General features: G+C 62.0%; 55 protein-coding genes (2 of these 55 running past the window's edge). 26 read left to right on the forward strand and 29 right to left on the reverse strand.

Annotation, left to right across the window (positions count from 1 at the left end; all coding sequences use genetic code 11):
* The 3 genes from QQ992_RS27560 to QQ992_RS27570 all read left to right on the forward strand — a co-directional run.
* Positions 1-18: the 3' end of a hydrogen peroxide-inducible genes activator gene (locus QQ992_RS27560; RefSeq protein WP_286111794.1), read on the forward strand. The gene continues 909 nt to the left of window position 1, outside the view; only the last 18 of its 927 coding nucleotides appear in the window; its start codon lies beyond the left edge, outside the window; its stop codon occupies positions 16-18.
* A 3-nt stretch (positions 19-21) separates the two neighbouring features.
* Entirely contained in the window at positions 22-2,100 is a 2,079-nt protein-coding gene (recG, locus tag QQ992_RS27565; protein WP_027609975.1) for an ATP-dependent DNA helicase RecG, read from the forward strand.
* 78 nt (positions 2,101-2,178) lie between these two features.
* Entirely contained in the window at positions 2,179-3,582 is a 1,404-nt protein-coding gene (locus tag QQ992_RS27570) for an aminoacyl-tRNA deacylase and HDOD domain-containing protein (RefSeq protein WP_286111795.1), read from the forward strand.
* Positions 3,583-3,615: 33 nt separating this feature from the next.
* On the opposite strand, the gene QQ992_RS27575 is transcribed toward QQ992_RS27570, so the two are convergent.
* From QQ992_RS27575 to QQ992_RS27590, 4 genes are all read right to left on the reverse strand, one after another.
* Positions 3,616-3,990, reverse strand: a complete 375-nt coding sequence (locus tag QQ992_RS27575) for a helicase (protein ID WP_286111796.1) — start codon at positions 3,988-3,990, stop codon at positions 3,616-3,618.
* 148 nt (positions 3,991-4,138) lie between these two features.
* Entirely contained in the window at positions 4,139-4,438 is a 300-nt protein-coding gene (locus QQ992_RS27580) for an HU family DNA-binding protein (RefSeq protein ID WP_016712717.1), read from the reverse strand.
* 187 nt (positions 4,439-4,625) lie between these two features.
* Positions 4,626-5,774 carry an NAD(P)/FAD-dependent oxidoreductase gene (locus tag QQ992_RS27585; RefSeq protein WP_286111797.1) on the reverse strand — a complete coding sequence of 383 codons (1,149 nt, stop codon included), beginning with the start codon at positions 5,772-5,774 and terminating at the stop codon, positions 4,626-4,628.
* 16 nt (positions 5,775-5,790) lie between these two features.
* Positions 5,791-5,958, reverse strand: a complete 168-nt coding sequence (locus QQ992_RS27590) for a rubredoxin (protein WP_003253349.1) — start codon at positions 5,956-5,958, stop codon at positions 5,791-5,793.
* A gap of 129 nt (positions 5,959-6,087) precedes the next feature.
* On the opposite strand from QQ992_RS27590, the gene QQ992_RS27595 reads away from it, so the two are divergent.
* Both QQ992_RS27595 and ubiA read left to right on the forward strand, forming a co-directional pair.
* On the forward strand, positions 6,088-6,645 hold the full coding sequence (locus tag QQ992_RS27595) for a chorismate--pyruvate lyase family protein (protein ID WP_105947149.1): 558 nt from the start codon (positions 6,088-6,090) through the stop codon (positions 6,643-6,645).
* Entirely contained in the window at positions 6,645-7,535 is an 891-nt protein-coding gene (gene ubiA / locus QQ992_RS27600) for a 4-hydroxybenzoate octaprenyltransferase (RefSeq protein WP_286111798.1), read from the forward strand. Before QQ992_RS27595 ends, ubiA begins: the two co-directional genes overlap by 1 nt.
* Positions 7,536-7,653: 118 nt before the next feature.
* On the opposite strand, the gene QQ992_RS27605 is transcribed toward ubiA, so the two are convergent.
* Positions 7,654-8,022 carry a COG4315 family predicted lipoprotein gene (locus QQ992_RS27605; protein ID WP_060493970.1) on the reverse strand — a complete coding sequence of 123 codons (369 nt, stop codon included), beginning with the start codon at positions 8,020-8,022 and terminating at the stop codon, positions 7,654-7,656.
* 173 nt (positions 8,023-8,195) lie between these two features.
* Here QQ992_RS27605 and phoB point away from each other — a divergent pair, with 173 nt between their 5' ends.
* From phoB to QQ992_RS27620, 3 genes are all read left to right on the forward strand, one after another.
* The gene (phoB, locus tag QQ992_RS27610; protein WP_003253341.1) at positions 8,196-8,885 is read left to right on the forward strand and encodes a phosphate regulon transcriptional regulator PhoB; all 690 of its coding nucleotides are present in this window, start codon (positions 8,196-8,198) and stop codon (positions 8,883-8,885) included.
* Positions 8,886-8,933: 48 nt separating this feature from the next.
* The gene (phoR, locus tag QQ992_RS27615; RefSeq protein ID WP_105947147.1) at positions 8,934-10,241 is read left to right on the forward strand and encodes a phosphate regulon sensor histidine kinase PhoR; all 1,308 of its coding nucleotides are present in this window, start codon (positions 8,934-8,936) and stop codon (positions 10,239-10,241) included.
* 173 nt (positions 10,242-10,414) lie between these two features.
* Positions 10,415-11,755 (forward strand): hemolysin family protein, encoded by a 1,341-nt coding sequence (locus tag QQ992_RS27620; protein ID WP_104833735.1) that lies wholly within the window; start codon positions 10,415-10,417, stop codon positions 11,753-11,755.
* A 12-nt stretch (positions 11,756-11,767) separates the two neighbouring features.
* Here the strand turns inward: QQ992_RS27620 and QQ992_RS27625 are convergent, their stop codons facing one another.
* The 8 genes from QQ992_RS27625 to QQ992_RS27660 form a co-directional block, all read right to left on the reverse strand.
* Positions 11,768-12,664 carry a peptidoglycan DD-metalloendopeptidase family protein gene (locus QQ992_RS27625; RefSeq protein ID WP_286111800.1) on the reverse strand — a complete coding sequence of 299 codons (897 nt, stop codon included), beginning with the start codon at positions 12,662-12,664 and terminating at the stop codon, positions 11,768-11,770.
* A gap of 114 nt (positions 12,665-12,778) precedes the next feature.
* Complete coding sequence (locus QQ992_RS27630; RefSeq protein ID WP_286111801.1) at positions 12,779-13,675, reverse strand: response regulator; 897 nt, start codon at positions 13,673-13,675, stop codon at positions 12,779-12,781.
* A gap of 163 nt (positions 13,676-13,838) precedes the next feature.
* Positions 13,839-14,609, reverse strand: a complete 771-nt coding sequence (gene phoU / locus QQ992_RS27635) for a phosphate signaling complex protein PhoU (RefSeq protein ID WP_016712726.1) — start codon at positions 14,607-14,609, stop codon at positions 13,839-13,841.
* Between the two features lie 130 nt (positions 14,610-14,739).
* A complete protein-coding gene (gene pstB / locus QQ992_RS27640; protein WP_012274853.1) occupies positions 14,740-15,573 on the reverse strand; it encodes a phosphate ABC transporter ATP-binding protein PstB in 834 nt (277 codons plus the stop codon).
* 72 nt (positions 15,574-15,645) lie between these two features.
* Positions 15,646-17,262 (reverse strand): phosphate ABC transporter permease PstA, encoded by a 1,617-nt coding sequence (gene pstA / locus QQ992_RS27645; protein WP_156866896.1) that lies wholly within the window; start codon positions 17,260-17,262, stop codon positions 15,646-15,648.
* 71 nt (positions 17,263-17,333) lie between these two features.
* Positions 17,334-19,622 (reverse strand): ABC transporter permease subunit, encoded by a 2,289-nt coding sequence (locus tag QQ992_RS27650; protein ID WP_286111804.1) that lies wholly within the window; start codon positions 19,620-19,622, stop codon positions 17,334-17,336.
* 139 nt (positions 19,623-19,761) lie between these two features.
* Positions 19,762-20,760 carry a phosphate ABC transporter substrate-binding protein PstS gene (locus QQ992_RS27655; RefSeq protein ID WP_060499691.1) on the reverse strand — a complete coding sequence of 333 codons (999 nt, stop codon included), beginning with the start codon at positions 20,758-20,760 and terminating at the stop codon, positions 19,762-19,764.
* Positions 20,761-20,996: 236 nt separating this feature from the next.
* On the reverse strand, positions 20,997-22,286 hold the full coding sequence (locus QQ992_RS27660; RefSeq protein ID WP_286111807.1) for an MFS transporter: 1,290 nt from the start codon (positions 22,284-22,286) through the stop codon (positions 20,997-20,999).
* A gap of 362 nt (positions 22,287-22,648) precedes the next feature.
* Here QQ992_RS27660 and QQ992_RS27665 point away from each other — a divergent pair, with 362 nt between their 5' ends.
* Both QQ992_RS27665 and QQ992_RS27670 read left to right on the forward strand, forming a co-directional pair.
* Positions 22,649-23,047: an acyl-CoA thioesterase gene (locus QQ992_RS27665; RefSeq protein WP_003253317.1), complete on the forward strand. Its 399-nt coding sequence runs from the start codon at positions 22,649-22,651 to the stop codon at positions 23,045-23,047.
* A 71-nt stretch (positions 23,048-23,118) separates the two neighbouring features.
* Positions 23,119-24,015 (forward strand): D-hexose-6-phosphate mutarotase, encoded by an 897-nt coding sequence (locus QQ992_RS27670; RefSeq protein WP_286111808.1) that lies wholly within the window; start codon positions 23,119-23,121, stop codon positions 24,013-24,015.
* A gap of 62 nt (positions 24,016-24,077) precedes the next feature.
* Here QQ992_RS27670 and QQ992_RS27675 read toward each other — a convergent pair whose 3' ends face one another.
* The 5 genes from QQ992_RS27675 to QQ992_RS27695 all read right to left on the reverse strand — a co-directional run bounded on the left by QQ992_RS27675 (position 24,078) and on the right by QQ992_RS27695 (position 27,693).
* Positions 24,078-24,611, reverse strand: coding sequence for a DUF3299 domain-containing protein (locus QQ992_RS27675; protein WP_161751323.1), 534 nt, complete (start codon positions 24,609-24,611; stop codon positions 24,078-24,080).
* Between the two features lie 48 nt (positions 24,612-24,659).
* A complete protein-coding gene (locus QQ992_RS27680; protein ID WP_010955824.1) occupies positions 24,660-24,905 on the reverse strand; it encodes a GlsB/YeaQ/YmgE family stress response membrane protein in 246 nt (81 codons plus the stop codon).
* Between the two features lie 99 nt (positions 24,906-25,004).
* On the reverse strand, positions 25,005-26,087 hold the full coding sequence (locus QQ992_RS27685; protein WP_016502259.1) for a 5-(carboxyamino)imidazole ribonucleotide synthase: 1,083 nt from the start codon (positions 26,085-26,087) through the stop codon (positions 25,005-25,007).
* A 10-nt stretch (positions 26,088-26,097) separates the two neighbouring features.
* Positions 26,098-26,589 carry a 5-(carboxyamino)imidazole ribonucleotide mutase gene (gene purE / locus QQ992_RS27690; RefSeq protein WP_009684500.1) on the reverse strand — a complete coding sequence of 164 codons (492 nt, stop codon included), beginning with the start codon at positions 26,587-26,589 and terminating at the stop codon, positions 26,098-26,100.
* Between the two features lie 171 nt (positions 26,590-26,760).
* Entirely contained in the window at positions 26,761-27,693 is a 933-nt protein-coding gene (locus QQ992_RS27695; protein WP_286111813.1) for a LysR substrate-binding domain-containing protein, read from the reverse strand.
* 182 nt (positions 27,694-27,875) lie between these two features.
* Here QQ992_RS27695 and aspA point away from each other — a divergent pair, with 182 nt between their 5' ends.
* The 4 genes from aspA to QQ992_RS27715 all read left to right on the forward strand — a co-directional run bounded on the left by aspA (position 27,876) and on the right by QQ992_RS27715 (position 32,734).
* Positions 27,876-29,300, forward strand: coding sequence for an aspartate ammonia-lyase (gene aspA, locus QQ992_RS27700; protein WP_025754235.1), 1,425 nt, complete (start codon positions 27,876-27,878; stop codon positions 29,298-29,300).
* A gap of 178 nt (positions 29,301-29,478) precedes the next feature.
* On the forward strand, positions 29,479-30,471 hold the full coding sequence (locus QQ992_RS27705) for an AraC family transcriptional regulator (RefSeq protein ID WP_286111815.1): 993 nt from the start codon (positions 29,479-29,481) through the stop codon (positions 30,469-30,471).
* 116 nt (positions 30,472-30,587) lie between these two features.
* Positions 30,588-31,631: a histone deacetylase family protein gene (locus QQ992_RS27710; protein WP_286111818.1), complete on the forward strand. Its 1,044-nt coding sequence runs from the start codon at positions 30,588-30,590 to the stop codon at positions 31,629-31,631.
* Positions 31,631-32,734: a polyamine ABC transporter substrate-binding protein gene (locus tag QQ992_RS27715; protein ID WP_119371883.1), complete on the forward strand. Its 1,104-nt coding sequence runs from the start codon at positions 31,631-31,633 to the stop codon at positions 32,732-32,734. Before QQ992_RS27710 ends, QQ992_RS27715 begins: the two co-directional genes overlap by 1 nt.
* A 31-nt stretch (positions 32,735-32,765) precedes the next feature.
* Here QQ992_RS27715 and pdxR read toward each other — a convergent pair whose 3' ends face one another.
* The gene (pdxR, locus tag QQ992_RS27720; RefSeq protein WP_286111819.1) at positions 32,766-34,295 is read right to left on the reverse strand and encodes a MocR-like pyridoxine biosynthesis transcription factor PdxR; all 1,530 of its coding nucleotides are present in this window, start codon (positions 34,293-34,295) and stop codon (positions 32,766-32,768) included.
* A gap of 91 nt (positions 34,296-34,386) precedes the next feature.
* Between pdxR and QQ992_RS27725 the strand changes: the two genes are divergently transcribed.
* From QQ992_RS27725 to QQ992_RS27735, 3 genes are read left to right on the forward strand one after another with little or no spacing between them, the layout of a single operon-like run.
* Positions 34,387-35,016 carry an FMN-binding negative transcriptional regulator gene (locus QQ992_RS27725; protein WP_286111820.1) on the forward strand — a complete coding sequence of 210 codons (630 nt, stop codon included), beginning with the start codon at positions 34,387-34,389 and terminating at the stop codon, positions 35,014-35,016.
* A 12-nt stretch (positions 35,017-35,028) separates the two neighbouring features.
* Positions 35,029-35,475, forward strand: a complete 447-nt coding sequence (locus tag QQ992_RS27730) for a GNAT family N-acetyltransferase (protein ID WP_286111821.1) — start codon at positions 35,029-35,031, stop codon at positions 35,473-35,475.
* A gap of 7 nt (positions 35,476-35,482) precedes the next feature.
* A complete protein-coding gene (locus tag QQ992_RS27735) occupies positions 35,483-36,154 on the forward strand; it encodes a GNAT family N-acetyltransferase (RefSeq protein WP_286111822.1) in 672 nt (223 codons plus the stop codon).
* A 122-nt stretch (positions 36,155-36,276) separates the two neighbouring features.
* Here the strand turns inward: QQ992_RS27735 and oadA are convergent, their stop codons facing one another.
* Together oadA and QQ992_RS27745 are read right to left on the reverse strand one after the other, a co-directional pair.
* The gene (oadA, locus tag QQ992_RS27740; RefSeq protein WP_286111823.1) at positions 36,277-38,085 is read right to left on the reverse strand and encodes a sodium-extruding oxaloacetate decarboxylase subunit alpha; all 1,809 of its coding nucleotides are present in this window, start codon (positions 38,083-38,085) and stop codon (positions 36,277-36,279) included.
* A gap of 11 nt (positions 38,086-38,096) precedes the next feature.
* On the reverse strand, positions 38,097-39,512 hold the full coding sequence (locus QQ992_RS27745; RefSeq protein ID WP_016712746.1) for an acetyl-CoA carboxylase biotin carboxylase subunit: 1,416 nt from the start codon (positions 39,510-39,512) through the stop codon (positions 38,097-38,099).
* A gap of 189 nt (positions 39,513-39,701) precedes the next feature.
* Here QQ992_RS27745 and QQ992_RS27750 point away from each other — a divergent pair, with 189 nt between their 5' ends.
* Complete coding sequence (locus tag QQ992_RS27750) at positions 39,702-40,664, forward strand: LysR family transcriptional regulator (protein WP_286111824.1); 963 nt, start codon at positions 39,702-39,704, stop codon at positions 40,662-40,664.
* Here QQ992_RS27750 and QQ992_RS27755 read toward each other — a convergent pair.
* Together QQ992_RS27755 and hexR are read right to left on the reverse strand one after the other, a co-directional pair.
* Positions 40,606-40,824: a PA3496 family putative envelope integrity protein gene (locus QQ992_RS27755; protein WP_119371890.1), complete on the reverse strand. Its 219-nt coding sequence runs from the start codon at positions 40,822-40,824 to the stop codon at positions 40,606-40,608. The genes QQ992_RS27750 and QQ992_RS27755 overlap by 59 nt on opposite strands.
* Positions 40,825-40,973: 149 nt before the next feature.
* A complete protein-coding gene (gene hexR, locus QQ992_RS27760; RefSeq protein WP_003253273.1) occupies positions 40,974-41,840 on the reverse strand; it encodes a transcriptional regulator HexR in 867 nt (288 codons plus the stop codon).
* A gap of 103 nt (positions 41,841-41,943) precedes the next feature.
* Between hexR and zwf the strand changes: the two genes are divergently transcribed.
* The 4 genes from zwf (at position 41,944) to QQ992_RS27780 (ending at position 47,160) form a co-directional block, all read left to right on the forward strand.
* Complete coding sequence (gene zwf / locus QQ992_RS27765) at positions 41,944-43,386, forward strand: glucose-6-phosphate dehydrogenase (protein WP_286111825.1); 1,443 nt, start codon at positions 41,944-41,946, stop codon at positions 43,384-43,386.
* 96 nt (positions 43,387-43,482) lie between these two features.
* On the forward strand, positions 43,483-45,669 hold the full coding sequence (gene uvrD, locus QQ992_RS27770; protein WP_110742042.1) for a DNA helicase II: 2,187 nt from the start codon (positions 43,483-43,485) through the stop codon (positions 45,667-45,669).
* A gap of 110 nt (positions 45,670-45,779) precedes the next feature.
* Positions 45,780-46,637, forward strand: a complete 858-nt coding sequence (locus QQ992_RS27775; RefSeq protein ID WP_105947131.1) for a Tim44 domain-containing protein — start codon at positions 45,780-45,782, stop codon at positions 46,635-46,637.
* Positions 46,638-46,752: 115 nt separating this feature from the next.
* Positions 46,753-47,160, forward strand: a complete 408-nt coding sequence (locus QQ992_RS27780; protein WP_019099164.1) for an SMI1/KNR4 family protein — start codon at positions 46,753-46,755, stop codon at positions 47,158-47,160.
* A gap of 156 nt (positions 47,161-47,316) precedes the next feature.
* Here the strand turns inward: QQ992_RS27780 and QQ992_RS27785 are convergent, their stop codons facing one another.
* Complete coding sequence (locus tag QQ992_RS27785; RefSeq protein WP_016712752.1) at positions 47,317-49,077, reverse strand: cation:proton antiporter; 1,761 nt, start codon at positions 49,075-49,077, stop codon at positions 47,317-47,319.
* 342 nt (positions 49,078-49,419) lie between these two features.
* Here QQ992_RS27785 and QQ992_RS27790 point away from each other — a divergent pair, with 342 nt between their 5' ends.
* Positions 49,420-49,905, forward strand: a complete 486-nt coding sequence (locus QQ992_RS27790) for an acyl-CoA thioesterase (protein ID WP_016712753.1) — start codon at positions 49,420-49,422, stop codon at positions 49,903-49,905.
* Here QQ992_RS27790 and pdxY read toward each other — a convergent pair.
* Positions 49,902-50,774 carry a pyridoxal kinase PdxY gene (pdxY, locus tag QQ992_RS27795; protein ID WP_016712754.1) on the reverse strand — a complete coding sequence of 291 codons (873 nt, stop codon included), beginning with the start codon at positions 50,772-50,774 and terminating at the stop codon, positions 49,902-49,904. The two genes, QQ992_RS27790 and pdxY, sit on opposite strands and share 4 nt — an antisense overlap.
* A gap of 120 nt (positions 50,775-50,894) precedes the next feature.
* On the opposite strand from pdxY, the gene QQ992_RS27800 reads away from it, so the two are divergent.
* Positions 50,895-51,287, forward strand: a complete 393-nt coding sequence (locus QQ992_RS27800; RefSeq protein WP_016712755.1) for a DUF3301 domain-containing protein — start codon at positions 50,895-50,897, stop codon at positions 51,285-51,287.
* Here the strand turns inward: QQ992_RS27800 and QQ992_RS27805 are convergent, their stop codons facing one another.
* Genes QQ992_RS27805 through zigA form a run of 3 tightly spaced genes read right to left on the reverse strand, consistent with a single transcriptional unit; the run spans position 51,288 to position 54,131 of the window.
* Positions 51,288-52,259, reverse strand: coding sequence for a CobW family GTP-binding protein (locus QQ992_RS27805; protein WP_286111828.1), 972 nt, complete (start codon positions 52,257-52,259; stop codon positions 51,288-51,290).
* 40 nt (positions 52,260-52,299) lie between these two features.
* A complete protein-coding gene (locus QQ992_RS27810; protein WP_286111830.1) occupies positions 52,300-52,926 on the reverse strand; it encodes a DUF1826 domain-containing protein in 627 nt (208 codons plus the stop codon).
* A complete protein-coding gene (gene zigA, locus QQ992_RS27815; protein ID WP_286111832.1) occupies positions 52,923-54,131 on the reverse strand; it encodes a zinc metallochaperone GTPase ZigA in 1,209 nt (402 codons plus the stop codon). The genes QQ992_RS27810 and zigA overlap by 4 nt, the downstream gene beginning before the upstream one ends.
* 114 nt (positions 54,132-54,245) lie before the next feature.
* Here zigA and QQ992_RS27820 point away from each other — a divergent pair, with 114 nt between their 5' ends.
* Both QQ992_RS27820 and folE2 read left to right on the forward strand, forming a co-directional pair.
* The gene (locus QQ992_RS27820; RefSeq protein ID WP_286111833.1) at positions 54,246-54,626 is read left to right on the forward strand and encodes a glutamine synthetase; all 381 of its coding nucleotides are present in this window, start codon (positions 54,246-54,248) and stop codon (positions 54,624-54,626) included.
* Between the two features lie 25 nt (positions 54,627-54,651).
* Positions 54,652-55,557, forward strand: a complete 906-nt coding sequence (folE2, locus tag QQ992_RS27825) for a GTP cyclohydrolase FolE2 (RefSeq protein ID WP_286111834.1) — start codon at positions 54,652-54,654, stop codon at positions 55,555-55,557.
* Here folE2 and QQ992_RS27830 read toward each other — a convergent pair.
* On the reverse strand, positions 55,541-55,848 hold the 3' portion of the coding sequence (locus QQ992_RS27830) for a DUF3617 domain-containing protein (protein ID WP_016712761.1). It continues 220 nt past the right edge of the window; only the last 308 of its 528 coding nucleotides appear in the window; the start codon falls outside the window, past its right edge; it ends in the stop codon at positions 55,541-55,543. The two genes, folE2 and QQ992_RS27830, sit on opposite strands and share 17 nt — an antisense overlap.

Here is a 55,848-nt window from a genome sequence, read left to right on the forward strand (position 1 = left end):
GCGGAACAACCGGCCTGAGTCATGAGTGAGCTGTCGAAGGTCCCGGTCACGGTACTCAAGGGCGTTGGCGAGGCCATGGCGGAAAAACTCGCCAAGGTCGGCCTGGAGAACCTGCAGGATGTGTTGTTCCACCTGCCCCTGCGCTACCAGGACCGCACCCGCGTGGTGCCGATTGGCCAATTGCGCCCCGGCCAGGATGCCGTGATCGAGGGCGTTGTCAGCGGCGCCGACGTGACCATGGGCAAGCGACGTAGCCTGGTGGTGCGACTGGGAGATGGCAGTGGCGTGCTGAGCCTGCGCTTCTACCACTTCAGCAACGCGCAGAAAGAAGGCCTGAAACGCGGCACCCACTTGCGCTGCTACGGCGAAGCCCGCCCCGGCGCTTCGGGCCTGGAAATCTACCACCCGGAGTACCGCGCACTGAATGGCGACGAACCACCGCCCCCGGTCGAGCAGACGCTGACACCGATCTACCCGTCCACCGAAGGCCTCACCCAGCAACGCCTGCGCCTGTTGTGCCAGCAGAGCCTGGGCCTGCTTGGTCCGCGCAGCCTGCCTGACTGGCTGCCTGACGAGCTGGCCCGGGACTACCAACTGGCGCCGCTGGACGATGCCATCCGCTACCTGCACAACCCGCCGGCCGACGCCGACCTCGACGAGCTCGCCGAAGGCCAGCACTGGGCCCAGCACCGCCTGGCCTTCGAAGAACTGCTGACCCATCAGCTGTCGCAGCAACGCCTGCGCGAAAGCCTGCGTAGCCTGCGCGCACCGGTACTGCCCAAGGCCAAGCGTCTGCAAGCGCAGTACCTGGCCAACCTGGGCTTCCAGCCGACCGGCGCGCAGCAGCGGGTGGCCAACGAAATTGCCTATGACCTCAGCCAGCACGAGCCGATGATGCGCCTGGTGCAGGGCGATGTGGGTGCCGGCAAGACCGTGGTTGCCGCCCTGGCCGCGTTGCAGGCCTTGGAAGCTGGCTATCAGGTAGCGCTGATGGCACCCACCGAGATCCTCGCCGAGCAGCACTACATCACCTTCAAGCGCTGGCTTGAACCGCTGGGCATCGAAGTGGCCTGGCTTGCCGGCAAGCTCAAGGGCAAGGCACGGGCCGCTTCCCTGGAGCAGATCGCCAACGGCGCACCGATGGTGGTCGGCACCCACGCGCTGTTCCAGGAAGAGGTGAAGTTCAAGCACCTGGCGCTGGCGATCATCGACGAACAGCACCGATTTGGCGTGCAGCAACGCCTGGCCCTGCGCAAGAAGGGCGTGGCCGGCGAGCTGTGCCCGCACCAGTTGATCATGACCGCCACGCCTATTCCGCGCACCTTGGCGATGAGCGCCTACGCCGACCTGGACACCTCGGTGCTCGACGAGCTGCCGCCTGGGCGCACCCCGGTGAACACCGTGCTGGTAGCCGATAGCCGCCGCTTCGAAGTGGTCGAACGGGTACGCGCCGCCTGCGCCGAGGGGCGTCAGGCTTACTGGGTTTGCACCCTCATCGAAGAGTCTGAAGAGCTGACCTGCCAGGCGGCCGAAAGCACCTATGAAGAACTTGGCAGCGCCTTGGGCGAACTGCGTGTGGGCCTGATCCACGGTCGCATGAAGCCTGCGGAGAAAGCCGAGATCATGGCGCAGTTCAAGGCCGGTGAATTGCAGTTGCTGGTTGCGACCACGGTCATCGAGGTAGGCGTGGACGTGCCCAACGCCAGCCTGATGATCATCGAGAACCCCGAGCGCCTTGGCCTGGCCCAGTTGCACCAGCTGCGCGGCCGGGTTGGCCGGGGCAGTGCCGTGAGCCATTGCGTGCTGCTGTACCACCCGCCACTGTCGCAGATCGGCCGCGAGCGCTTGGGGATCATGCGCGAGACCAACGACGGCTTCATCATCGCCGAAAAGGACCTGGAGTTGCGCGGCCCGGGCGAGATGCTGGGGACCCGCCAGACCGGCCTGCTACAGTTCAAGGTCGCCGACCTGATGCGTGACGCCGACCTGTTGCCAGCGGTGCGCGACGCCGCCCAGGCCCTGATCGCGCGTTGGCCGGAACACGTCAGCCCGTTGCTCGACCGCTGGCTGCGTCATGGCCAGCAATATGGCCAAGTGTGACGCCAGTCCCAGAATGGATCCAGATTTGCTCGCAGGCTGGTTATACTTCGCGTTTAAAAGAATCAGTGGATACGGACCATGACTGAAGTTGCCCTGGACACCGCAACCCCACACGCACCCTCTGTCATCAGGCTGCTGCTCGACAAGGTCGGCGTCGCCTACCGCGAGGTGGTCGAGCACCCGCACCTTCCTGCGGCTTCGCGGGTGCAGGCAGTGCTTCTCGACGACGAGGTCGGCGCCCTCATGGTGCTGTTCCCGCAGAGCCAACTGCTGGACCTCAACCGCCTGGCCGAACTGACCGGGCGTAAGCTCACCGCCGTGTCGGTGCCGCGCTTGAAGCAGATGCTCGACAAACACCAGCTCAAGGCCCTGCCAGGCATTCCGGCGCTGACCAGCTCACCGTGCCAGTACGAGAAGAGCCTGCTCGACGTTGAAACCGTCTATATCCAATCGGGCGAAAGTGGTTTGTTGCTGGCAATCGAACGCGCGCACTTCAAGCGCATGCTGGTCAAAGCCAGCGCCAGCAGCTTCGGTCAGGAAATCGAGGCCATCAGCCCCAACCTCGACCGCCCCGATGACGACACCCGGGAAATCACCAATGCCGTGCAGGCCTTCACGGCCCGGCGCATCCAGAAGCGCCTGGAAGAAACCATCGAGATCCCACCGCTGGCCGATACCGCGCAGAAGATCATCAAGCTGCGGGTAGACCCCAACGCCAGCATCGATGACATCACCGGCGTGGTCGAAACCGACCCGGCGCTGGCGGCCCAGGTGGTGAGCTGGGCGGCATCGCCGTACTACGCCTCACCCGGCAAGATCCGCTCGGTGGAAGATGCCATCGTGCGCGTGCTGGGCTTCGACCTGGTGATCAACCTGGCCCTGGGCCTGGCGCTGGGCAAAACCTTGAGCCTGCCTAAAGACCACCCGCAGCAGGCCACACCGTACTGGCAGCAGTCGATCTACACCGCCGCAATCATCGAAGGCCTGACCCGTGCCATGCCGAGGGCAGAACGCCCCGAGGCCGGGCTTACCTACCTGGCCGGGCTGCTGCACAACTTCGGCTACCTGCTGCTGGCGCACGTGTTCCCACCGCACTTCTCGCTGATTTGCCGCCATCTGGAGGTGAACCCGCACCTGAACCACACCTACGTGGAACAGCACCTGCTGGGCATCAGCCGCGAGCAGATCGGCGCCTGGCTGATGAAGCTGTGGGACATGCCGGAAGAGCTGTCGACCGCGCTGCGCTTCCAGCACGACCCGGCCTACGACGGCGAGTATGCAGCCTTCCCCAACCTGGTGTGCCTGGCCACCCGCCTGCTGCGCTCGCGAGGCATTGGTTCGGGGCCGATGGAGGAGATCCCGGACGCGTTGCTGGAGCGCCTGGGGATTACCCGGGACAAGGCGGAAGATGTGGTGAACAAGGTGCTCGAGGCCGAGAACCTGTTGCGCGAACTGGCTTCGCAGTTCCACGCACCGCATTGATTCTTCTGGGGCTGCTTTGCAGCCCCGGCATTTTCAGCCCTTCTTCTTGGGTTTCAGGTACTTCATCAACCCCTGGAACCACATCACCAGCGCCGGATTGCCCTTGATCTGGATGTGCTTGTCCTGAATCCCCTGCATGAACGCCAATTGCTTGTTACCCGCCTGCATCGTGGAGAAGCCATAGGCCGCGTCCTTGAAGGCAATGGCGAAGGCCGGCTGCGGGTGTGCGCCGCCCTTGCTGCTGATGCGTTCGTTATTGACGATGAAGTGCCGGGCGACCTTGCCGTCCAGGGTCTGCATCTGGAACACCAGGTCCTTGCCCTTGAGCTGCTGCTGGAACGCCGGGTTGTTACGGCTGGCCCTGGCCATCAACAGCCCCATGGCCCAGAGAAGAAAGCGGAACTTCATCAACGCGCCTCGAATGAAAAGTGACTAAGGCGCGCAGTTTATCCCTTTCCTGAACTATTTATGCAAGTTCGAAACATTTTGCCTGCAGAAAGCACAACGGGCGCCCTGGGGCGCCCGCTTGGCTGACACGGGGGTTGTCAGGGAGCGATCACTTGCCTTTCTTGGCTGGCTTGACGGGGGCGTTGACGCTGTCGCGCAGGTTCTTGCCAGGCTTGAAGGCCACGGTGTTGCTGGCTTTGATCTTGACCGGCTCGCCGGTTTGCGGGTTCTTGCCGGTACGCGCGCCGCGATGACGTTTTTCGAAGGTGCCGAAACCGACCAGGGTCACGGTGTCCTTGTCCAGGGCGCCGGTGATGCTGTCGAGAATCGCGTTCAAAACCTGATTGGCCTTTTCCTTGGTCAGATCGGCCTTATCGGCGATGACGGCGGCGAGTTCTGGTTTGCGCATAGTGAAGCCTCTTTGACGGAATTCTTGTTGTTATGCCGTGCTGCCTTTGGGAGCAGCGCTCAAGGCACCGCAGGCTCTAATCTGCGGCAGACGGAAGTGAGAATGGCACGAGCTCCGGGGCCGCGCCAGTATCTGGGCGGCCATTGTGTGGGCAACAACAGGATAAATCCGACAGAACACCCTCTATTTACGCCATTACGGCTGGCAACTGACGATTCAGCGCCAGCTTCTCCATCACGGCTTTCCCGGTCAGGGCGTAGCCCAGCAAGTTGCCGTCTGCGCCGTGGCAGAGCACCTTGAGGTCACTGCCCTGCCCCTCCACCTGCCAAGTGCCTTCGTGGCCCATGGGCGGCGGTGAAACCACCAGCGGACAGGCCGGGGTTTTCACGGTGATCGGCATCGGCCCATAGGCGACCGCCGTCGGCTTGCCGGCCAGGGTTTGTGCAAGCGCCCGGGCACAGCTCATCAGTGGCATCACGTAGAGCAGGTTGATGCCATCGACCTCGGCACAGTCGCCGAGGGCGAAGATGTTGGTGTGGGATGTACGTAACTCGCGGTCTACGCTGACGCCACGGTTGGTCTGCAAGCCGGCTGCGGCAGCCAGGTCGGTGCGCGGGCGAAGGCCGATGGCCGAAACCACCAGGTCGCAGGCGATCACGCTGCCATCCGACAGGTGCGCCTCCAGGCCTTGGGGCACCTGCTGCAAGCGGGTCAGCACCGGGCCCAGGTGGAAGCGCACGCCCAAGCCTTCCAGCCCGGCTTGCACAGCCGCCGCAGCGGCCGGGTGCAGCAGGGTTGGCATCACTTGCTCACATGGCGCCACTACCTCCACCTGGAAGCCACCCAGGCTCATGTCGTTGGCGAACTCGCAGCCGATCAGGCCGGCACCGAGAATCAGCACACGCTGCTTGCCGACAGCGGCAGCACGGAAGCGCGCGTAGTCTTCGAGGTCATTGATCGGGAACACCAGATGGCTGCCGTCGCCTTCGATCGGCACCTGCACGGTCTGCGCCCCCCAGGCCAGCACCAGGTCGCGGTACTCCACGGCCTCTTCGCCGATCCACAGGCGCTTGTGGCCTGGGTCGATGCCGCTGATACGGGTATGGGTGCGGATCTCGGCATTCAGCTGTTCGGCCATTGCGCCTGGCTCGGCCATGACCAGGCCGTCGGCGTCTTTCTGCTTGGCAAAGCCCATGGAGAGCATGGGCTTGGAGTAGGAACGACCATCGTCGGCGGTGATCAGCAGCAACGGCGTCTGCGTATCGAGCTTGCGAAATTCACGCGCCAGGTTGTAACCCGCAAGGCCGGTACCGATGATTACCACAGGGGACGTCATGTCGTGCTTTCCTCGATTAGCCGATGGAGATCATTTCAAAGTCGCTTTTGCCAACCCCGCAGTCAGGGCACAGCCAGTCTTCAGGCACATCTTCCCAACGGGTGCCGGGGGCGATGCCGTCGTCGGGCCAGCCTTCGGCTTCGTCGTAGATCAGGCCGCAGACAATACATTGCCACTTTTTCATCAGGTCTTTTTCCTTGGTGGAACTCAGGCTTTATCAGGCCGGTCTCTGGCCCTGTTTCATGCATTATGCAAGCAGTCAGGGCAATCATGCTAAGCTCGCCGCCTCTCTGGTTGTAACAAGCAGACCGACGTGTCGTACGAATCCCCGCAAGCAGCCGCTGTCGCGTGGCTGCCGTATTCACAGCTGGCGACCGGCATCGACCAGCCCACCCTTGACTGGCTGTTCGACGAGGGCTCGCTGACCCGCCGCCTGACCCGCCTCTCCAACGATCACTTCTCCGTCACCCCGCTGTTCGAGGGCTGGCAGCCACTGCGCGATGACGAATGCCAGGCGCTAGGCATTGCCGCTGGCGCCGAAGGCTGGGTGCGCGAGGTGTACCTGCGTGGCCATGGCCAACCTTGGGTGTTCGCCCGCAGCGTCGCCAGCCGCAGCGCCCTGGAGCGCGGCGGGCTGGACCTGGAAACCCTGGGCAGCCGCTCGCTGGGCGAATTGCTGTTCTGCGACCAGGCGTTCATCCGCCACCCGATTGAAGTGTGCAGTTATCCACAGGCCTGGCTGCCGACCGAAGCCACCCGCGCAGCACTGTGGGGCCGCCGCTCGCGCTTCGAACGGGGCGGCCTGGACCTGCTGGTGGCAGAAGTGTTCCTGCCAGCCTTGTGGCAAGCGGCCAAGGAGGAAAACCGCTGATGTACCTGCAACTGCTCAAGTCGCTGAACCGCCTGCACCCGCGAGCCTGGGACTTCGTCCAGCTCAGCCGCATGGACCGGCCGATTGGTATCTACCTGCTGCTGTGGCCGACCCTGTCGGCGGTATGGATTGCCGCCAACGGTTCACCTACCGTGGCCAATGTACTGATCTTCGGCCTCGGCGTGGTGCTGATGCGCGCTGCGGGCTGCTGCATCAACGATTTCGCCGACCGTAAGGTGGATGGCCACGTCAAGCGCACTGCCGACCGGCCTCTGGCCAGTGGCCGAGTAAGGCCACGCGAAGCGCTGGCGCTGTTCGCCATCCTGGTCGGGGTGAGCTTCCTGCTGGTGCTGTGCACCAACAGCCGCACGGTATGGCTGTCGTTCGGCGCGGTGGCGCTGGCGTTCTGTTACCCGTTCATGAAGCGCTACACCTATTACCCGCAGGTGGTGCTGGGGGCGGCGTACTCCTGGGGCATCCCCATGGCGTTCACGGCAGCGGGTGGCGAGCTGCCGGCCAGCGCGTGGCTGCTGTACATCGCCAACCTGCTGTGGACGGTGGGTTATGACACCTACTACGCCATGGTCGACCGCGATGACGACCTGAAGATTGGTGTGAAGTCGACCGCGATCCTGTTTGGCGACGCCGACCGCACCATCATCCTGACCTTGCAGCTGCTGTCGCTGGGTTGCCTGTTGCTGGCAGGCAGCCGCTTCGACCTGGGGGGCTGGTTCCACCTGGGGCTGCTGGGTGCGGCAGCGTGCTTTGCGTGGGAGTACTGGTTGACGCGCAAGCTGGACCGGGAGTCGTGCTTCAAGGCGTTTCTGCACAACCACTGGGCGGGGCTGTTGGTGTTTATCGGGGTGGTGCTGGACTACGCGTTCGGCTGACTATTCTGGGGCTGCTTTGCAGCCCTTTCGCGACACAAGGCCGCTCCTACAAGGGATCGCGTACCCCTGTAGGAGCGGCCTTGTGTCGCGAAAGGGCCGCGAAGCGGCCCCGGCAATCTCAAGGCTTGGCAACGTGCCAGACGTCCTTCACGCCATCACCGGTCATGTCACCAGCCTTCTTGTCCTTGACGAAGGTGTACAGCGGCTTGCCGTCGTAGGCCCACTGCATCGAACCGTCGTCACGCTTGATCTGCGTCCACTTGCCCTCGGCCTTTTCGCCATCCATCACCTTCAACGGCGGCCAGTTGGTGGCGCAATCGCCATTGCACATCGACTTGCCTCCCGCATCCTTGTCAAAGGTGTACAGGGTCATGCCGGCATGATCGACCCACATGCCGTCCTTCTCCATGGCATGGTGGGCCGACGCCACCCCCGGGAGCGCCAGCGCAGCGAAAAGGGCCATCCAGCTCAGCGTTTGTCGTGTCATTGGATTCACCATAAATTCGGGGTGGGTTGCATTCTGTAGGCCGCCGCAGCGGCCCCTTGAAGCCTAGTTCAGTCACGGAATGTCGCCAGAACGGCCAACACCCTGTCACACAGCTGCAATAATTCCGTTATCTAATGCGGGCCAAGACACCGTATCCAGGAGAGGTTTTGAGCATGGTTGGCAGGAACATTCTGATCGTCGACGACGAAGCACCCATTCGCGAGATGATCGCCGTTGCCCTGGAAATGGCCGGCTATGACTGCCTGGAAGCGGAAAACTCTCAACAGGCCCATGCGATCATCGTCGACCGCAAACCGGACCTGATCCTGCTCGACTGGATGCTGCCGGGCACCTCCGGCATCGAGCTGGCCCGCCGCCTCAAGCGCGACGAGCTGACCGGCGACATCCCGATCATCATGCTCACCGCCAAGGGTGAAGAGGACAACAAGATCCAGGGCCTGGAAGTGGGTGCCGACGATTACATCACCAAGCCGTTCTCGCCGCGTGAGCTGGTAGCACGCCTGAAAGCCGTGTTGCGCCGAACCGGCCCGAGCGACAGCGAGGCGCCGATCGAAGTTGGCGGCCTGCTGCTTGACCCGATCAGCCACCGCGTCACCATCGACGGCAAGCCGGCCGAGATGGGCCCGACCGAATACCGCCTGCTGCAGTTCTTCATGACCCACCAGGAGCGTGCCTACACCCGTGGCCAGCTGCTGGACCAGGTATGGGGCGGCAACGTCTATGTCGAGGAACGCACGGTCGACGTGCACATCCGTCGCCTGCGCAAGGCGCTGGGTGAAGCCTATGAAAATCTGGTACAAACCGTCCGGGGCACTGGCTACCGCTTCTCGACCAAGAGCTGATCGAGTTCAAAAGCGCCACGCTGCACGTTGTTGTACAAGGACCGTCAATTGAACCAGAACTGGCACGCGACCCTGATTCGCCATCTGCTGTTGCTGATTACCGTCTGCCTGATCGGCGGGCTGGTCAGCGGCTACTATGGCTGGAGCCTGGCCATTGGCCTGGCCCTCTACCTGGGCTGGACCCTCAAGCAACTGCTGCGCCTGCACGACTGGCTGCGCAACCACCAACCCGATGAGGCACCGCCCGATGGCTACGGCCTTTGGGGCGAGGTGTTCGACAGCATCTACCACCTGCAACGCCGCGACCAGCGCGTGCGGGGCCGCCTGCAGGCCGTGATCGACCGGGTGCAGGAGTCCACCGCCGCGCTACGTGACGCCGTGATCATGCTCGACAGCGACGGCAACCTGGAGTGGTGGAACCGCGCCGCCGAGACCCTGCTGGGCTTCAAAACTCCACAGGACGGCGGCCAGCAGGTCACCAACCTGGTGCGTCACCCGCGCTTCAAGGAATACTTCGAAGCGGAGAATTACCTCGAACCGCTGGAAATCCCCTCGCCCATCAACGACCGCATGCGCGTGCAACTGCACATCACCCGCTACGGCAACAACGAACACCTGATGCTGGTGCGCGATGTCACCCGCATTCACCAGCTGGAACAGATGCGCAAGGACTTCGTCGCCAACGTGTCGCACGAGCTGCGCACGCCGCTGACGGTCATCACCGGCTACCTGGAAACCTTGCTGGACAACGTCGAGGACGTGAACCCGCGCTGGAGCCGCGCCCTTCAGCAGATGAGCCAGCAAGGCTCACGCATGCAAACGCTGCTCAACGACCTGCTGCTGCTGGCCAAGCTGGAAGCCACCGATTACCCGTCGGACAACCAGCCGGTGGCCGTCGATGCCCTGCTCGCCGCCATCAAGAATGACGCCCAGGCCCTGTCCGGGCCACGCAACCAGCGCATCAGCCTGGAAGCTGCGCCCGGCGTGAAACTGAAGGGCAGCGAGTCGGAGCTGCGCAGCGCCTTTTCCAACCTGGTATTCAACGCCGTCAAGTACACCCAAGACGAAGGCAACATCCGCATCCGCTGGTGGGTCGATGCCCAAGGTGCGCATTTGTCGGTGCAAGACTCGGGGGTGGGTATTGACGCGAAGCACTTGCCCCGCCTGACCGAACGCTTCTATCGGGTGGACTCCAGCCGCGCGTCGAATACCGGTGGCACCGGGCTGGGGCTGGCGATTGTGAAGCATGTGCTGATGCGCCATCGCGGCAAGCTGGAAATCAGCAGTGTGCCGGGGCATGGCAGCACCTTTACCTGTCACTTTGCGCCGGCACAATTGGCCAACGGCAAGGTTTGAGATTAGGGCTGCAGTGCAGCCCTTCACGGGCGCGCCCGCTCCCACAGCGACCGCAATACATCCGCCACCCTTTGCTTTTACGGCTCCAGCCGCTACATTGGATCCCCTGTGCCAGCAAAAGCTGGCACTTTTTTTCTCTCTATCTCTAAGACGGACCCCGTAAAAACTCCATCATGGACCCTTCCCCTGGTATCAGCCTCACCTCGTTATTCGCCGATTTCGGCATGATCATCTTTGCCTTCCTGCTGGTGCTGCTCAACGGCTTCTTCGTTGCCGCCGAGTTCGCCATGGTCAAGCTGCGCGCCACCCGCGTCGAGGCCATCGCCGAGCAGCACGGCTGGCGCGGCAGTATCCTGCGCAAGGTTCACAATCAGCTCGACGCCTACCTGTCGGCCTGCCAGCTGGGCATTACCCTCGCCTCGCTGGGCCTGGGCTGGGTCGGTGAACCGGCGTTCGCCCACCTGCTCGAGCCGCTGCTGGCGTACTTCGGGGTCGACTCGCCCGAGCTGATCAAAGGCGTCTCGTTCTTCGTCGCCTTCTTCGTCATCTCGTACCTGCACATCGTGGTCGGCGAGCTGGCGCCCAAGTCGTGGGCCATCCGCAAACCAGAGCTGCTGTCGCTGTGGACCGCCGTGCCGCTGTACCTGTTCTACTGGGCGATGTACCCGGCCATCTACCTGCTCAATGCCAGCGCCAACACCATTTTGCGTATTGCCGGCCAAGGCGAGCCTGGCCCGCACCACGAGCACCACTACAGCCGTGAAGAGCTGAAGCTGATTTTGCACTCCAGCCGTGGTCAGGACCCAAGCGACCAGGGTATGCGCGTACTGGCATCGGCCGTGGAAATGGGCGAGCTGGAGGTGGTCGACTGGGCCAACTCGCGTGAGGACATGGTCAGCATCGACGCCCATGCGCCGTTGAAGCAGATCCTGGCCCTGGTGCGCCGCCACAAGTTCAGCCGCTATCCGGTGTACGACGCCGAGCGCGAGGAGTTCACCGGCCTGCTGCACATCAAGGACCTGCTGCTGGAGCTGGCCGAGCTGGAGCACTTGCCCGAAACCATCGACCTGGAAGACCTTGCCCGCCCCCTGGAGCGCGTATCGCGGCACATGCCGCTGGCCCAGTTGCTGGAGCAGTTCCGCAAGGGCGGCGCGCACTTCGTGCTGGTGGAGGAAGCCGACGGCAAGGTTATCGGCTACCTGACCATGGAAGACGTGCTGGAAGTGCTGGTAGGCGATATCCAGGACGAACACCGCAAGACCGAGCGCGGCATCCTCGCTTACCAGCCAGGCAAACTGCTGGTGCGCGGCGACACACCGCTGTTCAAGGTCGAGCGCCTGTTGGGGGTCGACCTCGACCACATCGAGGCAGAGACCCTGGCCGGGCTGGTCTACGAAACGCTCAAGCGCGTGCCTGAAGAAGAGGAAGTGCTGGAAGTCGAAGGCCTGCGCATCATCATCAAGAAGATGAAAGGGCCGAAGATCGTGCTGGCCAAGGTGCTGAAGCTGGACTGATGGCTGTATCGGTCAGGGGTTGCCGGCAGTAAAGTCAGGTAACCCGCTGATCGGCCTGTCGAACCGGTAAGGTATCGACTCCAGCGCCAACCCCACATTGCGCTGCACCACGAAATGCAGGTGCGGCCCGGTACTGTTGCCCGTATTGCCCGACTTGGCCAGCACCTGCCCCTGGCGCACCCGTTGCCCTTCCGCCACCACCACCGAACCGCGCATCAGGTGCAGGTACACGCCCATGGTGCCGTCCGGGTGCAGGATCCTGACAAAGTTGCCCGAAGGGTTGGGCGCCCGCCCGCTCTGGGTGTTTTCCGTCTTCACCACCACGCCTTCGCGCGCCGCAATGATGGTGGTGCCTTCAGGCATGGCGATGTCCATGGCATAGCGCCCCTTTGGCCCAAAGTGGCTGACACGCCCGTTAGGGCCCTGAGTGACGCGGAACGGCCCGCCGATCCAGGGGAATGCGTAACGGAAGCCCTGTGGCCGCATGCCCGGGTCACCCATGGCCTGTAGCAGGGTCGAGCGGTAGTTCAGCAGCAGCCCGGGGCGCCCCCGGAGCACACTGAGCATTTGCGTGGTACGCGGCGGCAGCAAGCGGCGTACGATGCGCGGAGCATCGCCGCCTTGCGCGTTCACCAGATTGTCCAGTCGCAACTCGACCTCTACGGGTACATGCAACTCGTTGCGCGCCGAAAAGCTCACGCCACCGTCGAAGGTCCTGGCGTTCAACAGCACCTGGCCCTCCAGCGTCTCGACCATGGGCTCGCGCAGCACCAAGGGCTTGGCGCCCGGGCCTGGCCGGTCGGAATAGGAGACCACACCGGAATCGTCAGTGATCTTGTAGAGGGTCACACCCAGGCTCGACGCCGAGACCATGAGCAATGCACAGAACAGCAGCAGGCGCGTGGGCATGATAGTGGCTTTTTGACAGTTTTGATGTCTCGAAGCCTAGCAGTGGGTTTTGCGGCGGGTATTGCAGTTGGTCGGATGGCGCAGGAGCAGCACTGTGCTGCCCCTGCTTTGGCGTCAAGCGCCGGGGGTGAAATGCTTCTGTGCAGTGCCACGGGCAATCAAGCGCGACAGGTAATCGAGCTTCTGGGCGTCCTGATCGACGAACTTGAAGGTCAACTGCAGCCAGTCGCTGTCGGGCTTGGGCTCCAATGCCGCGACAGCATGCAGGTAGCCGTTCAAACGCGCGACTTCGGCGCTCTCACCCTGCTCCAGGTCCAGCACCGCACCTTCCAGCACCTGCGGCAGCGCTTCGCTGCGGCGAACCACCAGCAAGGCCTCCTTCAAGCTCAGTGCCTTGATCACACAGGGCTGCATGCCGCTGGCCAGCCGCAACTGGCCCTGGCCACGCCCGGTCGGTGCAGGGGCGGGTGGCGTGGGGGCTGCGGCCAATGGCTTGGTGGCAGCCGGGGCCGGTGCGGGGGCCGCCACCTTGGCCGCTTCTGGTTTGCCCCCTGTCAGGGCACTCAGCGAATCATTGGCAAACGCCGAATTCACCCGCGCCGGGCCACTGGCCATCAGGCTGTCGAGCTTGCCGATCTTGGTCAGGGCCTTTTTTACCTTGGTCAGCAGTTGTTCGTTGGTGAACGGCTTGCCGACAAAATCGGAAACGCCCGCCTGGATCGCCTGAATGACGTTTTCCTTGTCGCCACGGCTGGTCACCATGATGAACTGCAGGTTTTTCAGCGTAGGCTGCTGGCGGCACCAGGTGAGCAGTTCCAGGCCCGACATTTCCGGCATTTCCCAGTCGCACAGGACCAGGTCGAACGCTTCCTTGTCCAGCATGGCCATGGCCTTGCGGCCGTTGACCGCGTCGTCGATGGCCATGCCCGGGAAGGCACTGCGCAGGCATTTGCGGACCAGGTCACGGATAAACGGCGCGTCATCCACGACCAGCACATTCACTTTACTCATCGATACTCCTTCTGAACCCCGACTAGCCTACTGCCAAATAATGGCCATTTGCTACAACCTGGTCACGCCGGGACTTCTTCACATCGTTCGCGGGTGCCTGCAGGCGCTCGACCGCAAACGAAAACGCCCGGCCAAGGCCGGGCGTCGATGCTCGGGAGCAACCTTACTTATCGTCAGATTCGCCCGAAACATTAGCCTTTTCGCCATCAGCGACAGCGGTGCCCTGCACTTCTGCTGTCATGCGCTTGAGGCCCATGTGACGTACGTCGGTGCCGCGCACCAGGTAGATCACCAGCTCGGAGATGTTGCGCGCATGGTCGCCAATCCGCTCCAGCGAGCGCAGGACCCAGATCACGCTCAGCACCCGCGAAATAGAGCGCGGGTCTTCCATCATGTAGGTCACCAGCTCGCGCAGCGCGGTCTTGTATTCACGGTCGATGGTTTTGTCGTACTGGGCCACCGACAACGCCAGGTCGGCGTCGAAGCGGGCAAAGGCGTCCAGTGCATCACGGACCATGTTGCGCACTTGGTCACCGATGTGACGAACCTCGACGTAGCCACGCGGCGATTCACCTTCTTCGCACAGCTGGATGGCGCGACGGGCGATCTTGGTCGACTCGTCACCAATGCGTTCCAGGTCGATCACCGACTTGGAGATGCTGATGATCAGGCGCAGGTCGGAGGCGGCCGGCTGGCGGCGGGCGAGGATACGCAGGCACTCCTCGTCGATGTTGCGTTCCATCTGGTTGATCTGCTCGTCAACCTCGCGCACTTGCTGGGCCAGGCCCGAATCGGCTTCGATCAGCGCGGTGACCGCGTCGTTGACCTGCTTTTCCACCAGCCCGCCCATGGCCAGCAGGTGGCTGCGCACCTCTTCGAGCTCGGCGTTGAACTGCTGGGAAATGTGGTGCGTAAGGCTTTCTTTGTTGATCATGCTGTCGCTCCGCGAAGTTGCTAGCTTCAAGCTGCAAGCTTCAAGTAGTTCGTGTCGTTCCCTGGCTCCGCGCTAACCGCTTTATCTTGCAGCTTGCAGCTCAAAGCTTGCAGCTGCGCCAAAGGCGCTCTTAGCCGTAGCGACCGGTGATGTAGTCTTCGGTCTGCTTCTTCGCCGGGTTGGTGAACAGGGTGTCGGTATCCCCGAATTCGACCAGTTTGCCCATGTACATGAACGCGGTGTAGTCCGAAACACGAGCCGCCTGCTGCATGTTGTGGGTCACGATGACGATGGTGTACTTGGATTTCAATTCGTAGATCAGCTCTTCGACCTTCAGGGTCGAAATCGGGTCCAGCGCCGAGCACGGTTCGTCGAGCAGCAGCACTTCCGGCTCCACGGCGATGGTGCGGGCGATGACCAGACGCTGTTGCTGGCCACCGGACAGGCCCAGCGCCGACTCATGCAGGCGGTCCTTGACCTCGTCCCACAGGGCTGCGCCCTTCAGCGCCCACTCGACGGCTTCGTCGAGCACGCGCTTCTTGTTGATGCCCTGGATACGCAGGCCGTAGACCACGTTCTCGTAGATGGTCTTGGGGAACGGGTTGGGCTTCTGGAACACCATGCCCACACGGCGGCGCAGCTCGGCCACGTCTTCGCCCTTGCGGTAGATGTTGTTGCCGTACAGGTTGATGGCGCCTTCCACGCGGCAACCGTCAACCAGGTCGTTCATGCGGTTGAAGGTGCGCAGCAGGGTCGACTTGCCGCAGCCGGACGGGCCGATGAAGGCGGTCACGCGTTGCTTGGGGATGTTCATGCTGACGTCGAACAACGCCTGCTTGTCGCCGTAGAACAGGCTCAGGCCCGGTACTTCGATGGCCACGGTTTCTTCGGCCAGGCGCAGGCTCTGCTTGTTGCGGCCCAGGGCAGACATGTCGATGCCGTGGGTATGGGAATCTTGCTGCATGGTCTACTCCATACGCTATCAATTCGTTTCAAAGGGCCGCCCGGCTGGTGGGCGGCACGCTTGCAATCAGGGTCAGCTGTCGAGGGCCTTGTACTTCTCGCGCAGGTGGTTACGGATCCACACAGCCGAGAGGTTGAGGGTCGCGATCACCAGCACCAGCAACAGCGCAGTGGCATACACCAGCGGCCGCGCGGCCTCGACGTTCGGGCTCTGGAAGCCGACGTCATAGATGTGGAAGCCCAGGTGCATGATCTTCTGGTCCAGGTGCAGGTACGGGTAATTACCGTCCACCGGCAGCGACGGCGCCAGCTTCACCACACCCACCAGCATCAGCGGCGCGACTTCACCCGCGGCGCGGGCCACTGCGAGGATCATGCCGGTCATCATGGCCGGGCTGGCCATGGGCAGAACGATCTTCCACAGCGTTTCGGCCTTGGTCGCGCCCAAGGCCAGCGAGCCTTCGCGCACGGTACGCGGAATACGCGCCAGGCCTTCTTCGGTGGCCACGATCACCACCGGCACGGCCAGCAGTGCCAGGGTCAGCGAAGCCCACAGCAGGCCCGGGGTACCCAGGGTCGGTGCCGGCAGCGCTTCAGGGAAGAACAGGCGGTCGATCGAGCCACCCAGCACGTAGACGAAGAAGCCCAGGCCAAACACGCCGTAGACGATCGCCGGCACGCCGGCCAGGTTGTTCACGGCAATGCGGATCAGGCGTGTCACCGGCCCCTGCCTGGCGTATTCACGCAGGTAGACAGCAGCCAGCACGCCGAACGGGGTGACGATCACGGCCATGATCAGGGTCATCATCACGGTGCCGAAAATGGCCGGGAAGATACCGCCTTCGGTGTTGGCTTCACGCGGGTCGTCGCTGAGGAACTCCCAGACCTTGGCGAAGTAGGTACCCAGCTTGGTGAAGCCGGACATGCCGTTCGGCTGGATGGCATGCACCACCTTGCTCAGGTTGATTTCCACTTCACGGCCGTTGCCATCGCGGGCCACCAGGCTGTCACGGGCGAAGGCCTGGTGCAGGCCGGTCAGGCGGTCTTCGATGGCCTTGTAGCGGCTGTTCAGCTCGGCGCGGTCGGCATCCATGTCGGCCTGGGCAGCGGCGTCCAGCTTGCCGTCCAGCTCCAGCTTGCGGGCCTGCAGGCGCAGGCGCTCGAGGCCGTGGTTGATGGCGCCGATGTCTTTCTTCTCCAGCTGCTGCAACTCGCCGTTGAGCTGGTTGGCGCGCTTGAGGCGGGCCTGCAGTTCGTGCCAGGCGGCAGGGCCTTCGGCCACCACGCGGCCTTCTTCCTTGACGCTGACCAGGTAGCCGTAGAAGTTGCCCCACTCGCGGCGTTCCAGGGCGATCAGGTCGGCCGGGCGTTTTTCGTCAACCAGCCAGTCGCCGACCACCCAGGTAAAGTCGCTGCCGTTGAGGTCGCGGTTACCAATCTTGATCAGTTCACGGGTCATGAACTCCGGGCCCTGGTCCGGTACCGGCAGGCCGGCACCCTTCAGGCGGGCGCGTGGCACTTCTTCCTTTTGCACCACTTCGCCGATGACGACGTGGTCAGCCTGGCCCGGCACCTTGTAGGTGGCCTGGACAAGATCGGCCGGCCAGAAGTGGCCCAGGCCGCGCACGGCAATCACCGCCAGCAGGCCGACGGTCATGATCACCGCCATGGCCACCGCGCCGCCGCTCATCCAGACGCCGGGGGCGCCGCTCTTGAACCAGCCTTTGAGGGAATCCTTTTTCACGGATCGCTACCTTTCTATCAAAGCGACGAGTATTTCTTGCGCAGACGCTGGCGAATCAGCTCGGCCAAGGTGTTCATGATGAAGGTGAACATCAGCAGCACCAGGGCGGCCAGGAACAGCACACGATAGTGGCTGCCGCCGACTTCCGATTCCGGCATTTCCACGGCCACGTTGGCGGCCAGGGTGCGCATGCCCTCGAACAGGTTCATCTCCATCACCGGGGTGTTGCCGGTGGCCATCAGCACGATCATGGTCTCGCCCACCGCACGGCCCATGCCGATCATCAGCGCCGAGAAGATGCCCGGGCTGGCGGTGAGGATGACCACGCGGGTCAGGGTCTGCCAGGGTGTCGCGCCCAGGGCCAGCGAGCCCAGGGTCAGGCTGCGCGGCACGCTGAACACGGCGTCTTCGGCGATGGAATAGATGTTCGGGATGACAGCGAAGCCCATGGCGATACCCACGACCAGGGCGTTGCGCTGGTCATAGGTGATGCCCAGATCGTTGGTGATCCACAGGCGCATGTCGCCGCCGAAGAACCAGCTTTCCAGGTGCGGGCTCATGGTCAGGGCAAACCAGCCGGTGAACAGGATGACCGGGATCAGGATCGCCGCTTCCCAGCCATCCGGCACACGCAGGCGGATCGACTCTGGCAGGCGGGTCCAGGCAAAGCCGGCCAGCAGGATGCCAAACGGCATCAGCAGGAACAGGCTGAACACGCCCGGCAGGTGGCCTTCCAGGTACGGGGCCAGGAACAGGCCGGCGAAGAAGCCGAGGATCACCGTCGGCATCGCTTCCATCAGTTCGATCACCGGTTTGACCTTGCGGCGCATGCCCGGGGCCATGAAGTAGGCGGTGTAGATGGCGGCGGCAATGGCCAGCGGGGCGGCCAGGATCATCGCGTAGAACGCGGCCTTCAAGGTGCCGAAGGTGAGCGGCGACAGGCTCAGCTTGGGCTCGAAGTCAGTGTTCGAGGCGGTCGACTGCCAGACGTATTTCGGCTCGTCGTAGTTCTCGTACCACACCTTGCCCCACAGCGCGCTGAAGGAAATTTCCGGGTGCGGGTTGCGCAGGCTCAAGGGCAGCAGTTTGCCGCCTTCTTCGATGATGATGCGGTTGGCGCGTGGCGACAGGGCCAGGATACCCGGGCCTTCGGCAGCCGGCTCTACCAGCAGGGTGCGGTGCGCGGTGCTGTGGAACACGCCCAGCTTGCCGTCTGCGTCCAGCGCGATAAAGCCTTTGCGGCGCTCTTCGGCGTCGATCTGCACGATAGGCGCCTTGCCCATCTGGAAGGTACGGATCTGCTTGAAGCGCGACTCGCCGTCCGGGTCGCGGGCCATGAACCACTGGGCCAGGCCGCCTTTGGAGTCACCGATGATCAGCGAGATGCCGCCAACCAGCTGGGCCGTGGCGGTGATTTCGGTATCGCCGCTTTCAGACAGCTTGTAACGGCCGTTGAGGCTCTTGTCGCGCAGGCTGAACACGTCGGCGGTGGCGCGGCCGTTGATCACGTACAACCACTGCTGGCGCGGGTCGATGAAGATGTTCTTCACCGCTTCGGTCATTTGCGGCAGTTCGATGCGGTTCTGCTCGGTGGTGACCTCTTCGGTCATCATGTTTTCCGTGCGGGTCAGCTCCAGCACCTGCAGATGCGCGCCGGTGGAACCGGCCAGCAGCAAGGTGTCGCCATTGACGTTGACGCTGACGTGCTCCAGCGCACGGCCCTGCTCATCGAGCACGAACGGCTGCTCGGCGTACGGGTAGTCGATACCGGGGGTGATGGTTTTCTTGTTGTCCGGGTAGGTGATCTTGTAGGTGTGGTGGAACACCAACGCCTGGCCATTGGACAAGCCCAGCACCACCAGCGGGCTACCCGGCTGGTCGGCACTGATCGAAGTAACCTGGGTGCCTGCCGGCACAGGCAGGTCGACACGTTTGAGCTCGTTACCGGTCTTGGTATCGAAGAACAATGCCTGGCCCTTGTCCGAAACACGCATCCCCACCAGGTTCTGCTCTTCTAGCGCGATCATCAGCGGCTTGCCGGCATCCTGCTGCAGCCAGGTTGGCGCGAGGGCTTTCTTGCTGGTCAGCTCGGCGCCCTGGAACAGTGGCAGCACCACATAGGCCAGGTAGAAGAAGATCAAGGTGATGGCCGCCAGAACGGCAAGCCCGCCCACCAGCACATACCAGCGGGTCAGGCGGTCCTTGAGCGCACGCATGCGGCGCTTGCGTTGCAACTCGGGCGTATTGAAATCAATGCGCACGGGCTGGGAGTTTTGGGTCATGTTGGAATTGGCCAGATCATTCATGCGCACACCCTAGCGGTCCCGTGTGACAAAAACATTACAAAGTGGTGACGCGCGAAAGCCCGCCGCACAGGAAACCTGGCTTCGGACTGGAGTTTCGTGGAAGAGGCCGGGCATCGGCACCGGCCTCTTCTTCATTTAGTTACTTCTTTGCAACGTTACCGGCGTGCGACAGGCCCAGGTCAGCCAGGGTCTTGTCGACGACTTTGGCCGGCAGCGGGATGTAGCCATCCTTCACCACGACCTGCTGGCCAGCTTGCGACAGCACCAGCTTGACGAACTCGGCTTCCAGCGGGGCCAGAGGCTTGTTCGGGGCCTTGTTGACGTACACGTACAGGAAGCGCGACAGCGGGTAGGTGCCGTTCAGGGCGTTGGTTTCGTTGTCTTCAACGAACTCGCCGCCTTCTTTCTTGGCCAGGGCTACGGTTTTGACGCTGGCAGTCTTGTAACCGATACCCGAGTAGCCGATGCCGTTCAGCGAAGAGCTGATCGACTGCACCACCGAAGCCGAGCCAGGCTGTTCGTTGACATTAGGCTTGAAGTCGCCTTTGCACAGGGCTTCTTCCTTGAAGTAGCCGTAGGTGCCCGATACCGAGTTGCGGCCGAACAGCTGGATTGGCTTGTTGGCCAGGTCGCCGGTCACACCCACGTCGCCCCAGGTCTTGATCTCGGCTTTGCCACCGCACAGGCGAGTGGAAGAGAAGATGGCGTCGACCTGGGCCATGGTCAGGCCTTTGATCGGGTTGTCCTTGTGCACGAACACGGCCAAGGCGTCGACGGCAACCGGGATGGCGGTCGGCTTGTAGCCGTACTTCTGCTCGAAGGCCTGCAGCTCGACGTCCTTCATCTTGCGGCTCATCGGGCCGAGGTTGGCGGTGCCTTCGGTCAACGCGGGTGGCGCGGTGGAGGAGCCGGCCGCCTGGATCTGGATGTTTACGTTCGGATATTCCTTCTTGTAGGCCTCGGCCCACAGCGTCATCAGGTTCGCCAGGGTGTCGGAACCAACGCTGGAGAGGTTGCCCGAAACACCGGTGGTCTTGGTGTAGGTCGGGATCGCAGGATCGACAGCGGCTACCGCGTTGGCGGTTGCAACGCCAGCGGCGGCAAAGGTGAGGGCCGCCATCAAACGCTTCAGTTTCATGCCTTGCTCCTAGCAGGAATATTGGGGTGTTGGATGGAACGGGCCCAAGTATCGGCAGGCCGCATGAACACGATATGACTTCATTGTGACAATTGGATGAAAGGCCATCACTGTAAGCAGGTCTGGCCTCTTCGCGGCTAAAGCCGCTCTCACAGGGATTTGCACAGACCTCAAGGCCAGCGCCGCACCTGTGGGAGCGGGTTTACCCGCGAAGAGGCCAGTAGCCCCAGCGCAAATCAGCGCTTGTTGGCGAGCAGGTACAGGCCCACGGCCAGACCCACGGCACACAACCCCGCCACGTAATAGGCCGGCGCCATCGGGCTCACCTTCAGCAGCGCCGTCACCACCATCGGCGTCAGCCCGCCGAAAATCGCGTAGGCCACGTTGTACGAGAACGACAGCCCGCTGAAGCGCACCGCCGCCGGGAACGCCTTGACCATCACATAGGGCACAGCGCCAATCACGCCCACGCACAGGCCAGTCACCGCGTACAGCGGGAACAACAGCTCAGGCCGGGTCGGCAGGCTGTGGTAGAAGGCCCAGGAACTGGCCAGCAGCAACAGGCTGCCAATCACGAACACGCGGCCCGCACCAAAACGGTCGGCCAGGCTGCCGGCGCCGATGCAGCCAAAGCTGAGCAGTACGATGGCCATGCTGTTGGCCTTGAGCGAGTCTATCGGGCTGATGTGGTAGATACTCTGCAGCAGCGCCGGGGTCATCAGGATGACCACCACGATGCCGGCCGACAGCATCCAGGTCAGCAGCATCGACAGGATGATCGGGCCACGGTGGTCACGCAGCACGGCGCGAAGCGGCAATTCCTCGGCCAGCGCCTTGCGCTGCTGCATTTCGGCGAACACTGGCGTTTCGTGCAGCCAGCGGCGCAGGTACACCGAGAACAGGCCGAACACACCGCCCAGCAGGAACGGAATACGCCAGGCGTAATCGGCCACTTCTTCAGCGCTGTACACGCTATTGATCAGGGTCGCCACCAGCGAACCCAGCAGAATGCCCGCCGTCAGGCCTGCGGTCAGGGTGCCGCAGGCGTAGCCGGTGTTGCGCGCCGGCACGTGCTCGGACACGAACACCCAGGCACCCGGCACCTCACCGCCGATCGCCGCGCCCTGGATCACGCGCATCATCAGCAGCAGGATCGGCGCCCACATGCCTATTTGTGCATAGGTGGGCAGCAGGCCCATGATCAGGGTTGGCAGGGCCATCATGAAGATGCTCAGGGTGAACATCTTCTTGCGCCCTAGCAGGTCGCCAAAGTGCGCCATGATGATGCCGCCCAGCGGCCGCGCCAGGTAGCCGGCGGCGAAGATGCCGAAGGTTTGCATCAGGCGCAGCCACTCGGGCATGTCGGCCGGGAAGAACAGCTTGCCGACCACTGTGGCGAAGAACACGAAGATGATGAAGTCGTAGAACTCCAGCGCACCGCCCAGGGCGGACAGTGAGAGGGTCTTGTAGTCACTGCGGGTCAGCGGCCGCGAGGGCTGCTCGATACTGCTGGGCACGGAAGTCATCGCTCGTTGTTCTCTTTGTAGGGCATGCAGGCCGCTTGGCACGCGGCTTCTGGATTAGGGGACAAGCGAAGATAGCAAATAGCCGAGCTGCGCTGAAAGCGATACAAAATCCCTACACGTATTCATGAATGCGCGGTCGTCGCTGGCCGTTATGCTCTATATACTGGCAGTTCGTAGGAAAAGGTTGCCCCTAACGTGGGATGTTGTGCGAAAACGCCGGTCAGTATTGTCAGACGGTTTCGCAGAGTTTCCCTACGGCCGCCCAGTGAAACGAAATCGGCGTAGTATGTTTCAAGCTGAATCGTTTACCCGGCCTTTGCGCCACACCAACGAAAAGCGTCACGGGTCAGAGGCCCCATCGCATGATTGAGCTCGAACAAGAAGATCCAATCCCACAAGGCGACCTGGCCTTGCAGATCACCGCATTGCCGCGCGAGACCAACGGCTTCGGCGACATCTTCGGCGGCTGGCTGGTTGCCCAGATGGACCTGGCCGGCACTGCCATGGCCAGCCGCGTTGCCGGTGGCCGCGTGGCTACCGTGGCCATCGACCGCATGGCCTTCCTGGTACCGGTCGCGGTCGGCGCGCAGCTGTCGTTCTATACCCAGACCCTGGAGATCGGCCGCAGCTCGATCCAGATGATGGTCGAAGTGTGGAGCGACGACCCGCTGTCCAGCGAATGGCGCAAGGTTACCGAAGCGGTATTCGTCTTCGTCGCCATCGACGGCAGTGGCCGTACCCGGTCTGTGCCTCGTCGCTAAGCCTCGCCGGCGGTAAACTCATTGCATGTGCCCGGGTCCAAGGCCCACTGGCAACCAATGAGATGAATGCAATGGCTACCTACCAGGTCGTAACCGAGCAACATGGCGAACTGAACTGCTGGCGTATCAGCAGCGATCGCGCCGAACTCCTGATCGCCCAGCAAGGCGCACAGATCCTCAGCTACCAGCGGGTCGGCGAGCCGCCGCTGTTGTGGCTGAGCGACCAGGCCATCTTCCGCCAGGGCAAGTCGGTTCGCGCCGGGGTGCCGGTGTGCTGGCCGTGGTTTGGCAACTTGCAGCGCAACCCCCAGGCCGTGCAGGCCATGTACCACGGCGAGCAGGCACCTGCTCACGGGCTGGCGCGCTCACGTGACTGGCAGTTGCTGGGCATCGAGGAAGCAGGCGACGGCCTGCGTATCGAGTTCGAGCTGCCTGAGGCGCAGGGCGACCTGCCCGGCTGGCCCCATGACGTCGAGCTGAAGCTGGTGGTGGAGCTGGGTGACGAGCTGAAGCTGAGCCTGACCAGCCGCAACATGGGCAATACCCCGGTTACCATCAGCCAGGCGCTGCACAGTTACTTTGCAGTTAGCGATGTGCGTCAGGCGCGTGTCGAGGGCGTCGAGGGGCTGGGCTATATCGAGACCCTGGCTGACTGGGAACAGCGCCAACAGCAAGGGGCGCTTGAGTTTGCCGGGGAGACGGACCGGATCTACCTCGATACCCCGCAAACACTGAGCATTGTTGACCCGCACTGGAATCGTCGAATTACTTTGACCAGCAGCGGGTCACGGTCGGCGGTGATCTGGAACCCGTGGACCGAGCGGGCGCGAGAGCTGCCGGATATGGCGGATGATGGCTGGCAGCGGATGCTGTGCATCGAGACGGCGAATGTTTGGGATGACCTGGTGGAGCTGAGGCCAGGGGCGAGTCACTCGTTAGGCGTCGTGGTCGGCTGTGAAATGATCTGAGTTTTACAGTGGTTTTGCCGGCCTCTTCGCGGGTAAACCCGCGAAGAGGCCGGTGCAGGCAATCAGAGGTCTGCATCCTCCACCACCCTCACCTTCCCTGCATCCAGCGCGTAGGCCGCATCGGCCAGGTCATTGCTGACCTTTTCCACCTTCAACGTGCCGCTGACCCACAGCGGTGTGTAGATGTCATCGATCTTCAGTCCTTTCGGGTAGCGCACCAGCACCAGCTGGTTCGGCGGCGGTGGCGGCACATGGATGCACGCCCCTGGGTACGGCACCAGGAAGAACAGCGTGCTGTTGCCCTTGGCGTCGCTTTCCAGCGGCACCGGGTAACCGCCCAGGCGAATGTCCTTGCCGTTCATGGCTGCCACGGTCTTGGTCGAGTACATCACCGCCGGCAGGCCCTTGCTCTGTTTCAGGCCACCCTTGTCGGTAAAGGTACCCATGGCTTCCGGTGAGTTGTGGTCGATTTCGGGCATTTGCTCGAGCGCCTTCTGGTCCGACTTGGGCATCAACTCCAGCCAGTCGGTTTCAGGCAGTTCGGCATGGGCCAGGGCGCTGGCCAACAGCAGGGGGACAAGGAAAAAGGCACGCATGGAAATGCTCGGCAACTCGGATGAATTGCCGGGCATTCTAACCAGTATTCAGCGTTTCTTGATGAATCCGTAGATCACCAGAAGGACCACGGCACCGACCAGCGCGCCAAAGAAGCCCGCTGCCTGCCCGGCCTGGTAGATGCCCAGCGCCTGGCCGCCATAGGTGGCCAGCAGGGAGCCGGCAATACCCAGCAGGATGGTCATGATCCAGCCCATGCTGTCGTCGCCCGGTTTGATGAAGCGGGCCAGCAGGCCGACGATGAGGCCGATGAAGATGGTTCCAATGATGCCCATGGCAATCCCTCTGCAGTTCGAAGATGGAACAAGCCAAAGCCTAGACAGCGCTTTGGCTTGTTGCCATTTTCAGAGGGCAAGCCGGTGGTAGAAGTTCGATCAGTTGCTGATCAGGGCTTCTACTTCGGCAATCTTGCGCTCGAGGGTAGCCATGTCGTGGCAGCGCAGGGTGGCGTGGCCAACTTTGCGGCCGACCTTGAAGGCCTTGCCGTAGTGGTGCAGGTGGCAGTCACCGATGGCGACCACTTTATCTACAGCTGGCACTTCACCGATGAAGTTGAGCATCGCACTCTCGCCCACCTTGGCAGTCGAGCCCAGCGGCAGGCCGGCAACGGCGCGCAGGTGGTTCTCGAATTGGCTGCATTCGGCGCCTTCGATGGTCCAGTGCCCGGAGTTGTGCACGCGCGGGGCGATTTCGTTGGCCTTGAGGCCACCGTCGACTTCGAAGAACTCGAAGGCCATCACACCTACATAGTCCAGTTTTTGCAGCACGCGGCCCACATAATCTTCGGCCAGAGCCTGCAGCGGGTGCGCCTGGCTGGCCACCGAAAGGCGCAGGATGCCGCTTTCGTGGGTGTTGTGCACCAGCGGGTAGAAGCGGGTTTCGCCATCGCGGGCACGCACGGCCACCAGCGACACTTCGCCGGTGAACGGCACGAAGCCTTCCAGCAGGCACGGCACGCTGCCCAGCTCGGCGAAGGTGCCTACCACGTCTTCAGGCGTGCGCAGTACCTTCTGGCCCTTACCGTCGTAACCCAGGGTGCGGGTTTTCAGTACGGCCGGCAGGCCGATGCTGGCCACTGCGGCGTCCAGGTCTGCCTGCGAGAGGATGTCGGCGAAGGCCGGGGTCGGGATACCCAGGTCGCGGAACATGCTTTTTTCGAACAGGCGGTCGCGGGCGATGCGCAGCGCTTCGGCGCTGGGGTAAACCGGCACGAACTGCGAGAGGAAGGCCACGGTCTCGGCCGGGACGCTTTCGAACTCGAAGGTGACCAGGTCGACTTCGTCGGCCAGCTGGCGCAGGTGGTCCTGGTCGCCATAGTCGGCACGCAGGTGCTCGCCCAGGGGCGCGGCGCAAGCGTCCGGCGCCGGGTCGAGGAAGGCGAAGTTCATGCCCAGCGGGGTGCCCGCCAGGGCCAGCATGCGGCCCAGCTGGCCGCCACCGATTACACCGATCTTCATGGGTTGAGCCTCAAGCCTGGCGCGGGTCTGGGTTGTCCAGCACGGTGTCGGTCTGTTCCGTGCGGAACTGCTTCAACGCCGCGTGGAACTGCGGGTACTTGGCGCCCAGGATGCTGGCCGACAGCAGTGCAGCGTTGACGGCACCGGCACGGCCGATGGCCAGGGTGGCAACCGGCACGCCGGCTGGCATCTGCACGATCGACAGCAGCGAATCGACGCCCGACAGCATCGACGACTGGACGGGTACGCCCAGCACTGGCAGGTGGGTCTTGGCGGCGCACATGCCTGGCAGGTGGGCTGCGCCACCGGCACCGGCGATGATCACCTCGATGCCACGGCCTTCGGCCTCCTCGGCATACTGGAACAGCAGATCCGGGGTGCGGTGGGCGGAAACCACCTTCACTTCGTAGGGAATGCCGAGTTTTTCCAGCATATCGGCGGTGTGGCTAAGGGTGGACCAATCGGACTTGGAGCCCATGATCACGCCAACCAGTGCACTCATCGTCGAGCCTCTTCGCTTGTGCGCCCTTGGGCGCGTCAAAAAACAACAAGCCACGCGGGACGACCGGCGTGGCTTGTTTGCTGATCAGGACCGGACGCATCCGGTCGAAAGGCCGCGCAGTATACCGTAAGGTGGTGCGTTTAAGGCACCCCGGCGACCAACTGTCGCCCCTTATTTTTCGGGGCTTTGGCTGACTTTTGGGTCAACCGCCGCCGCACCTTCCAGCTTGCGCCACAGCAGCCGTACGTTGGCCTTGCGTACCAGGGCGCAGCGGTACAGGCGGATCTCCAGCGGCACATGCCACTGGCTGCCGCCGCAGATGGCCAGTTCGCCCCGTTCCAGCTCGCCGCGCATCGACAGGCGCGGCACCCAGGCGATGCCCATGCCTTCCAGCGCCATGCTCTTGAGACTGTCGGCCATGGCGGTTTCGTAGACGGTGGTATAGCGCAAGTTACGCTGGCGCAGCAGCAAATTGACCGAGCGCCCCAGGAACGCGCCTGCGGTATAGGCCAGCAGCGGCACGCTGGCCTCGCCTTCCAGGTCGAACAACGGTTTGCCTTCGGCGTCCACGGCACACACCGGCAACATTTCGGTGGTGCCCATGTGCAGCGACGGGAAAATCTCGGCATCCATCTGCAAGGCCGCGTCCGGATCATAGAACGCCAGCATCAGGTCGCAGCCACCTTCGCGTAATGCATGCACGGCATCCCCGACGTTAGTCGCAACCAGGCGGGTGGCGATGTTCAAACCGTCGTTGCGCAACTGGGCCACCCAGCGGGGGAAAAAGCCCGATGCAAGGGAGTGCGCCGCCGCCACCTGGACGACCTCGCCCTGCCCACCTTCAAGGTGATGCAAATGGCGGAGAATTTCGCTCAACTGGTCGACAACCGTACGCGCCGTGACAAGAAAAAGCTGCCCGGCCTCAGTCAGTTCGATCGGTGTGCGGGAACGATTCACCAACTGCAGGCCCAACGCTGCCTCCAGGCTGCGAATGCGCCGACTGAAGGCCGGTTGGGTCACGAAACGCCGCTCTGCAGCCTGGGAAAAACTGCGGGTGGCAGCCAGCGCGCTGAAATCTTCCAGCCATTTGCTTTCAAGGTTCACGAAGCACATCTCCCGGCATGCACCAAAATGGAACACGCTCGAATGTCAATTGGCGTCACATGAAACACTATGCCGTTTGTGCATAGGTTAGCGTGCAACAGCATTGGCCGCAAAATCACCTTCAGGCCTAGGATTGGCGCCATTCCGGCATGTGCCGGGTCAAAATCGAGATGATATACATCATGTCCTCCGCTGCATCGTTCCGCGTCGAAAAAGATCTGTTGGGTACCCTTGAAGTTCCTGCTGATGCCTACTACGGCATCCAGACCCTGCGCGCTGCCAACAACTTCCACCTCTCCGGCGTTCCGCTGTCGCACTACCCGAAACTGGTAGTCGGCCTGGCGATGGTCAAGCAGGCAGCTGCTGACGCCAACCGTGAGCTGGGGCACCTGAGCGATGCCAAGCACGCCGCGATCAGCGCAGCCTGCGCACGACTGATCAAGGGCGACTACCACGAGCAGTTCGTGGTGGACATGATTCAAGGCGGTGCTGGTACTTCCACCAACATGAACGCCAACGAAGTCATCGCCAACATCGCGCTGGAGGCCATGGGCCACCAGAAGGGTGAGTACCAGTACCTGCACCCGAACAACGATGTGAACATGGCGCAGTCGACCAACGACGCCTACCCGACCGCTATCCGTCTGGGCCTGCTGCTGGGTCACGACGCGCTGCTGGCCAGCCTCGACAGCCTGATCCAGGCCTTCGCTGCCAAGGGTAAAGAATTCGACCACGTACTGAAGATGGGCCGTACCCAGCTGCAGGACGCCGTGCCAATGACCCTGGGCCAGGAATTCCGCGCCTTCGCCACCACCATGACCGAAGACCTGCAGCGCCTGCGCTCGCTGGCTCCGGAACTGCTGACCGAAATCAACCTGGGTGGTACTGCCATCGGTACCGGCATCAACGCCGACCCTGGCTACCAGGCCCTGGCCGTGCAGCGCTTGGCAATCATCAGCGGCCAGCCGCTGGTACCGGCTGCCGACCTGATCGAAGCCACTTCCGACATGGGCGCCTTCGTGCTGTTCTCCGGCATGCTCAAGCGTACCGCCGTCAAGCTGTCGAAGATCTGCAACGACCTGCGCCTGCTGTCCAGCGGCCCGCGCACCGGCATCAACGAGATCAACCTGCCAGCGCGTCAGCCAGGCAGCTCGATCATGCCAGGCAAGGTCAACCCGGTTATCCCGGAAGCCGTCAACCAGGTGGCCTTCGCCATCATGGGCAACGACCTGGCCCTGACCGTCGCCGCCGAAGGTGGCCAGCTGCAGCTGAACGTGATGGAGCCGCTGATCGCCTACAAGATCTTCGACTCGATCCGCCTGCTGCAACGCGCCATGGACATGCTGCGCGAACACTGCATCGTCGGCATCACCGCCAACGAACAGCGCTGCCGTGAACTGGTCGAGCACTCGATCGGCCTGGTCACCGCCCTGAACCCGTACATCGGCTACGAAAACGCCACCCGTATCGCCCGCGTTGCCCTGGAAACAGGCCGTGGCGTACTGGAACTGGTGCGCGAAGAGAAGCTGCTGGACGAAGAGATGCTCAACGACATCCTGCGTCCGGAAAACATGATCGCTCCCCGTCTGGTTCCGCTGAAGGCGTAACCCGGCTGCTGCAAACAGTCTCACCAGGTTAAGGGACTAGACACCTCTCAACCTTTCAAGGCCCGAGCCTATGCTTCGGGCCTTTTTTTTGCCCGCAAAACAGGCGGCGCGCACCGCTTGCCGATATCGGCACACTACTTGCTCGATAATGCGTCCCAGCCCAACGGGATTACCCAGCATGCTGCACAGCCACCTCACCACCCTCAACGCGGTTTCGCTGATCCTCAACGTCTTCCAGGCAGACGGTTGCGAGGCATCAGCACTGCTGGCCGGCAGCGGCATTGGCCCGGCAGACCTGGGGCATGCCGATGCGCGCATCACCACCCAGCAGGAACTGCAGGTGTGCGCCAACGCGGTGGCCCGGCGCGAGGACATCGGCCTTGAACTGGGCCGGCGCATGCATGTGTCGTGCTACGGCATGCTCGGTTACGCATTGCTCTCCAGTGCCACTTTGGGTGACGCCTTGCGTCTGGCGCTGGCATATCCGGCACTGCTGGGAACAGTGTTCAAGCTACGTTTGATCGAGGACGGCCAGCGAGTCTGGCTAAGTGCCAGCGACTACCACGACAGCCCGGCGCTGAGCGCATTCAACGCGGAGTTCTGCCTGGTGTCGCTGAAAGTCATCTGCGACGACTTGCTTGGGCGCCCACTGCCTCTGCTAGGCGCCCGTTTCGAACACTCACGGCCCGGTTACCACGCGCTCTATGCCGGTGCATTCCAGTGCCCGGTCGGTTTCGATGCCCAGGACAATGCCTTTGCTTTCGAGCGGCGCTGGCTGGACATGCCGCTGCCACTGGCCGACCCGATTACCCATAAAGCCATGAGCGAACGTTGCCGACGCCTGAACCTGGAGTTCACGGGCCGGCAGGCCTGGCTGGGGCGGATTCGCCAGCTGCTGGCACAGCAACTGGACGCCGCGCCTGGGCTGGAAGGATTGGCGCGGCAGATGAATTGCTCGTCGCGCACCCTGCGCCGGCATTTGCAGGCGCTGGGCAGCAGTTATCAACAGCTGCTGGACGAATTGAGGTTCGAGCGGGCCAAGCAGCTGCTGGCTGATGAACAGATGCCGATCTATCGCATTGCGGAGACCTTGGGGTTCAGCGAAACCGCCAGTTTTCGGCATGCGTTCCAGCGTTGGAGTGGTGTAGCGCCCAGCCACTTCCGCGGTTGACCCGCTCTGGCCAAAGAGCTTGGCCACATCGATCCCCTTTTGGCCGTTTGCGTCGTTCTCCGCTACTGACCTGCCCATGACAATGGACCCACGCCAGTATCCAACGGAGAACAACAATGCTGACGATCTATTCCGATGATCACCGCCTGCACCACGGCCGCTGCGAGCTGATCGACGGCAAGCTGATGCCCTGCTTCGAAATGCCTTCGCGCGCTGACCATGTGCTCGACCAGGTAAAAAAACGCGACCTTGGCGACATCCAGGGCCCTACCGACTTCGGCCGCGCGCCGTTGCTGCGCATCCACAGCGCCGACTATCTCGACTTCTTCGAAGGCGCCTGGGCGCGCTGGGCCGCACTGGGCCAGGAAGGCGACCTGCTGCCGTTCACCTGGCCTGCTCGCACCTTGCGCCAGGTAAAACCCACCGGCCTGCATGGCGAGTTGGGCTACTACAGCTTCGATGCCGGCGCGCCAATCACCGCCGGTACCTGGCAGGCCGCCTACAGCGCCGCCCAGGTTGCCCTCACGGCCCAGGCGGCAATCCAGCAGGGCGCCCATTCGGCCTTTGCCCTGTGCCGCCCACCGGGGCACCACGCCGCCGGCGAAGTCATGGGCGGTTATTGCTACCTGAACAACGCCGCCATCGCCGCCCAGGCCTTCCTGGACCAAGGCAAGCGCAAGGTCGCCATCCTCGACGTCGACTACCACCACGGCAACGGCACCCAGGACATCTTCTACAGCCGCGACGACGTGTTCTTCGCTTCGATTCATGGCGACCCGCAGGACGAATTCCCGTTCTTCCTGGGCTATGCCGACGAAACCGGCGAAGGTGCCGGTGAGGGCTGCAACATCAACTACCCGCTTCCGACCGGCAGCGACTGGGCGGCCTGGAGCGCAGCCCTGGAGGATGCCTGCCAGCGCATTGCCCGCTATGACGCCGACGTACTGGTGATCTCGCTGGGTGTGGACACGTTCAAGGACGACCCGATCTCGCAGTTCAAGCTGGACAGCCCGGACTACCTGGAAATGGGCAAACGTATCGGCCAGCTCGGCAAGCCGACCCTGTTCGTGATGGAGGGCGGCTACGCTGTGGAAGAAATCGGTATCAACGCGGTCAATGTGCTGGAAGGCTTCCAGCGCGCCCAGCCAGGAGCCCGGTAATGGTCCGACTCAAGCGTCTGCTCGCCCCGTTCATCGCTGCCACCTTGTTCACCGGTGCCCTGCACGCTCAAGCCGAGCAGCGCACACTGCGTGTGTATAACTGGTTCGACTACATCACCCCGCAGACCTTGACCGATTTCAAGCAGGACAGCGGGGTCAAGCTGATTTACGACATCTTCGACACCAACGAGGCGCTGGAGGCCAAGCTGCTCACCGGCAACTCCGGCTATGACGTGGTGGTGCCGTCCAACGTGTTCCTCGCCAAGCAGATCGAAGCCGGGGTGTTTCAGCCGCTGGACCGCAGCAAACTGCCGAACTGGCAACACCTGGACCCGGCGCTGATGAAGCTGATCGAGGCCAATGACCCGGGTAACAAGTACGCGGTGCCCTACATGTACGGCACCGTGCTGATCGGCTTCAACCCGGCCAAGGTCAAGGCAGTGCTCGGCGACAACGCCCCGGTGGACAGCTGGGACCTGATCTTCAAGGAAGAGAACATCGCCAAGCTCAAGCAGTGCGGCGTGGCGCTGCTCGACTCGCCTTCGGAGATCCTGCCGCTGGCCCTGAAATACCTGGGCCTGGACCCCAACAGCGGCAAGCCGGATGACTACAAGAAGGCCGAGGCCTTGCTGCTGAAGATTCGCCCGTCTATCACCTACTTCCATTCCTCCAAGTACATGGCAGACATCGCCAATGGCGACATCTGCGTTGCCGTCGGTTATTCCGGCAGCTTCTCCCAAGCCGCTAACCGGGCTCGGGACGCGAAGAATGGTGTAGTAGTGGACATGCGCTTGCCCAAGGAAGGTGCGCCGATCTGGTTCGACATGCTGGCGATCCCGAAGAACGCGGCCAACCCTGAGGATGCCCACACTTTCATCAATTACCTGCTGCGACCTGAGGTCATTGCGCCGATCAGCGACTTTGTCGGTTACCCGAACCCGAACAAGGATGCGACTGAAAAGGTTAGTCCGGCGATTCGCAACAACCCTAACCTGTATCCGACAGCGGAGGCGATGGCCAAGCTTTATACCCTCAAGCCCTTGGCGCGGGACGCAGAGCGGGCCAGAACCCGGGCCTGGACGCGGATCAAATCCGGTACCTGATGTAGAGCGGGGGCTGCTTTGCAGCCCCCATTCACTTTCTCCAGGCCTTGCGCAATTTCATCAAGGCTTCGGCAATCTCCCCCTCCGGCACCGCCGCAAACCCCAACACCAGCCCTGCCCGCTTATCCACAGGCATGTCGCTGTCCGACAGCCAGAAATTGCTCAGCGGCGTCACCTCGACCCCCACCGCTTCAGCCTTGGCCACCAGTTCCTGCTCTCGCGCAAAGTTATCCACATCAACCTTTACATGCAGCCCGGCCGCCACTTCCGGCATCTCGCCCAACCCTGGAATATCCACAGGCCAGCCAGCCTTGAGTACGTTACGTCGACTCAAAGCGGCCTTGCGCATACGGCGTATATGCCGCTGGAAATGCCCGCGAGCCATGAATTCGGCCATCACGCACTGGCTGCTGACTTCCGAATGCCGCACGGCCAACGCCTTGCCCTGACTGAATCCCTGCACCAGTTGCGGCGGCAGCACCAGGTAACCCAGGCGCAACGCGGGGAACGCAATCTTGCCGAAGGTGCCGACATACAGCACCCGACCGTGCCGGTCGAGCGCCGCCAACGGGGCCAAGGGCGCACCGCTGTAGCGGTACTCGCCGTCATAGTCGTCCTCGATGATCCAGCCATCGTTGCGTTCGGCCCACGCCAGCAACGCCAGGCGCCGTGCCAGGCTCATGGTGACCCCGGTCGGGTATTGATGGGCCGGCGTGACATACGCCAGCCGGCAGTTCGCCTGCTGACCGAGCAGGCGGCAGTCCATGCCCTCTTCGTCCACAGGCACGCCATGCAACGTGGCGCCAGCCAGCGCAAAGGCATGCCCGGCCGCGCGGTAGCCGGGGTTTTCCACAGCCACACCGTCACCCGACTGCAACAACAGCTGTGCACAAAGGCTGATGGCTTGCTGTGCACCACTGGTGATCACAATTTGTTCAGCCATACAACTCAGCCCACGCGAACGGCGCAGGTAGGCCGCGATCAACTCGCGCAAAGCCGGCTCGCCTGCCGGGTCACCGTAACCCAGCTGCGCAGGGGATGGTTTACGCCAAAAACCCGCCTGCAGCTTGGCCCAGACGTCAAACGGGAACAAGTCGAATGCCGGAATGCCGACCCGAAAAGCACGGGGCGCACCACTTCTTGGGGAGGGTAAGTGGTTACTTTTCAGGCGCTGTAAAGGCGCTGATAAACGCCGTTCGCTGGATAAATCCTCAGTATTTTCTGCGGAAAATGTGGATAACCCTGTTGATAACCCCCGGGATAACCCTGTGGATATTTGTGTGGATATTTTTGGCAGCCGACTTACGTAAGTACCATCTCCAACTCGGCTTTCGATGTAGCCCTCGGCATACAGTTGGTCATAGGCGCGCACCACACTGTTGCGTGACAGCGCCAGCATGACGGCCAGGTCGCGAGTGGCTGGTAGCCGTGTACCACTGCTCAGGCGCCCATCCAGCACCCGCGCACGCAATGCCTGATACAGCTGCTGGCTCAGCCCACGGCGTCGATCAAGGGCGATCCCGGCAGGGTCGAATGGCAGTGTGAAGGGGCGCTCGCTCATGGCATTGGACCTATCAAATCAGGCAGTAATGGCTCTTACCCAGAACCAATAGCCTGCCTAGGATGGAGCCATTCGACAAGGACCAAGCCCTATGTACAACAGCAAGCCGCATCAGGAACACGACCTCGGCCGCCTGCACCAGCACATGCTCGACACCCGCCTGGCTGTCCTGGTCAGCCACGGCGATCAGGGGCTGCTGGCCACGCACCTGCCAGTGCTGGTCGATACCACCGAAGGCGAATTCGGTACGGTCTATGCCCACCTGGCCCGGGCCAACCGCCAATGGCAGGACTTGGCACAGGGTGCCGAAGCCTTGCTGGTATTCCCCGGCGCCGATGCCTATGTCAGCCCCGGCTACTATCCGAGCAAGGCTGATAACCCCAAAGTCGTACCTACCTGGAACTATCTGGCCGTGCACGCCTATGGCACAGCCGAGGTGATCCACGATGCCGAGCCGCTGCTGGCGATCGTCAGCCGCCTGACCGACCGCCATGAACAGGGCCGCAGCGAACCGTGGAAAGTCACTGACGCCCCTGCCGACTACCTCGACGGCATGCTCCGCGCCATCGTCGGCATCCGCCTGCCCGTCGCCCGTCTGCAAGGGGCACGCAAGCTCAGCCAGAACCGTTCCGATCAAGACATCGCTGGCGTGCGCGAAAGCCTGAGCGCCAGCGCCGATCAGCTGGACAACCAACTCGCGGCGCACATGCGCCAACTCTGAAGGAATAGCCCCATGTCTAGCGTTACCCTGCGCCCTGTCACTGCCCAAGATCACGCGGCCTGGCTCGCCCTGTGGCAGGCCTACCTGCACTTCTACGAAAGCGAACTGGCCGATGAAGTCAGCCTGAGCACCTGGCAACGCCTGCTCGATCCGAAGGAGCCCACCCATTCGACCCTGGCCTGGGTCGATGGCAAGGCGGTAGGCATGGTCAACTTCATCTACCATCGTTCCAACTGGAGCATCGAGAATTCCTGCTACCTGCAGGACCTGTACGTGGACAGCGCGCAGCGGGGCCTGGGCATCGGTCGCCAGCTGATCGAGCACGTCTACGCCACAGCCAAGGCCGACGGCTGCATCAAGGTGCACTGGCTGACCCACGAAACCAATGCCACCGCCATCAGCCTGTATCAGCAGGTTGCCGAGCGCTCGGGCTTCATCCAATTCCGCAAAGGTTTGTAGGCCGAACATGACAGACGCATTGAACTGGAAACCCGCCGCAACGCCCCAGGCCGAGCCCATTGAAGGCCGCTTCATCCGCCTGGAAAAGCTCGACCCGGCGCGCCATGGCGACGATCTTTGGGACGTGCTGCAAGGCCCGGCATCCGACCCGGTGCTATGGGACTACCTGCCTTATGGGCCGTTCACCGAGCGTGCCGCCTTCGACCGTTGGCTGGAGGGCAACGCCGCAGGCCGCGATCCGCTGTTCTACACCGTCATCGACCGCCCCAGTGGCCAGGCCCAGGGCATTCTCAGCCTGATGTCGATCGTGCCCGACCACGGTCGCATCGAAATCGGCCATATCGCCTTCGGCGCCGCCATGCAGCGCACGCCCAAAGGAACCGAAGCGGTGTACCTGCTGGGCAAACTGGGCTTCGAGCTGGGCAACCGCCGGCTGGAGTGGAAGTGCAACAACGCCAACGCCCGCTCCAAGCGCGCGGCGGAGCGGTTTGGCTTCACTTACGAAGGCGTTTTCCGCAAGCATCTGGTGGTGAAGGACCATAACCGCGATACAGCCTGGTATTCGATAACCGATGATGAGTGGCCGGCGGTGGCTGCCGGGTTCGAGCGGTGGCTGGGAGAGGAAAACCAGCAGCCGGGAGGCCAGGTAGAAACGCTTGAGGCATGCCGTAAAAACTGAGGAATGTGTTTGATCAGCTGGCCTCTTCGCGGGTAAACCCGCGAAGAGGCCGGTAAATCCAGCACAAAAAAAGGGGAGCATCCGCTCCCCAGAGGTAAACCGCTTGTAGATGAAGGCTTAAATCAACCTTCGATCTCGATCAGGATTTCACCCGGCGTTACACGGTCGCCCTTGGCCACATGAATGGCGACGACCTTGCCGGCGATGGCCGCCTGCACTTCGGTTTCCATCTTCATGGCTTCGGTGATCAGCACGGCCTGGCCGGCCTTGACCATGTCGCCTTCCTTGACCAGCACATCGACGATGTTGCCTGGCATGGTGGTGCTGACGTGGCCTGGGTCGGTGGCTTGCTTGCGCTTGCTGCCGCCGCCGCCAACGAACTCGTTCAGTGGCTCGAACACCACTTCTTCCGGCATGCCGTCGATCGACAGGTAGAAGTGACGCTTGCCTTCGGCCTTCACGCCCACGCCGGTGATATCGACGCGGTAGGTTTCGCCGTGCACGTCGATGACGAACTCGGTCGGCACGCCTTCACCGCCCGGGGCGGCCACGGCGCCGGCTTCCGGAATCGGCAGCAGGGCTTCTGGCGTCAAGGTGCCGGCTTCGCGCTCTTCGAGGAACTTGCGGCCAATGTCCGGGAACATGGCGAAGGTGAGCACGTCTTCTTCGCAGCGGGCCAGGGCGCCGATGTCGCCACGCAGCTTGGCCATCTCAGGCTTGAGCAGGTCAGCCGGGCGCACGTCGATCACTTCTTCGCTGCCGATTGCCTGGCGGCGCAGTTGCTCGTTGACCACGCCCGGGGCCTTGCCGTAACCGCCTTGCAGGTACAGTTTCACCTCGTTGGTGATGGTCTTGTAGCGCTCGCCAGCCAACACGTTGAAGAATGCCTGGGTGCCGACGATCTGCGAGGTCGGGGTTACCAGCGGCGGGAAGCCAAGGTCTTCACGTACACGCGGGATCTCGGCCAGCACTTCGTTCATGCGGTTAAGCGCGCCCTGCTCTTTCAGCTGGTTGGCCAGGTTGGAGATCATGCCGCCCGGCACCTGGTTGACCTGCACGCGGGTATCCACGGCGGTGAACTCGCTTTCGAACTGGTGGTACTTCTTGCGCACGGCGTAGAAGTACAGGCCGATTTCCTGCAGCAGCTCCAGGTCCAGGCCAGTGTCGAATTCGCTGCCTTTGAGTGCAGCAACCATCGACTCGGTACCCGGGTGGCTGGTGCCCCAGGCGAAGCTGGAGATGGCGGTGTCGATGTGGTCGGCGCCGTTTTCAACTGCCTTCAGCTGGCACATGGCGGCCAGGCCGGCGGTGTCGTGGGAGTGGATGAACACCGGCAGCGACTGCTCGGCCTTCAGCGCCCTGACCAGCTCGCCGGTAGCGAACGGGGTCAGCAGGCCGGCCATGTCCTTGATCGCGATCGAATCGCAACCCATGGCTTCCATCTGTTTGGCCTGGGCTACAAAGGCGTCGATGGTGTGCACGGGGCTGACGGTGTAGGCGATGGTGCCCTGGGCGTGCTTGCCAGCGGCCTTGACCGCTTCAATGGCCACGCGCAGGTTACGCACGTCGTTCATGGCGTCGAAGATGCGGAACACGTCGATGCCATTGACCGCTGCCTTGGCGACGAAGGCCTTGACCACGTCGTCGCTGTAATGGCGGTAGCCCAGCAGGTTCTGGCCGCGCAGCAGCATTTGCAGGCGGGTGTTGGGCAGCGCTGCGCGCAGCTTGCGCAGGCGCTCCCACGGGTCTTCTTTCAGGAAGCGCACGCAGGCGTCAAAGGTGGCGCCACCCCAGACTTCCAGCGACCAGTAGCCGACTTTGTCGAGCTTGTCGCAGATCGGCAGCATGTCTTCGGTGCGCATGCGGGTGGCCAGCAAGGACTGGTGGGCGTCGCGCAGGATCGTGTCGGTAACGTGGATTTTCTTGGACATTATGGGGTTCCTCACAGGCCTGCGTGGGCGGCGATGGCGGCGGCGATGGCCAGGGCCAGCTCTTCGGGTTTGCGCTTGATCGAGTAGTTGGTCAGCTCAGGGTGGCTTTCGACGAAGCTGGTATTGAACTGGCCGCTACGGAATTCCGGGTTGCGCAGGATTTCCTGGTAGTACGCGGCAGTGGTCTTCACCCCTTGCACGCGCATGTCGTCCAGGGCCCGCAGGCCGCGGTCCATGGCTTCTTCCCAGGTCAACGCCCACACCACCAGTTTCAGGCACATGGAGTCGTAGAACGGCGGAATGGTGTAACCGGTGTAAATCGCCGTGTCGGTACGCACGCCCGGGCCGCCGGGGGCGTAGTAACGGGTGATCTTGCCAAAGCTGGGCAGGAAGTTGTTTTTCGGGTCTTCGGCGTTGATGCGGAACTGCAGCGCGTATCCGCGGTGCTGGATATCTTCCTGCTTGACCGACAGCGGCAGGCCCGAGGCGATGCGAATCTGCTCACGGACGATGTCGATACCGGTGATTTCCTCGGTGATAGTGTGTTCCACCTGCACCCGGGTGTTCATTTCCATGAAGTACACCTCGCCATCGGCAAGCAGGAACTCCACGGTACCAGCGTTCTCGTAGTTCACGGCCTTGGCCGCACGCACCGCCAGGTCGCCGATGTAGGCGCGCTGCTCGGGGGTGAGCTGCGGGCTTGGGGCAATTTCGATGAGCTTCTGGTTACGGCGCTGGATCGAGCAGTCGCGCTCGAACAGGTGCACCACGTTGCCAAAGCTGTCACCGAGGATCTGCGCCTCGATGTGCTTGGGGTTGACGATGCACTTTTCCAGGAACACCTCAGCCGAACCAAAGGCCTTGGTGGCCTCGGAAATGACCCGTGGGAAGTTCTGTTCCAGTTCTTCACGGCTGTTGCAGCGGCGGATACCACGGCCGCCACCGCCGGAAGTGGCCTTGAGCATCACCGGATAACCGATGCGGTCACCTTCGCTCAGGGCTTCATGAATATCGGCAACGTTGCCTTCGGTACCCGGGGTTACCGGCACACCGGCGGCGATCATGGTGCGGCGCGCTTCGGTCTTGTCGCCCATGCGGCGAATCACGTCGGCGGCCGGGCCGATGAACTTGATCCCGCGTTCTGCGCAGATCTCCGCCAGTTCGGCGTTTTCCGACAGGAAACCATAGCCCGGGTGCAGGGCATCGCAGCCGGTTTCCACAGCCAGGTTCACCAGCTTGCGCGGGTTCAGGTAGCCAGCCAGCGGCTCGGCACCAATGCTGTGTGCCTCATCGGCGCGCTTGACGTGCAAGGCGTGACGATCGGCGTCGGAATAGATCGCTACCGAGCGAATGCCCATCTCGGCGCAAGCACGCACGATCCGAACTGCGATTTCACCTCGGTTGGCGATCAGGATTTTTTTTATCACTGGAGTCTTCCCAAAGCCGTAGGAACAGTCGAGCCGGTTCTACCGGTCGGCGCGTGACCAGACGTTGCTGGCCAGTCGCGTATTCACCCTAGCGCTGTAGGTAGATAAACAAAAATCAATATTTGTTAGAGGCTGTATTAGCAAAAGCTTATAGTGCGGTTACAAGGTGTTGCCAACGAGCCGATAAAAATGCGTAAGTCCTTGATGCGTATGACTTTGCGTCAATTGCAGATCTTCAACGAGGTGTGCGATTTGCGCTCGTACAGCCGCGCGGCAGAGGAGATGGCACTGACGCAACCCGCCGTTAGTCTACAGATCCGCCAGCTCGAAGAGCTGATCGGCCAGCCACTGTTCGAGTACGTAGGCAAGAAGCTGTACCTGACCGAGGCGGCCGAAGCCTTGCAACGCGCCAGCCGCGACATCTTCGGGCGGCTGGAGAGCCTGGACATGCAGCTGTCGGACATGCAGGGCTCACTGCAGGGGCAGCTGAAACTGGCGATCGAGTCCAGTGCCAAGTACTTCGTGCCACACCTGTTCGCCGCCTTCAAGCAGCGTCACCCGGAGGTCAACCTGACCCTGACGGTGGTCAACCGCGCCCAGGCCATTCGCCGCCTTTCGGATAACCGCGACGACCTGATCATCATGTCGATGGTGCCGCAGGACATGGGCCTGGAGTTTCTGCCATTCCTCAACAACCCGATCGTGGCGGTGGCACCGCCCGAGCATCCGCTGTGCAAACTGGATCAGTTGCGCCTGCAGGACCTGGAGCCTCATACCCTGCTGGTCCGCGAGCAAGGTTCGGGCACACGCAAGGCGTGCGAGGAGTACTTCAAGGACAAGCGCGTGCACTTTACCCAGACGCTGGAAGTGGCCTCGGCCGATGCCCAGCGCGAGTGCGTGATCGCCGGCCTCGGTATCGCCCTGCTGACCCGCCATGCGGTCAACCTGGAGCTGGCCACGGGCGTGCTGAAAGAGCTACCGGTGGAGGAGTTGCCGCTGTACCGCAGCTGGTGCGTGGTACAGGCCAAGGCCAAGCGACAATCGCCGGTGGCCTTGGCATTTCTGGCGTTCATCCGCAGCGAACGTGCGTTGATCAGCGCGCTTGTTGAGCGCTTTTCGGGGAAGCTGCCGACGACGTCTGCCATACCGTGAGCGCTTGCAGCTCGGGGTAGTCTGCCAGGTCGCGGAGCAATTGGCGTTGATCGCAGTAGACCTCGATCGCGCGACGGTATTCCATGCGGCGCTGATCCTTTTCCTGCTGCTTGCGAGCCTTGGCGTTGGGTTGGTAAGTACCTTCGTGGTCACGTGCCATTGCCTGTCTCCCAGATAGGATGCGGGAGTTTCAGACTGGACTGGATGGTTTACGGTTTGGCTGTGGAATGGTGACAGAATCATGAATTTTCGCTGCCTGTACCGGCCTCTTCGCGGGCAAGCCCGCGAAGAGGCCGGTGCAGGTTGCAATCAGTCGTCTGTAGCCTTGATCGACTTGGGCGACAAACGCAGGCTGCGCAAACTGCGTTTAACGCTTTTCAGGTGATTGACCAGGCTCGGCCCACGCGCCATGGCCACGCCCATGGCCAACACGTCGATCACCACCAGATGGGCAATACGCGAGGTCAGCGGCGTGTAGATTTCGGTGTCTTCATGCACGTCGATCGCCAGGTTGACCGTCGACAGCTCGGCAAGAGGCGTCTGGCTGGGGCACAGGGTAATCAGGTTGGCACCGCTCTCACGCACCAGGTTGGCGGTGATCAGCAAGTCCTTGGAGCGGCCCGACTGGGAAATGCACACCGCCACATCACCCGGCTTCAGGGTAACCGCCGACATCGCCTGCATGTGCGGGTCGGAATACGCGGCGGCGCTGAGCAACAGGCGGAAGAACTTGTGCTGGGCATCGGCCGCCACCGCACCGGACGCGCCAAAGCCATAAAACTCCACACGTTGCGCCTGGGCCATGGCACTCACCGCCTGCTGCAGCGCCTGCGGGTCGAGGTGCTCACGCACCTCCATCAGGGTATGCAGGGTGGTGTCGAAGATCTTCAGGCTGTAGTCGGCAACCGAGTCGTCTTCATGGATGGCGAACTGCCCGAAACTGGCCCCCGCTGCCAGGCTCTGCGCCAGCTTCAGCTTGAGGTCCTGAAAGCCCGAACAACCGATCGCCCGGCAGAACCGCACGATGGTCGGTTCACTGATACCCACGCTGTGTGCCAGGTCGGCCATGGAACTGTGCATGACGGCAGCCGGGTCGAGCAGCACGTGGTCGGCCACTTTGAGTTCCGATTTGCGCAGCAGGTGGCGCGATTGGGCGATATGTTGCAACAGATTCACAGGCTGGACTCGGTTATGATCGGCTGGCCGGGTTGTAGCTTTCTTGTAGTTATACTACATGGACGCCAACCCGCCCAGTTAAACGAACGTGGAGAGTGGCGGTTTGACTATTCCTTGCGACATTCTGGTCTTCGGCGGCACCGGTGATCTGGCCCTGCACAAGTTGCTTCCGGCGCTCTACCACCTGTTTCGCGAGGCCCGTCTTGACCCTGCCGTGCGGATCATCGCGCTGGCGCGCCGCAACTTGCCACGTAACGATTATCTCAAGCTCGCCGAACGCCATTGCCGGGCACAGATCGCCCGCAACGACTTCGAAGAAGAGGTCTGGCAGCGGTTTTCCGCGCGGATCGACTATTTCGCCATGGATGCTTCGCAAAGCGCCGACTTCGGCCGCCTGGCGCGCTACCTGGGCGAACCTGGCGGCTTGACGCGCATCTTCTACCTGGCCACCGCCCCCAACTTGTTCGTACCGATTGCCAAACACCTGCATAACGCCGGCCTGGCCGACGCCGAAGCGCGCATCGTGCTGGAAAAGCCGATCGGCCATTCGCTGGAATCGGCTACCGCCATCAACGAAGCGATTGGCGCAGTGCTGGAGGAAAACCAGGTATTTCGCATCGACCACTACCTGGGCAAGGAAACCGTGCAGAACCTGATGGCCCTGCGCTTCGCCAATGCCCTGCTGGAGCCGGTGTGGCGCAACAATCAGGTCGACCACGTACAGATCAGCGTTTGCGAGACGCTGGGTGTAGAGAACCGCGGCGCCTACTACGACCGCGCCGGGGCCATCCGCGACATGCTGCAGAACCACCTGCTGCAGCTGCTGTGCCTGGTGGCCATGGAGCCCCCCGCCCAGTTCGAGGCCGAAGCGGTACGCGACGAAAAAGTGAAGATCCTGCGCGCCCTCAAGCCGATCACCGGCCAGGATGTGCAGGACAAGACCGTGCGCGGCCAGTATGGCGCCGGGCACATCGGCGGCCAGAAAGTGCCGGCCTACTACTTCGAAAAGGATGTCGACAACGACAGCGACACCGAAACCTTCATTGCCCTCGAAGCCCACATTGACAATTGGCGCTGGGCGGGCGTGCCTTTCTATCTGCGCACCGGCAAGCGCATGGCACGGCGCTCGTCGCAAATCGTCATTCAGTTCAAACCGGTACCCCACGAGCTGTTCAACGGTGGCCAGGTCAACCAGTTGCTGATCCAGCTGCAACCGGAGGAACGCATCAGCCTGCGCATGATGACCAAAAGCCCGGGCAAGGGCATGCGCCTGGAACCGGTCGACCTGGACCTGAACCTGGCCCAGGTGTTCAGCCAGACCCGCCGCTGGGAAGCCTACGAACGCCTGCTGCTGGATGTACTGGAGGGCGACTCGACGCTGTTCATGCGCCGCGATGAAGTGGAAGCAGCCTGGGCCTGGACCGACCCGATCATCAAGGGTTGCGAAGAGCACTTTCAGGCGCCACGCCCTTACCCGGCGGGCAGTAACGGGCCAGAGCAAGCCAACAGCCTGCTGGCGCGTCATGGCAGGCACTGGCATGGCTGACCTACTGTCATCAGGTCGATGAACGGCCATGCGCCAAGGTGAATATTTATACAGTGGAGGTTTGCCCCATTTCCTGCCGCGCCCTAGAATGGCCCGATGCACACAGACGACCTCTCCCTCCTGCTGAATTCCCTCAACGATGCCCAACGCCAGGCCGTAGCGGCCACGCTTGGGCGTCAACTGGTGCTTGCCGGCGCCGGTTCCGGTAAAACCCGCGTGCTGGTGCACCGCATCGCCTGGCTGATCCAGGTGGAGCAGGCATCGCCGCACTCGATCCTGTCGGTGACCTTCACCAACAAGGCTGCAGCCGAAATGCGCCAGCGGATCGAGCAACTGCTGGGGATCAACCCGGCGGGCATGTGGGTCGGCACCTTCCACGGCCTGGCCCATCGCTTGCTGCGGGCCCACTGGCAGGAAGCGCGGCTGGTGCAGAATTTCCAGATTCTCGACAGTGACGACCAGCAGCGCCTGATCAAGCGGGTGATGCGCGAGTTGGGCCTGGACGAACAGAAATGGCCGGCACGCCAGGCACAGTGGTTCATCAACGGGCAGAAGGACGAAGGCCTGCGCCCGCAGCATATCCAGGCCGGTGGCGACCTGTTCCTGGCGACCATGCGTGACGTCTATACCGCCTACGAACAGGCGTGTGAGCGTGCCGGGGTCATCGACTTCTCCGAGCTGCTGCTGCGCGCCCTGGACCTGTGGCGCGACCACCCGGGCCTGCTTGAGCACTACCAGCGGCGCTTCCAGCATGTGCTGGTAGACGAGTTCCAGGACACCAACGCCGTGCAGTACGCCTGGCTGCGCCTGCTGGCGCGCGGGGGTGCCAGCCTGATGGCGGTGGGCGACGATGACCAGTCGATCTACGGCTGGCGCGGTGCCAAGATCGAAAACATTCACCAGTACACCGCCGACTTCCCCGACGCCGAAATGATCCGCCTGGAGCAGAACTACCGCTCTACCGGCGGCATCCTCAAGGCGGCCAACGCCCTGATTGCCAACAACAGCGGGCGCCTGGGTAAAGAGCTGTGGACCGACATGGGCGAAGGCGAACCGCTGACCCTGTACGCGGCCTACAACGAGCACGACGAAGCGCGCTACGTGGTGGAAACCATCGAGAGCCTGGTAAAGCAGGGCAATGCGCGCAACGAAATCGCCATCCTGTACCGCTCCAACGCCCAGTCGCGCGTGCTGGAAGAAGCCCTGCTGCGCGAGCGCATTCCCTACCGTATCTATGGCGGCCAACGCTTCTTCGAACGCGCTGAAATCAAGAACGCCATGGCTTACCTGCGGCTGATCGAAGGGCGCGGCAACGATGCTGCCCTGGAGCGGGTAATCAACGTGCCGCCACGCGGCATTGGCGAGAAAACCGTCGAAGCCATCCGCGAGCACGCCCGCCACAGCCAGGCATCGATGTGGGACGCCATGTGCCAGCTGCTCGCCGCCAAGGCCCTCAAAGGCCGCGCCGCCAGTGCGCTGGGGGCTTTCATCGAGCTGATCGAGGGGTTGGCCGCCAAGGTCGTGGACATGCCGCTGCATACCATGACCCAGACCACCATCGAGCAATCCGGGCTGATCATCTATCACCAGGAAGAAAAAGGTGAAAAGGGCCAGGCACGGGTAGAAAACCTTGAGGAACTGGTCAGCGCGGCGCGCAACTTCGAATCCACCGACGAAGACGCCGATCTATCGCCGCTTTCGGCCTTCCTCGGCCATGCCTCGCTGGAAGCCGGCGATGCCCAGGCCGACGAGCACGAAGACAGCATCCAGCTGATGACCCTGCACAGCGCCAAGGGCCTGGAGTTCCCCTACGTGTTCCTGGTGGGCATGGAAGAAGGCCTGTTCCCGCACAAGATGAGCCTGGAAGAACCCGGCCGCCTCGAAGAGGAACGCCGCCTGGCCTATGTGGGAATTACCCGCGCCATGCGCCAGCTGGTCATGACCTACGCTGAAACACGTCGCCTGTATGGCAGCGAGACCTACAACAAGGTGTCGCGTTTCGTACGTGAAATTCCGGCGGGCCTGATCCAGGAAGTGCGGCTGTCCAACAGCGTCAGCCGCCCGTTCGGTGGGGTCAAGACGGCCACCAACAGCAACCTGTTCGCCAATGCCAGCATTCCGCAGACCGCGTTCAACCTGGGCCAGCGTGTACAACATGCGGTATTCGGGGAAGGCGTGATCCTCAACTTCGAGGGTTCCGGCGCGCAGGCGCGGGTACAGGTGAACTTTGCCGAAGGCAGCAAGTGGCTGATGCTGGGGTATGCCAAGCTCGAGGCCCTGTAGCAGCCTTGTAACATTCAGGCAAAAGCTCGAAACACTCTGTCGCTGGTCATGTGCACGGGAACCTGTGCACCATGACGCGCGTGCAATCCACAACAGGGGATATCCCATTTATGCAACGTTTTCTTAGCATCGCACTGGCGCTCTGCGTCGGCCTGACGCTGAGCCTGGACGCCAACGCCAAGCGTTTCGGCGGCGGCAAGAGCTCGGGCTCCGCGCCTATCCACCAGACCCGTCAGGCTACGCCAACCACGCCTGCCGCCGCGCCGACCGCCGCACCTGGCCGTGCAGCCCCGGCCGCCAGCGGTGCTTCGCGCTGGTTGGGCCCACTGGCAGGCCTGGCCGCCGGTGGTCTGCTGGCATCCATGTTCATGGGTGACGGTTTCGAAGGCTTCCAGATCATGGACTTCCTGATCGTGGCGCTTATCGCCTTCCTGGTGTTCCGTTTCATCGCCGCTCGCCGCCGCCAGCAGCAGCCGCAAATGGCCATGCCAGGCCATGCGCCAATGCAGCGTGAGGCTCACGCTCAGCCTGCCCAGCCGTCGATCTTCGGTGGTTCGGCCGCACCTGCTGCCGCTGCCGCCCCGGTGATCAATGCCCCGGCCTGGTTCAACGAGCAAAGCTTCCTGGCTGCTGCCCGTAACCACTTCCAGTCGCTGCAGCAGCACTGGGATGCCAACGAAATGGACAAGATCGCCGAATTCGTCACCCCGCAAATGCTCGAGTTCCTCAAGCGTGAGCGTGCTGAACTGGGTGATGGCTTCCAGTCCACCTACATCGATAACCTCGAAGTGCAGCTGGACGGTGTAGACGATCGCAGCGATCGCACCGATGCCACCCTGACCTTCCGTGGCGTGTCGAAGAACTCGCGCTTCGACCAGGGCGAAGTGTTCAGCGAAAGCTGGCACATGGTTCGCGCCCAGGGCGAAAACCAGCCTTGGCTGGTTGCCGGTATCCGTCAAAACGGCTAACCGCTGCATGCTGCACAAAAAACCCCAGGCGCTGTCCTGGGGTTTTTGCTTTTGCCAGAGTGGCCTACTAGGGTATAACGCGCAGCGTTGTCATCTAGGTCAGAGGAAGTGAACCGTGGAAGAAGTGATCGAACAACTCCGTGAAGCCAACCAGCCAGTACCGGTGCCCCTTGAGCTTCCCGACGAGGACCAGTTGGTCGAAATCGAAGAAGAGCTGTTCATCAACATTCCGTTCGTGTTCAAAGAGTTTCTACTGACCGTCAGTGACGTGGTGTATGGCTCGCTGGAACCGGTGACTGTCACCGATCCACAGTCGCATACCTACCTGCCCGACGTCGCCGCCAACGCTTGGGATGCCGGCGTGCCGCGCGACCTGATTCCGCTGTGCCAGGACGGCGACAACTACTACTGCGTCGAAGAAGACGGCACCGTGGTGTTGTGGGAAGCGGAAGACGAGATTGTCGGTGAAGACAGCTGGGAATCGGTGTGGCACTGGGCGCGGGATGTCTGGCTGGAGAGCTGATTCCAGCCGTTACTTGAATGCTACCTGCACAGGAAAAATAATGGCATAGCGCCATCAATGCAGTTAATATCGCCAGGCTTTCTGCGCCTGGCGACATCGCTACCGCTCCATCCCCTCGGACGACGGTGAAATCTTGCGCAGGGAGCATTGCCCCCTTCAGTGCGAATTCTCGCGGCTGTTCTCCAGTGTCTCCAGCAAGGCAATCTGCATGCGCGTGTGCACGCGAATGAACCAGCGCCACAGCAGGGCCACCACCACCGCAGCCACCACGGCAATCACCAGCAGCAACTCGCTGGTTGGCAGAATGCTTGCCGAAAGCGCCGACAGCAGCAGGAAAATCACCAACAGCGACAATAGCGGGATCACCTCGGCGATCACTCGCCGCACCCGCTGGGTATGCCGCCCGGCCATTTCCGGTTTAACGCCCATCTCTGCCAACAGCATCGACAGTGCCTTGAGCTTGCGATAGGCCGCGATCAGGAAGGGCAGCGACAGCAACAACGCCGCCCCCCAGATAAGCGCCTTCTGTTGGCTGGCATCGCTGACCCACTCGCTGAGCCAGTTGCCAATGCGCCCTGCGAAGTAACCACCGCTGAAGAAAATGGCGATCACCAGCGCCAGGTTCACCCCCACCTGCAACAGGATGCGCCGAATCATCGCCGCCAGCATGGCGCCCTCGCCCTGCGGCTGGATGTTGCGTAACCACTCGCCATACAAGGAGAGTACCCGCGCCAGACGGCCAGGCACCACATTGCCCAGCTTCTGCGACAAGGGGTCGGCCGCGCGAATCAGGTACGGGGTCAGCAGCGTGGTGATTGCCGATACCGCGACCGCTACCGGGTACAGGAAATCGCTGGTCACCTGCAGGGTCATGCCCAGCGCGGCGATGATGAACGAGAACTCGCCAATCTGCGATAGCCCCATGCCCACCCGCAATGACGTGCGCCCGTCATTGCCGGCAATGAACGCCCCCATGCCACAGGACAGCATCTTGCCCAATACCACCGCCAAGGTAATGACCACGATCGGCCAGGCGTAGTCGATCAGCACCTGCGGGTCGATCATCAGGCCAATCGCTACGAAGAAGATGGCGCTGAACAGGTCGCGTACCGGCTCGATCAAGCGTTCGATCTTCAGCAACTGGCGCGATTCAGCCATGATCGCGCCAATCAGGAAGGCGCCCAGTACCATGCTGTACTCCAGCTTTACCACCAGCAGGCAGAAGCCAAAGCACAGGCCCAGCACGGTAATCAGCAACATCTCGTTGCTTTCGAACTTGGCCACATAGGCCAGCAGCCGTGGTACCAGCAGGATGCCGATGACCAAGGCAACGATCATGAACAGCGACAGCTTGCCGACGGTAGAGAACACTTCACCGGAGCTGACCGTGCCACTGACAGCGATGCCCGATAGCAGGGCGATGATGCCGATACCGAGGATGTCTTCCACAATCAGCACACCGAAGATCAGCTGTGCGAAACGCTCGTTTTTCATCTTCAGGTCGTTGAGCGCCTTGACGATGATGGTGGTCGACGAAATGGCCAGGATGGCGCCAAGGAATAGCGAGTCCATGGTGCTCCAGCCGAACCAGCGGCCGATTTCGAAGCCGATCCAGATCATCAGCACGATTTCCAGGAAAGCCGCAATAAACGCCGTGGCGCCGACCTTGAACAGCTTGCGCAGGCTGAACTCGAGGCCCAGGCAGAACATCAGGAAGATCACCCCCAGCTCGGCGAGGGTCTTGATGGTGTCTTCATCATGGATCAGGCCGAACGGCGGGGTGTGCGGGCCAATGATGAAGCCGGCGACGATGTAGCCCAGCACCACCGGCTGCTTGAGACGATGAAAAAGAATGGTGACCACGCCAGCGACCAGCATGATGACTGCCAGGTCCTGGATGAAGCTGATGGCATGCATGGCGTGATACTCCTTTTCTCGTCTTTTTCTGGATGCCTGGGCAGACCGCTCCTCTGCCAAGGCAAACCCGAGCGAGCAGCAAGTACATACTGTATTGAATGCAGGAACGCCCATATTGCATGGGCGTACTCAGGTTAACATCGCACCCCGCCGCAAAAAGCCGGTGCAATATGCAGAAACAGATCGGCTGGAAAAGCGCCGCTGATGGCATGATCAGCGTGACGGCGGGGCGTCAGCCAACGTCCCGTATCAGCAAGGCAAATTCAAAAGAGGGGAACAGAAGTGTCAGCAGATAACGCCCCCCATTCGCCCGATTCAGCGCAACCTCACCGTGAGCACACTATGGAACCTGGAAACGCCCAGCTGAGCATGACCGTCCTGATGACCCCGGACATGGCCAACTTTTCTGGCAACGTACATGGCGGCACCCTGCTCAAGTACCTCGACGAAGTGGCCTATGCGTGCGCCAGCCGCTATGCCGGCAGCTATGTGGTGACGCTGTCGGTCGACCAGGTAATCTTCCGTGAACCCGTACACGTGGGTGAACTGGTGACCTTCCTGGCGTCGGTCAACTACACCGGCAACACGTCGATGGAGGTCGGCATCAAAGTGGTGACCGAGAACATCCGCGAGCGCTCGGTACGCCATTCCAACAGTTGCTTCTTTACCATGGTTGCGGTCGACGACAACCGTCGCCCGGTAGCGGTACCGCCGCGCCAGCCGCAAAGCAGTGAAGAAAAGCGCCGCTTCCTGCAGGGCCAGCAGCGCCGGCAGATCCGCCAAGAGCTGGAAAAGCGCTACCAGGACCTGAAGACCGACGCCATTTAAAGCGCCAGCAATTGCGCCTCGAAGCGCACCCGCGGGTGGGCGATGCGGTCCTGGGCCCGCACCAGTTGCAGTTCGTAGCTGGCGCAGGCCTGGGTTTCCAGCAGCACTTCATGCACCGCCGCCGCGGTGAACTCGAATGCCTGTACCCAGCTGTCGCCGAGCAGCACGCGGGCCAGGAACAAGCCCGAGGTCAGGTCGCCCACCCCCACCGGCTGACGTGGAAACGCCAGCAGCGGGCGGCGCAGGAGCCAGCTGTGCTCGGCAGTCACCAGCAGCATCTCGAACTGGTCCTCGGCACGCCCGGGATAAGCCAGGTGCTTGACCACCACCACCTGCGGCCCCCGCTGCAGCAGGCTGCGCGCCATATTCACGCAGTCTTCCAGCGACTGCGCACGGCGCCCACAGAAGCTGTCCAGCTCCAGCTGGTTCGGGCACAGGATATCCGCGCGGGCGGCCGCCTCCTCAAGCAGGAATTCGCTGACTTCCGGGGGCACGATGCAGCCCTTCTCCGGGTGCCCCATGACCGGGTCGCACACGTACAACGCTTTGGGATTTACTGCCTTGATCCGCTCGACGCCGGCCAGTATCGCTCGCCCTTGTTCGGCACTGCCCAGGTAGCCGGAAAGCACCGCATCGCAGTGACCCAGTTCGCCGATATTGGAAATGCCTTCCACCAGCGCAGGAATTTGCGCCGGGGCAAGCACTTCACCGGCCCACTGGCCATACTGAGTGTGATTGGAGAACTGCACGGTATTGAGCGGCCAGACATTGACCCCGATACGCTGCATGGGAAATACCGCGGCGCTGTTGCCGGCGTGGCCGAACACCACATGGGACTGAATGGCGAGCAGGTGCGGGGTACGTTTCATGCGGGAGGTTTCCAAAGCTGTTTCAAGGATTGTGCGCAGCGCAGTATGAACTCGATTGCCACCTGTACGACAGGCCAGGGACGCAGTTAAGCTGGATCTACCTGTTTGGAGCATATGCAAATGTTGACCCTGGAGAACCTCTTCGTCCTGATGCTGGTAGCCACGGCAGGCGCTTGGTTGTGGCACAACCATGGGTTGCGCGAAAAAGCCCTGGAACGGGTGAAACAGCATTGCGCCAAGCTTGACCTCGAGTTGCTCGACGACGCCGTCGCGCTCAAGCGTATCGCCTTCGTGCGCGATGCCAACGGCCGCAAGCGCCTGGCGCGCATCTATGCCTTCGAGTTCACCGTTACCGGCGAGCAGCGCCATCCCGGCACAGTAACCCAGTTCGGCGCCCACAGTGTGCAGATCGAACTCGCACCCTATCCGTTCGAAATCAAGACACCACCGCGCACCGACAACGTCATCGAAATGCAGCAGTGGCGCCAGGAGCACAACCGCTGGCGCAACTGATCAACTGACGCGGCAATCGCTCAACCCGGCTTGCAGTGCGGGTTGAGATTGCGGCTGGTCGAAAATCAGCTCGATACGGGTGTCCCTGCGCCAGTCGCTGGGCTGCCAGGCAGGCATGTCTCCCCTCAGCCCATTGAATGATTGCCAGCCATCCACGCTGTGGATAACTCCCTTGGCGCGACGCCAGGGCCATGCGCGCAAGAACGCCTGTACCCGCTGTGGATAAAACTGTTGGCCCGGGTGCCAGCGCCAGCCAATACTCCAACCTCCCTCCCCCTGCTGGGCAAGACAGATAGGCTGACCTGGGTCTGTCCACAATATTCCTGGGCCACTCTCAAGATTGTCGACAATCCGGTTTTCCTCAAATGGGCTGTCGACAATCTGCTCAGGGCTGCCAGGAAGGCTTGAGAATGGCACCTGCCCCTGCACGGCCCAGATGATTTTCTTGTCTTTAAATTTATTAGTTATCAACAAGTTACATATTTCATCCACAGCTTCAGATTTGTTGAAAACCACGCTTTCAGACGCATCGAAAGCCTGCTGTTGAGCCTCTGGAAGCGGCTCGTCACGCGCCATGGACTGCGCATCTACAACCATCACGAAGGGCTTGATTGTCAGCACTCCGGCCCAAGGGGCCTGTTGCAGCTGAGCAAGCAACTGCAATGGGTGACCCAGCCCGGAAGGCTCGATAAACAGCCGGTCAGGCCGGGATTTGCGCAGTAACCGACCCAAGCCCACCTGGAACGGCATGCCATTGACGCAGCACAGGCAGCCGCCTGCGACTTCCCCGATGGCGATGCCATCTTCGTCACGGCTGAGCAAGGCCGCATCCAGGCCTACCAGGCCGAACTCATTGATTAAAACAGCCCAGCGCTCATGGGCTGGGCGCTGAGCCAGCAGATGACGGATCAGGGTGGTCTTGCCAGCCCCCAGCGGGCCGGCAATCACGTGGGTGGGTATGTTCTGCAGCATGGCATGGCTTCAAGCGATGGTGATGCCTCACTATGCGCTGTCAGGCAAGCCAGTCAAGGCTGAGCAACAGACGCCCCTGCTGGCCCGACGGCGAACGATGCACCAGCCCTGCGCCTTCGTTACCTTGCCACTTTTCGCCTTTGAGTATGGCCACTTCGCCAGCGTGCAGATGCTGAATGTTATCCACAGGGATTTGAGCTGTGTGTAACTCCCCACGCGGGCTTTCCTGCTCTCGCAACCACTCGCTGCCTGGGCCTACGTAAGTGGTGAGCAACCGCAACGGCACGTTATCCACATGGAAACGCGGGCACATGGGGCCTGCCAGTACCCGCAGACGCAAACCGACTCGTCGAGCGCCAACCAGGCAGGTGTAAGCCGCCACCAGCCAGGTCACATCAGCAACGAACGCCTCATAGCCGTGTAAATCTGCCGCTTCACGCATAAGATCGGGCAATACCGGTGTTTGCTGCTCATCCACATCGATTACCCGTTGATCAGCCAAGGGCTGACCCAGACTTATCAACAGGTCAGCAAAATCTTCCAGCTGTGCCGGCAAGCGTCGCCGCCAAACGGCCAGGTTCACACCATCCTGCAGTACCTCAGTCAGCACTTGGGGGTTTTCGCCGAACACCTGAAAGATATCCACAGGCCGGTGTGCCAAGTTCATGCTGCTACCTCCTCGTGCCATGGGCCGAACGGGTCGGGCAAACGCAACCAGCCCATGTGGCCCAAGTCCATTTCCTGGTCGGTCAACAGGCAGGCATCAAGGGTTGTGGATAACTTTTCGAAGTCGATGTTCTGCCCGATGAACACCAACTCCTGGCGGCAATCACCGGTCTCAGCCGTCCAGTGTTTCAAGATCGCGCCAGTGTTATCCACATCCTGCGGCCACTGCTCGCGCGGCACGAAACGCCACCAGCGGCCAGCCAGACCGTGGCGCATCATTCCGCCCGCCTGCGACCAGCTACCGGCTTCCTGGTACTTGCTGGCCAGCCAGAAAAAACCTTTGGAACGCAACAGCCGCCCATTGCTCCAGTGCGTGTGGATAAAGTCGAAAAATCGCTGTGGATGAAGCGGACGTCGGGCCTGCCAGGTCATGGCCGCGATACCGTACTCTTCGGTTTCCGGCACATGCTCACCGCGCAGCTCCTGCAGCCAGCCCGGCGCCTGGGCTGCCTGGTCAAAGTCGAACAGGCCAGTGTCGAGGATACGCGCCAGCGGTACCTGGCCCATGACCATGGGCACGATCTGCGCCCGTGCATTGAGGCTGCGCAAAATGGCGATGAGTTCTTCACGCTCATGCTGGCTGATCAAGTCGATCTTGCTCAGCAACAGCACATCGGCGAACTCGACCTGTTCGATCAGCAGGTCACTGATCGACCGTTCGTCTTCTTCACCCAACGTTTCGCCACGGCTGGCCAGGCTGTCTGCTGCCTGGTAGTCGCGCAAGAAGTTCAAGCCATCGACCACCGTAACCATGGTGTCCAGGCGCGCCATGTCGGACAGGCTACGGCCCTGTTCGTCACGAAAGGTGAATGTCTCTGCCACCGGCAGTGGCTCCGAGATGCCAGTGGACTCGATCAGCAAATAATCGAAACGCCCTTCTTCGGCCAGCCGCGCCACCTCCTCAAGCAAGTCTTCACGCAATGTGCAGCAGATGCAGCCGTTGCTCATTTCGACCAGTTTCTCTTCAGCGCGGTTGAGGCTCACATTGCGCTGCACCTCGCTGGCATCGATGTTGATTTCACTCATGTCGTTGACGATAACCGCGACCCGCAGGTTCTCGCGGTTACGCAGTACATGGTTGAGCAAAGTGCTCTTGCCGGCGCCAAGAAAGCCGGACAGCACGGTGACGGGGAGACGATTGGGCATGGCGAACCTCTTCAGGCGGACGCATTCGAAACGATGCATTGCACAATGTTATAAAGTAACAATACAATTTCGCCAAGCCGTTCTCGACGGACGAGTGCTTACCGGGGATAAAACATGTATCTGTCACGCGCCATGGCGTTGCTGTTGCTCGCTGTGCCCAACGTGCTGTTGGCCATGCCACAAGCCACTACGCTGGCGCTTTGTACGCGAAGCGCCACACTGCTCGTCTGCCAGGACAGCAAAGGTAGTTACTACAGCGTGCGCACCGACGGCAGTACGTTCTACCTGCGCGGCTACGACCACGCCACCCGGCGACTATGGGCACAAACCAACAGCCGCTACGGCACGTTGACCTTTTTCACCGGCCTGGCCAGCGATGGTGAGGCCTGGGTGGGCTACAGCCGCCGTGTTGGCTGGACGACTTTGAACCGCGTATCCAGCTCCAGCGGGCAGCGCTTCAACCTGCATTGCAGCTTGATCGGCGGTTGCCGTTAATGCCTCTTTTTATCTGGAAAGCCAAATGACCCAGCTCAAGCTCCCCGACATCGCCGCACAAACCCAGAAGTACACCTTGCCGTTGAGCTGGGTTGGCATGTGCGGAATTGCCCTGCCTGTGCAGTTCGAAGGGCGCACTGCAGCTGCCAAGGTCGATGCAGGGGTAAGCCTGGTGGATGGCAGTTCACGCGGCATCCATATGTCGCGGCTTTACCTTGCACTGGAGTCATTGGAACACCAGCCACTCACACCGCTGGCAATGAGGCAGCTTCTGGCAGATTTTCTGTCCAGCCATGACGGACTGTCTTCCGCTGCCTACTTGCAAATCAGCTTCGAGCATCTGCTGAAAAGACCTGCCTTGGTCAGCCCCTTGGCAGGCTGGAAAAGCTATGCCGTAACCGTCAATGCACGCATTGAAAATGAAATGTTCCACGTGGAACTATCGGTTTCCGTGCCTTACTCCTCAACCTGCCCATGCTCGGCAGCGCTTGCAAGGCAGCTGATTCAACAGCAGTTTCAGGCGAACTTCAGCGAGCAGCAGGTTGATCAATCTGCCGTTCTGCAATGGCTTGGCAGTGCCGAAGGAATTGTGGCTACACCCCATAGCCAGCGAAGCAATGCTCAGATTCAGGTGCGCCTGCACAGCAATCAGCAGGTGCTGCCAATTACCGAATTGATCGATCGTATAGAGGCGAGCTTGGGTACAGCGGTGCAGACAGCAGTGAAGCGCGCAGACGAACAAGCCTTCGCCTTGGCCAACGGGCAAAACTTGATGTTCTGTGAGGATGCCGCCCGACGCCTGCACAAGGCACTGCGGCAAGTTGAATGGAGTACCGCTTTCAAGCTGCGTGTGGAACATGCAGAAAGCCTGCATGCCCACGACGCGGTTGCCACCAGCCAGTGGCAATGGGATATCAGCTGCGCGGTTTAACCGCGCCGCAGTCATTGCCTAACCACACCGCACGGGTGTTCATGCTGCCTTGCTGCTGCACACCTGAAGCGTTGAACGTACCACTGACCTGGGTGGTGAATTCACGGTCACTGAGGAAAGTAGCCTGGCCACTGCCCTGAGCCTTCGGGCAGCTGAACTGGAACTTCCACACATTACCGGTACGGTCGGTGATCTTCTGAGTGCAGCCGGACTTCGGGTCTTGCAGCGGGATGTCATTGGTTGCCACCTGCTCTGGCGTCAGGCACGAACGCACGCCATTTCCTCCAACGG

Origin of the sequence: Pseudomonas kurunegalensis (assembly GCF_030291635.1) — a bacterium.
In the GTDB taxonomy this organism is placed as follows: Bacteria; Pseudomonadota; Gammaproteobacteria; order Pseudomonadales; family Pseudomonadaceae; genus Aquipseudomonas; species Aquipseudomonas monteilii.

What these genes read in the sequence shown, in the direction of transcription:
- QQ992_RS27585 (WP_286111797.1), bottom strand. Translation starts at nt 5,774, where the DNA reads ATGACGTCCCCTGTGGTAATCATCGGTACCGGCCTTGCGGGTTACAAC.
- oadA (WP_286111823.1), bottom strand. Translation starts at nt 38,085, where the DNA reads ATGTCCAAGAAAATCCACGTTACCGACACGATCCTGCGCGACGCCCAC.
- QQ992_RS27820 (WP_286111833.1), top strand. Translation starts at nt 54,246, where the DNA reads ATGTATCTGTCACGCGCCATGGCGTTGCTGTTGCTCGCTGTGCCCAAC.
- QQ992_RS27750 (WP_286111824.1), top strand. Translation starts at nt 39,702, where the DNA reads ATGCGTAAGTCCTTGATGCGTATGACTTTGCGTCAATTGCAGATCTTC.
- QQ992_RS27625 (WP_286111800.1), bottom strand. Translation starts at nt 12,664, where the DNA reads ATGCCCACGCGCCTGCTGCTGTTCTGTGCATTGCTCATGGTCTCGGCG.
- QQ992_RS27710 (WP_286111818.1), top strand. Translation starts at nt 30,588, where the DNA reads ATGCTGACGATCTATTCCGATGATCACCGCCTGCACCACGGCCGCTGC.
- QQ992_RS27785 (WP_016712752.1), bottom strand. Translation starts at nt 49,077, where the DNA reads ATGCATGCCATCAGCTTCATCCAGGACCTGGCAGTCATCATGCTGGTC.
- ubiA (WP_286111798.1), top strand. Translation starts at nt 6,645, where the DNA reads ATGTACCTGCAACTGCTCAAGTCGCTGAACCGCCTGCACCCGCGAGCC.
- pstB (WP_012274853.1), bottom strand. Translation starts at nt 15,573, where the DNA reads ATGCAGCAAGATTCCCATACCCACGGCATCGACATGTCTGCCCTGGGC.
- QQ992_RS27705 (WP_286111815.1), top strand. Translation starts at nt 29,479, where the DNA reads ATGCTGCACAGCCACCTCACCACCCTCAACGCGGTTTCGCTGATCCTC.
- QQ992_RS27570 (WP_286111795.1), top strand. Translation starts at nt 2,179, where the DNA reads ATGACTGAAGTTGCCCTGGACACCGCAACCCCACACGCACCCTCTGTC.
- QQ992_RS27605 (WP_060493970.1), bottom strand. Translation starts at nt 8,022, where the DNA reads ATGACACGACAAACGCTGAGCTGGATGGCCCTTTTCGCTGCGCTGGCG.
- uvrD (WP_110742042.1), top strand. Translation starts at nt 43,483, where the DNA reads ATGCACACAGACGACCTCTCCCTCCTGCTGAATTCCCTCAACGATGCC.
- zigA (WP_286111832.1), bottom strand. Translation starts at nt 54,131, where the DNA reads ATGCCCAATCGTCTCCCCGTCACCGTGCTGTCCGGCTTTCTTGGCGCC.
- QQ992_RS27735 (WP_286111822.1), top strand. Translation starts at nt 35,483, where the DNA reads ATGACAGACGCATTGAACTGGAAACCCGCCGCAACGCCCCAGGCCGAG.
- QQ992_RS27670 (WP_286111808.1), top strand. Translation starts at nt 23,119, where the DNA reads ATGGCTACCTACCAGGTCGTAACCGAGCAACATGGCGAACTGAACTGC.
- QQ992_RS27575 (WP_286111796.1), bottom strand. Translation starts at nt 3,990, where the DNA reads ATGAAGTTCCGCTTTCTTCTCTGGGCCATGGGGCTGTTGATGGCCAGG.
- QQ992_RS27800 (WP_016712755.1), top strand. Translation starts at nt 50,895, where the DNA reads ATGTTGACCCTGGAGAACCTCTTCGTCCTGATGCTGGTAGCCACGGCA.
- QQ992_RS27675 (WP_161751323.1), bottom strand. Translation starts at nt 24,611, where the DNA reads ATGCGTGCCTTTTTCCTTGTCCCCCTGCTGTTGGCCAGCGCCCTGGCC.
- QQ992_RS27805 (WP_286111828.1), bottom strand. Translation starts at nt 52,259, where the DNA reads ATGCTGCAGAACATACCCACCCACGTGATTGCCGGCCCGCTGGGGGCT.
- purE (WP_009684500.1), bottom strand. Translation starts at nt 26,589, where the DNA reads ATGAGTGCACTGGTTGGCGTGATCATGGGCTCCAAGTCCGATTGGTCC.
- folE2 (WP_286111834.1), top strand. Translation starts at nt 54,652, where the DNA reads ATGACCCAGCTCAAGCTCCCCGACATCGCCGCACAAACCCAGAAGTAC.
- pdxR (WP_286111819.1), bottom strand. Translation starts at nt 34,295, where the DNA reads ATGAGCGAGCGCCCCTTCACACTGCCATTCGACCCTGCCGGGATCGCC.
- QQ992_RS27775 (WP_105947131.1), top strand. Translation starts at nt 45,780, where the DNA reads ATGCAACGTTTTCTTAGCATCGCACTGGCGCTCTGCGTCGGCCTGACG.
- QQ992_RS27655 (WP_060499691.1), bottom strand. Translation starts at nt 20,760, where the DNA reads ATGAAACTGAAGCGTTTGATGGCGGCCCTCACCTTTGCCGCCGCTGGC.
- QQ992_RS27685 (WP_016502259.1), bottom strand. Translation starts at nt 26,087, where the DNA reads ATGAAGATCGGTGTAATCGGTGGCGGCCAGCTGGGCCGCATGCTGGCC.
- phoB (WP_003253341.1), top strand. Translation starts at nt 8,196, where the DNA reads ATGGTTGGCAGGAACATTCTGATCGTCGACGACGAAGCACCCATTCGC.
- pstA (WP_156866896.1), bottom strand. Translation starts at nt 17,262, where the DNA reads ATGAGCGGCGGCGCGGTGGCCATGGCGGTGATCATGACCGTCGGCCTG.
- QQ992_RS27630 (WP_286111801.1), bottom strand. Translation starts at nt 13,675, where the DNA reads ATGAGTAAAGTGAATGTGCTGGTCGTGGATGACGCGCCGTTTATCCGT.
- QQ992_RS27650 (WP_286111804.1), bottom strand. Translation starts at nt 19,622, where the DNA reads ATGAATGATCTGGCCAATTCCAACATGACCCAAAACTCCCAGCCCGTG.
- QQ992_RS27715 (WP_119371883.1), top strand. Translation starts at nt 31,631, where the DNA reads ATGGTCCGACTCAAGCGTCTGCTCGCCCCGTTCATCGCTGCCACCTTG.
- QQ992_RS27665 (WP_003253317.1), top strand. Translation starts at nt 22,649, where the DNA reads ATGATTGAGCTCGAACAAGAAGATCCAATCCCACAAGGCGACCTGGCC.
- QQ992_RS27680 (WP_010955824.1), bottom strand. Translation starts at nt 24,905, where the DNA reads ATGGGCATCATTGGAACCATCTTCATCGGCCTCATCGTCGGCCTGCTG.
- QQ992_RS27660 (WP_286111807.1), bottom strand. Translation starts at nt 22,286, where the DNA reads ATGACTTCCGTGCCCAGCAGTATCGAGCAGCCCTCGCGGCCGCTGACC.
- QQ992_RS27755 (WP_119371890.1), bottom strand. Translation starts at nt 40,824, where the DNA reads ATGGCACGTGACCACGAAGGTACTTACCAACCCAACGCCAAGGCTCGC.
- QQ992_RS27590 (WP_003253349.1), bottom strand. Translation starts at nt 5,958, where the DNA reads ATGAAAAAGTGGCAATGTATTGTCTGCGGCCTGATCTACGACGAAGCC.
- recG (WP_027609975.1), top strand. Translation starts at nt 22, where the DNA reads ATGAGTGAGCTGTCGAAGGTCCCGGTCACGGTACTCAAGGGCGTTGGC.
- pdxY (WP_016712754.1), bottom strand. Translation starts at nt 50,774, where the DNA reads ATGAAACGTACCCCGCACCTGCTCGCCATTCAGTCCCATGTGGTGTTC.
- QQ992_RS27730 (WP_286111821.1), top strand. Translation starts at nt 35,029, where the DNA reads ATGTCTAGCGTTACCCTGCGCCCTGTCACTGCCCAAGATCACGCGGCC.
- QQ992_RS27725 (WP_286111820.1), top strand. Translation starts at nt 34,387, where the DNA reads ATGTACAACAGCAAGCCGCATCAGGAACACGACCTCGGCCGCCTGCAC.
- QQ992_RS27810 (WP_286111830.1), bottom strand. Translation starts at nt 52,926, where the DNA reads ATGAACTTGGCACACCGGCCTGTGGATATCTTTCAGGTGTTCGGCGAA.
- phoU (WP_016712726.1), bottom strand. Translation starts at nt 14,609, where the DNA reads ATGATCAACAAAGAAAGCCTTACGCACCACATTTCCCAGCAGTTCAAC.
- aspA (WP_025754235.1), top strand. Translation starts at nt 27,876, where the DNA reads ATGTCCTCCGCTGCATCGTTCCGCGTCGAAAAAGATCTGTTGGGTACC.
- QQ992_RS27620 (WP_104833735.1), top strand. Translation starts at nt 10,415, where the DNA reads ATGGACCCTTCCCCTGGTATCAGCCTCACCTCGTTATTCGCCGATTTC.
- QQ992_RS27580 (WP_016712717.1), bottom strand. Translation starts at nt 4,438, where the DNA reads ATGCGCAAACCAGAACTCGCCGCCGTCATCGCCGATAAGGCCGATCTG.
- QQ992_RS27790 (WP_016712753.1), top strand. Translation starts at nt 49,420, where the DNA reads ATGGAACCTGGAAACGCCCAGCTGAGCATGACCGTCCTGATGACCCCG.